The 55,884-nt window shown below is 49.3% G+C and carries 63 protein-coding genes, 8 tRNA genes and 1 other annotated feature (2 of these 72 cut by a window edge); of the genes, 49 read left to right on the plus strand and 22 right to left on the minus strand.

Annotated elements, in window-relative coordinates:
* The 8 genes from UCH007_RS06015 to UCH007_RS06050 all read left to right on the plus strand — a co-directional run.
* A protein-coding gene (locus UCH007_RS06015) for a VTT domain-containing protein (RefSeq protein WP_046961331.1) crosses the window boundary here: on the plus strand, window positions 1–124 show its end. It extends 533 nt beyond the left edge of the window; the window shows 124 of its 657 coding nt (coding positions 534–657); its start codon lies beyond the left edge, outside the window; its stop codon occupies window positions 122–124.
* A gap of 84 nt (window positions 125–208) precedes the next feature.
* Complete coding sequence (gene purF, locus UCH007_RS06020; protein WP_012882452.1) at window positions 209–1,627, plus strand: amidophosphoribosyltransferase; 1,419 nt, start codon at window positions 209–211, stop codon at window positions 1,625–1,627.
* 115 nt (window positions 1,628–1,742) lie between these two features.
* Window positions 1,743–2,765: a phosphoribosylformylglycinamidine cyclo-ligase gene (gene purM / locus UCH007_RS06025; RefSeq protein WP_046961566.1), complete on the plus strand. Its 1,023-nt coding sequence runs from the start codon at window positions 1,743–1,745 to the stop codon at window positions 2,763–2,765.
* The gene (locus tag UCH007_RS06030) at window positions 2,762–3,382 is read left to right on the plus strand and encodes a class I SAM-dependent methyltransferase (RefSeq protein WP_041331329.1); all 621 of its coding nucleotides are present in this window, start codon (window positions 2,762–2,764) and stop codon (window positions 3,380–3,382) included. The genes purM and UCH007_RS06030 overlap by 4 nt, the downstream gene beginning before the upstream one ends.
* Window positions 3,383–3,404: 22 nt before the next feature.
* On the plus strand, window positions 3,405–4,952 hold the full coding sequence (purH, locus tag UCH007_RS06035) for a bifunctional phosphoribosylaminoimidazolecarboxamide formyltransferase/IMP cyclohydrolase (RefSeq protein WP_172644180.1): 1,548 nt from the start codon (window positions 3,405–3,407) through the stop codon (window positions 4,950–4,952).
* A 17-nt stretch (window positions 4,953–4,969) separates the two neighbouring features.
* The gene (locus tag UCH007_RS06040) at window positions 4,970–5,971 is read left to right on the plus strand and encodes a nicotinate phosphoribosyltransferase (protein WP_046961333.1); all 1,002 of its coding nucleotides are present in this window, start codon (window positions 4,970–4,972) and stop codon (window positions 5,969–5,971) included.
* A gap of 118 nt (window positions 5,972–6,089) precedes the next feature.
* The gene (hgcC, locus tag UCH007_RS06045; RefSeq protein ID WP_046961334.1) at window positions 6,090–6,338 is read left to right on the plus strand and encodes an HgcAB-associated protein HgcC; all 249 of its coding nucleotides are present in this window, start codon (window positions 6,090–6,092) and stop codon (window positions 6,336–6,338) included.
* A gap of 3 nt (window positions 6,339–6,341) precedes the next feature.
* Window positions 6,342–7,175 (plus strand): arsenite methyltransferase, encoded by an 834-nt coding sequence (locus UCH007_RS06050; RefSeq protein ID WP_023652723.1) that lies wholly within the window; start codon window positions 6,342–6,344, stop codon window positions 7,173–7,175.
* Here the strand turns inward: UCH007_RS06050 and tilS are convergent.
* The 5 genes from tilS to UCH007_RS06075 are packed head-to-tail and all read right to left on the minus strand — an operon-like array spanning window position 7,172 to window position 12,349.
* Window positions 7,172–8,602, minus strand: coding sequence for a tRNA lysidine(34) synthetase TilS (tilS, locus tag UCH007_RS06055; RefSeq protein WP_046961335.1), 1,431 nt, complete (start codon window positions 8,600–8,602; stop codon window positions 7,172–7,174). The genes UCH007_RS06050 and tilS overlap by 4 nt on opposite strands.
* A 43-nt stretch (window positions 8,603–8,645) precedes the next feature.
* A complete protein-coding gene (locus tag UCH007_RS06060) occupies window positions 8,646–9,269 on the minus strand; it encodes a histidine phosphatase family protein (protein WP_012882460.1) in 624 nt (207 codons plus the stop codon).
* A gap of 2 nt (window positions 9,270–9,271) precedes the next feature.
* Window positions 9,272–10,450, minus strand: coding sequence for a M48 family metallopeptidase (locus UCH007_RS06065; protein ID WP_046961336.1), 1,179 nt, complete (start codon window positions 10,448–10,450; stop codon window positions 9,272–9,274).
* A complete protein-coding gene (locus tag UCH007_RS06070; RefSeq protein ID WP_046961337.1) occupies window positions 10,450–11,094 on the minus strand; it encodes a TIGR03936 family radical SAM-associated protein in 645 nt (214 codons plus the stop codon). The genes UCH007_RS06065 and UCH007_RS06070 overlap by 1 nt, the downstream gene beginning before the upstream one ends.
* The gene (locus UCH007_RS06075; protein WP_012882463.1) at window positions 11,075–12,349 is read right to left on the minus strand and encodes an HlyC/CorC family transporter; all 1,275 of its coding nucleotides are present in this window, start codon (window positions 12,347–12,349) and stop codon (window positions 11,075–11,077) included. The genes UCH007_RS06070 and UCH007_RS06075 overlap by 20 nt, the downstream gene beginning before the upstream one ends.
* A gap of 118 nt (window positions 12,350–12,467) precedes the next feature.
* Here UCH007_RS06075 and tsaD point away from each other — a divergent pair, with 118 nt between their 5' ends.
* From tsaD to groL, 3 genes are all read left to right on the plus strand, one after another.
* Window positions 12,468–13,448: a tRNA (adenosine(37)-N6)-threonylcarbamoyltransferase complex transferase subunit TsaD gene (gene tsaD / locus UCH007_RS06080; RefSeq protein ID WP_046961338.1), complete on the plus strand. Its 981-nt coding sequence runs from the start codon at window positions 12,468–12,470 to the stop codon at window positions 13,446–13,448.
* A 491-nt stretch (window positions 13,449–13,939) separates the two neighbouring features.
* Window positions 13,940–14,236, plus strand: a complete 297-nt coding sequence (locus UCH007_RS06085) for a co-chaperone GroES (protein ID WP_012882465.1) — start codon at window positions 13,940–13,942, stop codon at window positions 14,234–14,236.
* 27 nt (window positions 14,237–14,263) lie between these two features.
* Window positions 14,264–15,877, plus strand: coding sequence for a chaperonin GroEL (gene groL / locus UCH007_RS06090; RefSeq protein ID WP_012882466.1), 1,614 nt, complete (start codon window positions 14,264–14,266; stop codon window positions 15,875–15,877).
* Between the two features lie 86 nt (window positions 15,878–15,963).
* Here the strand turns inward: groL and UCH007_RS06095 are convergent, their stop codons facing one another.
* Entirely contained in the window at window positions 15,964–17,223 is a 1,260-nt protein-coding gene (locus tag UCH007_RS06095) for a M16 family metallopeptidase (protein WP_046961339.1), read from the minus strand.
* A gap of 107 nt (window positions 17,224–17,330) precedes the next feature.
* Here UCH007_RS06095 and hypA point away from each other — a divergent pair, with 107 nt between their 5' ends.
* The 12 genes from hypA to UCH007_RS06155 all read left to right on the plus strand — a co-directional run bounded on the left by hypA (window position 17,331) and on the right by UCH007_RS06155 (window position 24,521).
* Window positions 17,331–17,690 (plus strand): hydrogenase maturation nickel metallochaperone HypA, encoded by a 360-nt coding sequence (gene hypA / locus UCH007_RS06100; RefSeq protein WP_012882468.1) that lies wholly within the window; start codon window positions 17,331–17,333, stop codon window positions 17,688–17,690.
* Window positions 17,671–18,324 (plus strand): hydrogenase nickel incorporation protein HypB, encoded by a 654-nt coding sequence (gene hypB / locus UCH007_RS06105; RefSeq protein WP_046961340.1) that lies wholly within the window; start codon window positions 17,671–17,673, stop codon window positions 18,322–18,324. Before hypA ends, hypB begins: the two co-directional genes overlap by 20 nt.
* The gene (gene hypF / locus UCH007_RS06110) at window positions 18,325–20,616 is read left to right on the plus strand and encodes a carbamoyltransferase HypF (protein ID WP_046961341.1); all 2,292 of its coding nucleotides are present in this window, start codon (window positions 18,325–18,327) and stop codon (window positions 20,614–20,616) included.
* Entirely contained in the window at window positions 20,616–20,831 is a 216-nt protein-coding gene (locus tag UCH007_RS06115) for a HypC/HybG/HupF family hydrogenase formation chaperone (protein WP_046961342.1), read from the plus strand. The genes hypF and UCH007_RS06115 overlap by 1 nt, the downstream gene beginning before the upstream one ends.
* 3 nt (window positions 20,832–20,834) lie before the next feature.
* Window positions 20,835–21,929 (plus strand): hydrogenase formation protein HypD, encoded by a 1,095-nt coding sequence (gene hypD, locus UCH007_RS06120; protein ID WP_046961343.1) that lies wholly within the window; start codon window positions 20,835–20,837, stop codon window positions 21,927–21,929.
* Window positions 21,922–22,929 (plus strand): hydrogenase expression/formation protein HypE, encoded by a 1,008-nt coding sequence (gene hypE, locus UCH007_RS06125; protein ID WP_023652734.1) that lies wholly within the window; start codon window positions 21,922–21,924, stop codon window positions 22,927–22,929. The genes hypD and hypE overlap by 8 nt, the downstream gene beginning before the upstream one ends.
* 164 nt (window positions 22,930–23,093) lie before the next feature.
* On the plus strand, window positions 23,094–23,714 hold the full coding sequence (locus UCH007_RS06130; RefSeq protein ID WP_041331345.1) for a TetR/AcrR family transcriptional regulator: 621 nt from the start codon (window positions 23,094–23,096) through the stop codon (window positions 23,712–23,714).
* A gap of 9 nt (window positions 23,715–23,723) precedes the next feature.
* The gene (locus UCH007_RS06135) at window positions 23,724–24,047 is read left to right on the plus strand and encodes a hypothetical protein (protein WP_012882475.1); all 324 of its coding nucleotides are present in this window, start codon (window positions 23,724–23,726) and stop codon (window positions 24,045–24,047) included.
* Between the two features lie 105 nt (window positions 24,048–24,152).
* Window positions 24,153–24,229 (plus strand) — tRNA-Trp (locus UCH007_RS06140).
* A gap of 5 nt (window positions 24,230–24,234) precedes the next feature.
* Window positions 24,235–24,321: transfer RNA gene (locus UCH007_RS06145), tRNA-Leu, on the plus strand.
* A gap of 13 nt (window positions 24,322–24,334) precedes the next feature.
* Window positions 24,335–24,409: transfer RNA gene (locus UCH007_RS06150), tRNA-Gly, on the plus strand.
* Between the two features lie 37 nt (window positions 24,410–24,446).
* A tRNA-Cys gene (locus tag UCH007_RS06155) sits at window positions 24,447–24,521 on the plus strand.
* Between the two features lie 227 nt (window positions 24,522–24,748).
* Here the strand turns inward: UCH007_RS06155 and UCH007_RS06160 are convergent.
* Window positions 24,749–25,090, minus strand: a complete 342-nt coding sequence (locus UCH007_RS06160; RefSeq protein ID WP_231854754.1) for a hypothetical protein — start codon at window positions 25,088–25,090, stop codon at window positions 24,749–24,751.
* A gap of 155 nt (window positions 25,091–25,245) precedes the next feature.
* Between UCH007_RS06160 and UCH007_RS06165 the strand changes: the two genes are divergently transcribed.
* Window positions 25,246–25,330 (plus strand) — tRNA-Leu (locus UCH007_RS06165).
* A gap of 15 nt (window positions 25,331–25,345) precedes the next feature.
* Window positions 25,346–25,912: a glycerol-3-phosphate acyltransferase gene (locus tag UCH007_RS06170; RefSeq protein ID WP_023652738.1), complete on the plus strand. Its 567-nt coding sequence runs from the start codon at window positions 25,346–25,348 to the stop codon at window positions 25,910–25,912.
* 50 nt (window positions 25,913–25,962) lie between these two features.
* On the opposite strand, the gene UCH007_RS06175 is transcribed toward UCH007_RS06170, so the two are convergent.
* The 3 genes from UCH007_RS06175 to UCH007_RS06180 form a co-directional block, all read right to left on the minus strand.
* Window positions 25,963–26,376 carry a helix-turn-helix domain-containing protein gene (locus UCH007_RS06175; protein ID WP_012882478.1) on the minus strand — a complete coding sequence of 138 codons (414 nt, stop codon included), beginning with the start codon at window positions 26,374–26,376 and terminating at the stop codon, window positions 25,963–25,965.
* 165 nt (window positions 26,377–26,541) lie between these two features.
* The gene (locus UCH007_RS07800) at window positions 26,542–26,682 is read right to left on the minus strand and encodes a DUF5679 domain-containing protein (RefSeq protein WP_010937128.1); all 141 of its coding nucleotides are present in this window, start codon (window positions 26,680–26,682) and stop codon (window positions 26,542–26,544) included.
* A 90-nt stretch (window positions 26,683–26,772) separates the two neighbouring features.
* Window positions 26,773–27,384 (minus strand): MarC family protein, encoded by a 612-nt coding sequence (locus UCH007_RS06180; RefSeq protein ID WP_012882479.1) that lies wholly within the window; start codon window positions 27,382–27,384, stop codon window positions 26,773–26,775.
* A 114-nt stretch (window positions 27,385–27,498) separates the two neighbouring features.
* Here UCH007_RS06180 and UCH007_RS06185 point away from each other — a divergent pair, with 114 nt between their 5' ends.
* Window positions 27,499–27,945, plus strand: a complete 447-nt coding sequence (locus UCH007_RS06185) for an SRPBCC family protein (RefSeq protein ID WP_046961344.1) — start codon at window positions 27,499–27,501, stop codon at window positions 27,943–27,945.
* 5 nt (window positions 27,946–27,950) lie between these two features.
* Here UCH007_RS06185 and UCH007_RS06190 read toward each other — a convergent pair whose 3' ends face one another.
* Window positions 27,951–28,928, minus strand: coding sequence for a hypothetical protein (locus UCH007_RS06190; RefSeq protein ID WP_023652741.1), 978 nt, complete (start codon window positions 28,926–28,928; stop codon window positions 27,951–27,953).
* Between the two features lie 188 nt (window positions 28,929–29,116).
* Between UCH007_RS06190 and UCH007_RS06195 the strand changes: the two genes are divergently transcribed.
* The 8 genes from UCH007_RS06195 to UCH007_RS06230 all read left to right on the plus strand — a co-directional run bounded on the left by UCH007_RS06195 (window position 29,117) and on the right by UCH007_RS06230 (window position 33,991).
* The gene (locus UCH007_RS06195; RefSeq protein ID WP_012882482.1) at window positions 29,117–29,518 is read left to right on the plus strand and encodes a gamma-glutamylcyclotransferase family protein; all 402 of its coding nucleotides are present in this window, start codon (window positions 29,117–29,119) and stop codon (window positions 29,516–29,518) included.
* A gap of 171 nt (window positions 29,519–29,689) precedes the next feature.
* On the plus strand, window positions 29,690–30,346 hold the full coding sequence (locus UCH007_RS06200; protein ID WP_046961345.1) for a 50S ribosomal protein L25/general stress protein Ctc: 657 nt from the start codon (window positions 29,690–29,692) through the stop codon (window positions 30,344–30,346).
* Window positions 30,347–30,359: 13 nt separating this feature from the next.
* A complete protein-coding gene (locus UCH007_RS06205; protein ID WP_046961346.1) occupies window positions 30,360–31,211 on the plus strand; it encodes an amidohydrolase family protein in 852 nt (283 codons plus the stop codon).
* Entirely contained in the window at window positions 31,204–31,785 is a 582-nt protein-coding gene (gene thpR / locus UCH007_RS06210) for an RNA 2',3'-cyclic phosphodiesterase (RefSeq protein ID WP_046961347.1), read from the plus strand. Before UCH007_RS06205 ends, thpR begins: the two co-directional genes overlap by 8 nt.
* A gap of 71 nt (window positions 31,786–31,856) precedes the next feature.
* On the plus strand, window positions 31,857–32,060 hold the full coding sequence (locus UCH007_RS06215; RefSeq protein WP_010937137.1) for a hypothetical protein: 204 nt from the start codon (window positions 31,857–31,859) through the stop codon (window positions 32,058–32,060).
* 40 nt (window positions 32,061–32,100) lie between these two features.
* On the plus strand, window positions 32,101–32,802 hold the full coding sequence (locus UCH007_RS06220; protein WP_046961348.1) for a ComF family protein: 702 nt from the start codon (window positions 32,101–32,103) through the stop codon (window positions 32,800–32,802).
* Between the two features lie 13 nt (window positions 32,803–32,815).
* Complete coding sequence (gene hpf / locus UCH007_RS06225) at window positions 32,816–33,355, plus strand: ribosome hibernation-promoting factor, HPF/YfiA family (RefSeq protein WP_023652747.1); 540 nt, start codon at window positions 32,816–32,818, stop codon at window positions 33,353–33,355.
* A gap of 75 nt (window positions 33,356–33,430) precedes the next feature.
* Window positions 33,431–33,991, plus strand: a complete 561-nt coding sequence (locus UCH007_RS06230) for a methylated-DNA--[protein]-cysteine S-methyltransferase (RefSeq protein WP_046961349.1) — start codon at window positions 33,431–33,433, stop codon at window positions 33,989–33,991.
* Here UCH007_RS06230 and UCH007_RS06235 read toward each other — a convergent pair.
* The 4 genes from UCH007_RS06235 to UCH007_RS06250 are packed head-to-tail and all read right to left on the minus strand — an operon-like array spanning window position 33,972 to window position 38,921.
* A complete protein-coding gene (locus UCH007_RS06235; protein WP_046961350.1) occupies window positions 33,972–34,355 on the minus strand; it encodes a protease inhibitor I42 family protein in 384 nt (127 codons plus the stop codon). The two genes, UCH007_RS06230 and UCH007_RS06235, sit on opposite strands and share 20 nt — an antisense overlap.
* A gap of 22 nt (window positions 34,356–34,377) precedes the next feature.
* Window positions 34,378–35,193: a RadC family protein gene (radC, locus tag UCH007_RS06240; RefSeq protein WP_046961351.1), complete on the minus strand. Its 816-nt coding sequence runs from the start codon at window positions 35,191–35,193 to the stop codon at window positions 34,378–34,380.
* A complete protein-coding gene (locus UCH007_RS06245; RefSeq protein WP_046961352.1) occupies window positions 35,171–35,425 on the minus strand; it encodes a putative signal transducing protein in 255 nt (84 codons plus the stop codon). The genes radC and UCH007_RS06245 overlap by 23 nt, the downstream gene beginning before the upstream one ends.
* A complete protein-coding gene (locus UCH007_RS06250) occupies window positions 35,409–38,921 on the minus strand; it encodes a DNA polymerase III subunit alpha (RefSeq protein WP_046961353.1) in 3,513 nt (1,170 codons plus the stop codon). The genes UCH007_RS06245 and UCH007_RS06250 overlap by 17 nt, the downstream gene beginning before the upstream one ends.
* Window positions 38,922–39,068: 147 nt before the next feature.
* Here UCH007_RS06250 and UCH007_RS06255 point away from each other — a divergent pair, with 147 nt between their 5' ends.
* Entirely contained in the window at window positions 39,069–39,779 is a 711-nt protein-coding gene (locus UCH007_RS06255) for a TIGR01906 family membrane protein (protein WP_041331367.1), read from the plus strand.
* Window positions 39,780–39,837: 58 nt separating this feature from the next.
* On the opposite strand, the gene UCH007_RS06260 is transcribed toward UCH007_RS06255, so the two are convergent.
* Together UCH007_RS06260 and UCH007_RS06265 are read right to left on the minus strand one after the other, a co-directional pair.
* Window positions 39,838–40,254 carry a hypothetical protein gene (locus UCH007_RS06260; protein WP_023652754.1) on the minus strand — a complete coding sequence of 139 codons (417 nt, stop codon included), beginning with the start codon at window positions 40,252–40,254 and terminating at the stop codon, window positions 39,838–39,840.
* A 296-nt stretch (window positions 40,255–40,550) separates the two neighbouring features.
* Complete coding sequence (locus tag UCH007_RS06265; RefSeq protein WP_041331369.1) at window positions 40,551–40,769, minus strand: FmdB family zinc ribbon protein; 219 nt, start codon at window positions 40,767–40,769, stop codon at window positions 40,551–40,553.
* 226 nt (window positions 40,770–40,995) lie between these two features.
* Here UCH007_RS06265 and UCH007_RS06270 point away from each other — a divergent pair.
* From UCH007_RS06270 to trpA, 12 genes are all read left to right on the plus strand, one after another.
* Window positions 40,996–41,082: transfer RNA gene (locus tag UCH007_RS06270), tRNA-Leu, on the plus strand.
* A 5-nt stretch (window positions 41,083–41,087) separates the two neighbouring features.
* Window positions 41,088–41,165: transfer RNA gene (locus tag UCH007_RS06275), tRNA-Arg, on the plus strand.
* A gap of 10 nt (window positions 41,166–41,175) precedes the next feature.
* Window positions 41,176–41,252 (plus strand) — tRNA-Val (locus UCH007_RS06280).
* Between the two features lie 270 nt (window positions 41,253–41,522).
* Complete coding sequence (locus UCH007_RS06285; RefSeq protein ID WP_041331371.1) at window positions 41,523–42,065, plus strand: GNAT family N-acetyltransferase; 543 nt, start codon at window positions 41,523–41,525, stop codon at window positions 42,063–42,065.
* Window positions 42,066–42,244: 179 nt separating this feature from the next.
* Window positions 42,245–42,512: a binding site (T-box leader), on the plus strand.
* A gap of 38 nt (window positions 42,513–42,550) precedes the next feature.
* Entirely contained in the window at window positions 42,551–44,008 is a 1,458-nt protein-coding gene (gene trpE / locus UCH007_RS06290; protein WP_023652757.1) for an anthranilate synthase component I, read from the plus strand.
* Window positions 43,992–44,594 (plus strand): anthranilate synthase component II, encoded by a 603-nt coding sequence (locus tag UCH007_RS06295; protein WP_023652758.1) that lies wholly within the window; start codon window positions 43,992–43,994, stop codon window positions 44,592–44,594. The genes trpE and UCH007_RS06295 overlap by 17 nt, the downstream gene beginning before the upstream one ends.
* Window positions 44,587–45,612 (plus strand): anthranilate phosphoribosyltransferase, encoded by a 1,026-nt coding sequence (gene trpD / locus UCH007_RS06300; RefSeq protein ID WP_046961354.1) that lies wholly within the window; start codon window positions 44,587–44,589, stop codon window positions 45,610–45,612. The genes UCH007_RS06295 and trpD overlap by 8 nt, the downstream gene beginning before the upstream one ends.
* Before the next feature lie 4 nt (window positions 45,613–45,616).
* Entirely contained in the window at window positions 45,617–46,396 is a 780-nt protein-coding gene (trpC, locus tag UCH007_RS06305; RefSeq protein WP_023652760.1) for an indole-3-glycerol phosphate synthase TrpC, read from the plus strand.
* Window positions 46,393–47,052 carry a phosphoribosylanthranilate isomerase gene (locus UCH007_RS06310; RefSeq protein WP_046961355.1) on the plus strand — a complete coding sequence of 220 codons (660 nt, stop codon included), beginning with the start codon at window positions 46,393–46,395 and terminating at the stop codon, window positions 47,050–47,052. Before trpC ends, UCH007_RS06310 begins: the two co-directional genes overlap by 4 nt.
* The gene (aroF, locus tag UCH007_RS06315) at window positions 47,046–48,068 is read left to right on the plus strand and encodes a 3-deoxy-7-phosphoheptulonate synthase (RefSeq protein ID WP_046961356.1); all 1,023 of its coding nucleotides are present in this window, start codon (window positions 47,046–47,048) and stop codon (window positions 48,066–48,068) included. Before UCH007_RS06310 ends, aroF begins: the two co-directional genes overlap by 7 nt.
* Window positions 48,056–49,255 carry a tryptophan synthase subunit beta gene (gene trpB / locus UCH007_RS06320; RefSeq protein ID WP_012882503.1) on the plus strand — a complete coding sequence of 400 codons (1,200 nt, stop codon included), beginning with the start codon at window positions 48,056–48,058 and terminating at the stop codon, window positions 49,253–49,255. Before aroF ends, trpB begins: the two co-directional genes overlap by 13 nt.
* Window positions 49,252–50,019, plus strand: a complete 768-nt coding sequence (gene trpA / locus UCH007_RS06325; protein WP_046961357.1) for a tryptophan synthase subunit alpha — start codon at window positions 49,252–49,254, stop codon at window positions 50,017–50,019. The genes trpB and trpA overlap by 4 nt, the downstream gene beginning before the upstream one ends.
* 75 nt (window positions 50,020–50,094) lie before the next feature.
* Here the strand turns inward: trpA and UCH007_RS06330 are convergent, their stop codons facing one another.
* From UCH007_RS06330 to UCH007_RS06345, 4 genes are all read right to left on the minus strand, one after another.
* The gene (locus tag UCH007_RS06330; RefSeq protein WP_041331592.1) at window positions 50,095–50,364 is read right to left on the minus strand and encodes a hypothetical protein; all 270 of its coding nucleotides are present in this window, start codon (window positions 50,362–50,364) and stop codon (window positions 50,095–50,097) included.
* 27 nt (window positions 50,365–50,391) lie between these two features.
* On the minus strand, window positions 50,392–51,882 hold the full coding sequence (locus UCH007_RS06335) for a reductive dehalogenase (RefSeq protein ID WP_046961568.1): 1,491 nt from the start codon (window positions 51,880–51,882) through the stop codon (window positions 50,392–50,394).
* A gap of 360 nt (window positions 51,883–52,242) precedes the next feature.
* Window positions 52,243–52,515: a hypothetical protein gene (locus UCH007_RS06340; protein WP_023652766.1), complete on the minus strand. Its 273-nt coding sequence runs from the start codon at window positions 52,513–52,515 to the stop codon at window positions 52,243–52,245.
* Between the two features lie 29 nt (window positions 52,516–52,544).
* Entirely contained in the window at window positions 52,545–54,038 is a 1,494-nt protein-coding gene (locus UCH007_RS06345) for a reductive dehalogenase (protein ID WP_046961358.1), read from the minus strand.
* Between the two features lie 283 nt (window positions 54,039–54,321).
* Between UCH007_RS06345 and UCH007_RS06350 the strand changes: the two genes are divergently transcribed.
* Both UCH007_RS06350 and thyX read left to right on the plus strand, forming a co-directional pair.
* Window positions 54,322–54,834: a MarR family winged helix-turn-helix transcriptional regulator gene (locus UCH007_RS06350; RefSeq protein WP_023652768.1), complete on the plus strand. Its 513-nt coding sequence runs from the start codon at window positions 54,322–54,324 to the stop codon at window positions 54,832–54,834.
* A 138-nt stretch (window positions 54,835–54,972) separates the two neighbouring features.
* Complete coding sequence (gene thyX, locus UCH007_RS06355) at window positions 54,973–55,560, plus strand: FAD-dependent thymidylate synthase (protein ID WP_046961359.1); 588 nt, start codon at window positions 54,973–54,975, stop codon at window positions 55,558–55,560.
* A gap of 32 nt (window positions 55,561–55,592) precedes the next feature.
* Here thyX and UCH007_RS06360 read toward each other — a convergent pair whose 3' ends face one another.
* Window positions 55,593–55,884, minus strand: partial view of an ABC transporter ATP-binding protein gene (locus UCH007_RS06360; protein WP_046961360.1) — the end only. Its footprint extends 644 nt past the window's final position; 292 of the gene's 936 nt are visible here — the last part of the coding sequence; its start codon lies off the right edge, out of view — the gene reads right to left on this strand; the stop codon is at window positions 55,593–55,595.

Here is a 55,884-nt window from a genome sequence, read left to right on the forward strand (position 1 = left end):
CGGAGCAGTAAATTTCGGCATCCGCAAATTTATGCTGATTTCACTGGCAGGCAAGTTTATCAAATGCACCGCCATCTGCTATGCCGGATATTTCGGTCTGACCCGCCTGTTTGGTTTTGAATAAGCTTGCTCACGGCTTAAATTGACCCGTTCCAAAGCTTAGCGTATAATAAAAAATCGTCATTCAGATATAAAGAGGCTGTCTACTTTGCATGAATCTTGCGGCGTTTTCGGTGTATTTGCCCCCGGTCAGGATGTAGCTCGGCTCACATTTTTCGCTCTGTTTGCCCTGCAGCACAGAGGTCAGGAAAGTTCAGGAATATCTACATCTGACGGACAGGCACTTAAGCTTTATTCACAGATGGGGTTGGTTTCCCATATATTTACCGAAGATATACTCAAGAAACTGGACGGCCATATTGCCGTAGGCCACAATCGCTATTCCACCACCGGCTCAAGTCTGCAAATCAACGCCCAGCCCTTTGTAATGGGTCAGGGTGACAATATTATGGCCATAGCCCACAACGGCAACATTGTAAATTCCGAGGCTTTGAATACAGAGCTGACTTCTCAAGGCTATATCTTTAAAACCTCCACTGATACTGAAATAATCGGCCAGCTTATCCTTTCCTCAGTTGAAACTGACTGGGTCAAACGGATACGCTATGCTATGAACCGCCTTAAAGGGGCATTTTCCTGCACCATTATGACCAAAGACACCCTCTATGCCATGCGTGACCCACTGGGTGTCCGCCCGTTATGTCTGGGTAAAATGCAGGGGGGCTACGTAGTTGCTTCCGAAAGCTGTGCCCTTGACCATATCGGGGCTGATTTCATACGCGAAATAGAACCGGGTGAGATTTTGGCCATAAATCAAACCGGCGTAACCAGTTTCAAACAGCAAAGCTCCCGACGGGCTTTGTGCATATTTGAGTTTATCTATTTTGCCCGTCCCGACAGTCAGATAAACGGGCGTCTTTTATATTCCGCCCGGCAAGCCATGGGGGCGGAACTGGCCAAGGAATACCCGGTAGATGCAGACTTGGTGATAGGTGTACCTGACTCCGCCACGGCTGCCGGCATAGGCTATGCCGTAAGTTCAGGCATCCCTCCGGCCGAAGGCCTTATCAAAAACCGTTATATGGGCAGAACTTTTATCCAACCGGACCAGCGGTTGCGTGATTTGGGTGTGAAGCTGAAGTTCAATCCCCTGAGGAGTGTTTTGGAAGGTAAGCGGGTGGTACTGGTAGATGACAGTATAGTCCGCGGAACTACTACTCCCCAGGTTATACGCCTGCTTCGTAAAGCCGGTGCCAAAGAAGTACACATGCGGGTATGCGCCCCCCCTATAACCAACCCCTGTTTCTTCGGTGTAGATATGGCCACCCGTTCGGAACTTATTGCCGCCAAAATGAGCGTGCCGGAGATACAAAAATACATAGGCGCGGATTCTCTCGGTTACCTCAGCCTGCCCGGTCTGATAAAGGCGGTTGGACTGCCCAAAGAAAACTTCTGCCTGGCCTGTTTTACCGGCGAATATGCTCTGCCTGTTCAGCTGGAGATGGATAAATTTGCACTCGGCAATCAGCGGAATAACTGCTGCCAAATGCCATCACCCGAAAGCTGATCTCCCTCCCCGGACAAACTGTTACCAAGATTTACACCTCCTGAAGTTTAATACCTTGGGCGGTGTTTTTTCTTTGCAGTTGATAGCTATTTCTGATAATCTTAGTTACCACGATTTGAGAGGTGGCCACATCAAAGACACATATGCCGGGGCAGGAGTAGATATAAACTCCGCCTCAAAATCAAAAGAACTCATCAAACAATACGCTAAAGCCACCCTTGGGCCTCAGGTGCTGGCAGGTCCTGGTTTTTTCGGCGGAATGTACGAATTCAAAGGTTACAAAAACCCGGTTCTGGTTTCCAGCTGTGACGGCGTAGGCACCAAGCTGAAAATTGCAGGCGTGCTGAATAAACACGATACCATAGGCATTGACATTGTCAATCACTCTATCAATGATATATTAACCTCCGGGGCTGAACCAATATTTTTCCTTGATTATATCGCCATGGGAAAGCTTTACCCCGAGAAGATAGCCGACATTGTCAAGGGACTGTCTACCGCCTGTCTAGAGGCGGGTTGCGCCCTTATCGGCGGGGAAACTGCCGAAATGCCCGGTCTTTACCACGGGGAAGATTACGATTTGGCCGGCTTTATTGTCGGGGTAGTTGAAAAAGAAAATATGCTTATCAACCGGGGTATCAAACCGGGAGATATGATTCTGGGGCTGTCTTCAAGCGGACTTCACACAAACGGCTATTCACTGGCACGCAAAGTTTTGGGTGAAAGCCGCGAAGCGCTGGACAAATACTATCCTGAATTGGGGCAAACAGCAGGTGAAGCCCTGCTCATACCCCACCGCAGCTATCTGAAAGAAATAAAACCCAACCTTCATCTCATAAAGGGGTTGGCCCACATAACCGGCGGCGGCCTGACAGACAATGTTCCCCGGACACTGCCCGAAGATGTGTCCGCCTGTTTTGAAACCAAAAACTGGGAAATACCGCCCCTGTTCCAGCTTATCCAGAATATTGGCGGAATAGACCGTGACGAGATGTTCCATGTGTTTAATATGGGTATAGGCATGGTTATTATAGCCGGCAGCGAAGAATCCTCTCGTATAATGGAAAACCTGCCGGAAGCAAAAGTTATCGGGGAGATTGTTGCCCGCCAGAGCGGAGTACAAGTGATAATTGAATGAGCAGCCGGGATTACTTCAATCAGGTAGCAGACAACTGGGACGAAATGCGTCAGGGCTTTTTCTCAGACCGCATACGCGAAGCTGCCATTGAAGCCGCAGGCGTAAAACCAGAAAGCATAGCCGCCGATATAGGCGCAGGCACGGGATACATGACCGCAGAACTGCTGCGGAAAAACTGCAGGGTTGTTGCCATTGACCAATCCTCCGCCATGCTTGCAAAGATTAAATCCAAATTCGGGGCATACGGTGTATCCTGTTTGCAGGCAGACGGAAACACACTCCCTTTAAAAGACCAAAGCATAGACTACAGTTTTGCTAACATGTTTCTCCATCATGTCGAGGACCCTGCAGGGGCAATAAAAGAAATGAGCAGGATACTGCTGCCGGGCGGGCGTCTGGTAATAACAGATCTCTGCCTCCATACGCATGCGGACATGCAGAAAGAACATCATGACCATTGGCCTGGATTTGAATTAAAAGCTGTCAAGGGCTGGTTTGAACAGGCCGGACTGAAAAATATTAGGGTTGAAACCTTGAACCAGAAATGTACCGCACCAGGCTGTACCTGCAAGGAACAGATTGCCATAGATATTTTTCTGGCCTCGGGTGAGAAATAAAATTTATTTAACATAAGGAGGGATTGTCATGAGGGCTATCCTGAGCGTCTCAGATAAAACCGGTCTTATCGAATTCGCCAAGGGCTTGTCAGAACTGGGTTTTGATATATACAGCACCGGCGGAACCAAGAAATCACTCCAGCAGGCAAATGTAACCGTTCACGGCATTTCAGATATGACCGGTTCACCTGAAATACTGGACGGCAGAGTTAAAACCCTGCACCCCAAGGTACACGGCGGCATACTTGCCCGGCGTGACTTGCCCGAACATATGGCCGAACTGGAAGAACACAATATCCAACCCATTGACATGGTGGTAGTCAATCTCTATCCATTTGTCAAGACTGTTTCACGGCCGGATGTAAGCCTGACCGATGCACTGGAAAACATCGATATCGGCGGCCCCACCATGATAAGGGCTTCCGCCAAGAACTTCCCAAGTGTGATTGTAGTGGTAGACCCACAGGATTACCCCCGTGTGCTCGAACACCTTAAAACAGGCACTTTGAGCCTTGATGAACGCAAAAAGCTAGCCCAAAAGGCTTTTCAGCATGTAGCTATGTACGACACTGCTATCTCCCAGTATCTCTGGCAAGGAGAAGAGGGCTTCCCCGAAAATATGACCATAGCCCTTTCCAAACGCTATGACCTGCGTTACGGTGAAAACCCCCACCAACCGGCAGTATTTTACGCTGAAAACAGGGTTGGACAAGGACAGGACACCGGTATTACCTGGGCGCAGCAGGTCTGGGGCAAACAGCTTTCCTTTAACAATATCTTAGATGCAGACGCCGCCTGGGGTGCCGCCACCGATTTCTCGGCCGCAACAGTAGCCATAGTCAAACATACCAATACCTGCGGCCTGTGCAGCCGCGAAGATGTAGCCGAAGCCTACAAGAAGGCCTTTTCGGGTGACCCCGTTTCGGCTTATGGCGGTATAGTAGCCTCCAACCGCAAAGTGACACTGGCCATGGCCGAAGCCATGAAGGGTGTCTTTTATGAAATCATCATTGCCCCCGAATATGCCCCGGAGGCACTGGAATTCCTTAAAACCCGTAAGGATTTGCGTATACTTATAGCCGACCTTCCCAAACATAATGATACCGCAACCTTTTCACTGGATTACCGCCGGGTAAAGGGAGGGTTGCTGGTTCAGGCTGCTGACGAACTGGCGGAAGATGCCCTTCAAACCAAAGTGGCAACCAAACGCGCACCCACTGCGGAGGAAATGGCGGATTTGAAATTTGCCTGGCGGGCAGTCAAGCATATCAAATCAAACGCTATTGTTCTGTCCAAAAATAAAGTACTGCTGGGCATGGGCGCAGGGCAACCGAACAGGGTAGTCAGCGTAGACATTGCCAAGAGCAAGGCCGGTGAGGCATCAAAGGGCAGTGTCATGGCCTCTGATGCCATGTTCCCTTTCCCTGACAGTGTTGAACAGGCGGCAGCGGCCGGAGTGACCGCCATTATCCAGCCGGGTGGTTCTATCCGCGACCAAGAATCTATTGACGCTGCCAACAAATATAATATCGCCATGGTCTTTACCGGAACGCGTCACTTCCGCCATTAGAAATAACCGGAGGGGTTATGAGTATTAAACCAAAGTTTAATATACCCGGAAACCTGCTCTCAGGGGATACCACTGATATTTATTTTGCCCGTACAGTGGAAATACTGACCAAGGAAAACCAGAATCCTTTAGCAGTGATGGAAGTATTTGCCACCCGGCCGGGTATTCTGTGCGGCCTGAGCGAGGCTGTAGAGCTTCTGCAGGCGGTATTACCGGCGGGCGAGGGCGAAATATGGGCTTTGGAAGATGGCGACCAGATTTCCGCTAAGGAAGTTGTCATGCGCATCAAAGCTCCTTATCTGAGCTTCGGTCTTTATGAGACTGTTTATTTAGGCATGCTGGCTTCAGGTACAGGCTGGGCAACCGCCGCCAGTGAATGTGTTGAAGCAGCAGGGGATATACCAGTTACCAGCTTTGGTGCACGCCATATCCACCCGCTGGTTGCCGGACGCATGGATTATGCTGCTATAGTGGGCGGGTGCAAAGGCTGTTCATCTATTGAAGGTGCACGGTTATCAGGAATCAACCCTTCGGGCACCATTCCCCATGCCCTGATACTGGTCATGGGTGATACTTTAAAAGCCACCCTGGCCTTTGACAAACACATGCCGCCCCAAGTACCCAGAATAGCTCTGGTGGACACCTTTAAAGACGAAGTGGAAGAAAGCTTGCGGGTAGCCGTTGCCATGGGACAAAGGCTGGACAGTGTCAGGCTGGACACCCCCCTTGAGAGAGGCAGAGTCACAGCCGATTTGGTTAAAGAAGTACGGGCCAATCTGGATATGGACGGACACAAACACGTTAAGATATTTGTCTCAGGTGGCCTTACCCCGGAACGTATCCGCTACTTTGCGGAGAATAACGCCCCGGTAGACGGCTACGGCACAGGCAGTTATATAAGCGGTGCCCGCCCTATTGATTTCACCGCAGATTTGCACGAAATTGATGGCAAACCGATAGCCAAGCGGGGGCGGATACCCGGTCTTGCCCAAAACCCCCGCCTCAAAAAAGTACGCTAGCTATCCCCATACTAAAGTTTAAAGCGGCTCTGACCAGCCGCTTTTTTTATTTGACAGAAATAGCTAACTGAAGTATTATTCAGTATATTCTGATTTTTCTGATTTTTGTGAGGCCAATATGGAAGAAAAATGTTGCTGCGGCATAGATGCCATTGTAAGCGTGGATGCCCGCGGCCAGCTGGTACTGCCAAAGGAAATCCGCACTAAGCTGGATATTCAGCCGGGAGACAAGCTGGCAGCCATTACCCGGCATTCAAACGGGAAACCCTGCTGTCTGCTGCTTATCAAAGCAGACGAGTTTTCGGAATTGGTCAATGAAATAGTCAGCCCCATTTTAAAAAACATGACAATTGCAGGAGGAGATTAACCTATGGCAGACATCAAGAAACTGGTTCGGGAAGAATATGGCCAGATAGCCGAAAATGCGGCTTCGCCAGCCAGCGGCTGCAGTTGCTGCAGCTGCAGCTCAGACATGGCAGCCGAATCCAGCCTTCAGGCAGGCTATACCGAAGAGGAAATAAACTCCGTTCCCGAAGGGGCGAACCTGGGACTGGGGTGCGGCAACCCTCTGGCACTGGCTGAAATAAAGGCAGGGGAAACCGTACTGGATTTGGGGTCGGGCGGCGGCTTTGACTGCTTTTTGGCAAGCCCGCGGGTAGGTGCAAAAGGTAAAGTAATAGGTGTTGACATGACACCCCAAATGCTGTCTATAGCCAAACGCAACGCTTTTCAGGGCGGCTATACCAATGTGGAGTTTATCCAGGGGGAGATTGAAAACCTGCCGCTGGAGTCAGACAGCATAGACCTTATCATCTCCAACTGCGTAATAAATCTGTCACCGGATAAGCCCGCTGTTTTCAAAGAAGCCTTGCGGGTGCTCAAGCCGGGCGGACGGATAGTTATATCCGACATTGTACTTGAAGGGGAACTGCCGGAAGAAGTCCGCAAATCTGCCGCCGCATATGTAAGCTGTATTGCCGGTGCGGAACAATTCTATGATTATTTGGATATAATCCACGACGCCGGTTTTATTGACATAACATTACTATCCAAAGAAACCTACGGCTCAGGCAGCTGCTGTGATGACCAAGGTTGCGGCTGCGGCTGTTCAGACGAATCCTGTCACAGCCATGAAGATGCTGAAACCAATGAGCTGGATGGTTTAATAAGCAGTCTAAGGCTCAAAGCTTATAAACCGCTTTAGCCCAACAGATTGAATTCCACCCGAAGCACCCGGCGGGTCTTTTCGTCTATCTTGGCGGACTGGCCGATACGATAACCCACCAACCAGAGTATCTTTTTGCCGGAAATAAGCAATGGTACTCTGGCCCGCCAGCTTCGGGGGATTTTATTATCTATCATAAATTCCTTCAGGCTTTTGGCTTCTTCCATACCCAGCGGCTGAAACTGATCACCCTCGGTGCGGGTGCGGACTGCCAGGTCACTCCCGGCTTTGTCCATATCCAGATAAGCCACCAGAGTACTTTCACTTAAATCCAGCCCCACTGGAGAAGGCAATATTTCAGTTTTTACCACCCAGCCGTCAATGACAGTTTCCTTGCCAATTGTCAGCGAATACTCACCCTCACAAGGCGGATACGGACAGAGAGCGTCAATGCCCCAGCCCAGCAGGTAATGCTCATAGTCTACCTGAAAAACCAGTTTATAAGGTAAATCTATCCGCCGTCCGGCAGGCCTGTCCAACGTCTGGACAATGCTCTCTATATGACGGGCTTCAATGTCTTTTAATCCGCCCAGCAATTCTTCCATCATCTGACGCAAAAGGTTTCTTTTAAGTGCAGGATGAAGCCGCTGCATCTCTATTTTTTCAATCATAAGCACATTATCCTGACGGATTACCAGTTCAGCCTTCATTTGGGAGGTAACTTCATCCAGCAGAGCCATTTCTTCTCCCGCAATAAAAGCGGTGCGGAGTATGGTTTCCTCAAACGCAGGGTTAATTGCCCGAAGCATGGGCAATACCTCCAGCCTTATCCTGTTCCGCAGGGGTTCGGTGCTTTGATTAGTTGCGTCCTGTACGGGTGAAAGTCCGGCTTCGCGGCAATAACTTTGAGTTTCCGCCCGGCTGAGACTGAGCAAAGGGCGGATAACCCTTAGACAGCCCGCACCGGCTATGTCACGGCTTATAACAGGTCTAAGCCCTTGAAGACCTCGGGTTCCGCTGCCGCGTACCAGATGGAGCATAACGGTTTCAATATTGTCATCTATAGTATGTCCCACCGCTACTGCCGCCGCACCGTGTTCCGCCGCAGTCCGGCAGAGAAAAGCATAACGCATTTCACGGGCGGCTTCTTCAGTTGACAGGTGGTGTTCATCCTGATAGGCCTTGACACTGATTTTCTGCTGGCAAAGGGGCAAGCCTAAATTATCGGCCAGTTCAGCCACATAGGCGGCATCCCGCTCAGACTCTTCACCCCGCAATCCATGATTCAAGTGTGCCAGCCGTAAACTGAACCCCATTTCACTACTCAGTTTATGCATTATGTAAAGCATGCAAACAGAGTCAGGTCCGCCGGAAACAGCCAGCAGTATTTCATTTCCGGTTGAAACCAGCCCCTGCTTTTTTATATATTTTCTTACCCGTTCTGTTAAAATATCGGTATTGTCCAAGGGTATATTCCCGCCTTTTAAAATTTAATGAATAAGTATATTTTCAAATGCAACGGCTGTCATGGTGAAAGCCATTTTCGTTAAAAAGTGCCAGATAGGCCTGACTGCCCTTAAACTCTATCAGACTCAGGCTGCCGATGTGAAGCCTGAAATTACCCATTTTTTCCAGGGGCAAATCAAGCACCTTGCAGATAATAGCCAGTATCACAAAATAATGGCAGACCACCGCCACATTCCGGTCAGGGTGCTTGGCAGCTATATCAGTGATAACCCGCCAGGCACGGGTCTGGACATCAGTGAGGGATTCGCCGCCGGGAATACGGGGTAAACCGCCCTCAGGATGGGGTTCGGTAAAAAGTTCGGTAACCTTCATATTGGTACTGCCCATGTCAATACCTTCAAAATCACCTGCCTCTATCTCCCGAAGGTCAGGTGCGGTATTAATGGCAAGCCCATGCTCAAGTGCAATAACCTCGGCGGTCACTTTTGCCCGGCTGAGAGGACTGGTATATATGGCAGACAGTTTTTCCTCTTTTAGCCGCAGTGCCAGACTGCGGGTCTGGTGTAGCCCGTTTTCATTCAAGGGGGTATCACTTAACCCTCCCTGCAGCCGCCTTTTATTATTCCAGTCTGTTTCCCCGTGGCGTATCAAATATATTCTGGTCATGTCTAGCCTCTGTCTAGGCTGTGGCGTTTTTCAAATTCGTCCGCCAAGCGGATTCTCTGCATATAGCTGGGATGATCTTGAGTGAGCCGTTCAAGCCAGTTTGAGGGTTCGGCTTCAGACAAATTCTGGTTGGTCAGACGAGTCATAGCTGTCCGAAAAGCCGCAGGGTTATTACTGATATTCAGAGCAAATTCATCTGCCTGTTTTTCAATTTTGCGGGTAAAGAGACTGATCACAGGTGAAATAAGCAAAAGCAGTACCAAAAGTATACCCCCAAGCAAGGGCAGCCCGGCAGGGTCTGCCAGTCCTTGGTATCCCACAGCATCACTCAGATAACTGAAAATAACCCCGCCCGCTGCCAGCACCCCGAACAAGATTGCTGCCTGAAGGGAAAAAAGACGAAGCATATCATTATGCTGCTGGTGAGCAATCTCATGGGACATGATAACCTCTATTTCAGGTATAGAGTAACGGTCTATCATATTGTCACTTAAAACTATCCGTCTTGTACGTCCCAGACCCATAAGGGCAGCATTGGCAGCAGTTCCGCGGGCACTCAACTCTATAACATATATACCGCGAACATACACGCCTATACGGCGGCATAGCTCTAAAAGGCTATCTCTCAGTTTACCTTCTGCCATGGGTTTCATGGAGTAGAAAAGTGGTATAAGCCAGACCGGAGCAATAAAAGTCATACCCATGCTGACAGCCAGAAACCCCAGCCAAACCAGCAGCCACCAGATATCCGGCCAAGTATCCATAACGGCATAAACCGCAGCTACCAGAAGCCCACCCAGCACCAGAGTGATTAAAAAAGATTTGGCGGCATCCGTGAAAAATGCCTGACGTGTCTGGCTTAGTACACCATAGCGTTTGCCCAATACATATCCGGTGTAATAACCAAACGGCAGGCTGAATATTTCGTAAACCAGCGCAATAAGGCCAAAATAGACAACGGCTGACCAAACAAGCGGCAATCCCAAATGGCCGGTAAAAGAGGCAGATAATCCGCCAAAGATCAGACCCAATGCCGCTAAGGCAATAATAATCGTCTGAATATAAGCGAACCGGCGTTGAAGCCGGCTGTATTCTCCGGCTTTTTGCTGGCGTTCGGTATCCAGCCTAAGGGGAGAGTTTAAACTATTTTCAGGTGGAAGAGCCAGTTCATCTTCAGGCATCAGGCCTCCAAAACAAGCCGTCTACGCTCCATTGACAGGGGAAATTCGGTAATACCCAGTGCCTTGGTCAATTGTTCAGGGCGGCCTGCCCCTTTACTATCGCACTGAAGGAGCATCCGTAGACGCAGTACACCCTCTGCCAGAGAAACCACTTCCAGTTCAGCTACCTGAGCGCGCAAATCATATTCTTTCACCTTGTCCTGACGCTGCAATTGCCAGACAAGAATGTCTTTAGCCAAAAATTCATCCACCGCCTGCCGGCACTCCGCAAGGGACATGCAAGTACGCACATCTACCAGATACTCCGCCTGCCGCACCAGTGCCTGCAGCGAATCCTGTTCAAGTGGCACAACACAGCTTTGGAGTATCTTGACACCCTCCGGCAGCTGGCGATTTATTAAATCTTCAAAATAATGGGGACTGAGAGCGACGGAAGTATACAAATCCATAAATTCCGCCCGGCTGGTATATCCAACCGGCAAGGGTGATGCCAAAGCCATGCGCGGGTGCGGGTTAAACCCCTCCGAATAAGCAGGTTCTACTCCTGCCCGGTAAAAAGCTCTCTGCCACAGACGTATTATGTCAAGGTGAGAAACAAATTTCAGGTTTTCTCCCCTTTGATATTTAACTCTTAGACGCTGCACGTTTTTCCTTTGTTATCAGGACTTCGTCAATCTTCATACCCTTCATACGGGTAATGACCACCTTGAGGTTCTGGAATTTAATCTGCTGACCTTGCTTGGGTATGTATCCCAAACGGTCAAGTATCAATCCGGCAATAGTTTCATAATCACCTTCAGGCAAGTCCAATTCCATTTCAACATTAGCTTCTTCTATGCGCATGCTGCCGTCTACCTGGAAGGTATACTCGTTAATAGACTCATAATCTTTTTCAGCTTCAGCCAGTTCATCACCCACCGGCCCTACAATCTCTTCCATCAGGCGTGACAAACTCACAATACCGGCAGTGCCGCCGTATTCGTCTATAACCACGCACATACGAAAATTCTTTTCCCGCATTTCATTGAAAAGCTTGCCGATAGGCTTGGTTTCAGGAGCAAAGTAAGCCGGACGCATAAGGTCGTCCACCAAATCCTGCGGAGTATGAGTACCTTTAGCAAGTGCCATCAGCACATCTTTAATGGATAAAATACCCAGCACATTATCCATGTTTTCTTCGTACACAGGGAAACGTGACATAGGAGACTCGGAATACAAGTCCATAAAGTTTTTCAGGGTTGAGCCCTTTTCCACGCTCTCCACTTCCGGCCTGGGCACTATTACTTCACGCACCGGCCGGTCGGAAAACTCAAACACCTTATGCAAAAGCTCAGCTTTGTCTTCTTCTACCGTACCTTCTTTATGGCCTACGGTTATCATGGCACGGATATCATCTTCGGCAACCAGCGAACTCTTAAGCGAAGGCCCGCCGAAGAGTTTGGTGAAACCGGAGGATATCCAGCCAAGCAAAGCCACTACGGGTGCAAATACTTTTGAAATTATTTCTACAATAGGAGCTACCGAAAGGGCTATCTTTTCAGAATGCTGGGTGGCCAGAGTTTTGGGAGTGGTTTCGCCAAAAACCAGCAGTACAATAGTAACACCCGCAGTGGCAATAAGCACACCGGTTTCATTGCCCCAGACTGACACCGCCAGAACGGTACCCAAGGCGGAAGCAGCCGTATTTACGAAGTTGTTTCCCAGAAGCACCGTTGAAAGGAATTTTTCCGGCCTTTCCATCAGTTTGGAGACCTTGTCTGCTCCCTTTACTTTGCTTTGTACCAGATTTTGCAGACGGAAACGCTGTAGCGAAATAAAGGCAGTTTCAGAGCTGGCAAAGAAAGCTGAAAAGACAACACACAGAAAGAAGAGTATAAGGTACCAAGTATCGGTACTCATTTTGAAGAAAACCTCACTAACCTAGGCAACAGAGCCTGGATATTTATAATAACATTGACCTATATGGGTGTCAAAGGGTTTAGCCCCTTGACATTGTCTATGCTATAATCCTGAATATATGAAAATACTTGGTATAGAAAGCTCCTGTGATGAAACCGCGGCTTCGGTAGTAGAAGACGGCGTAAATATTTTATCAAACCGCATATCCTCACAGATAGATATCCACTCCCGTTACGGCGGGGTAGTTCCCGAAGTAGCTTCCCGCCAGCACCTGCTTTCCATATTACCGGTAATAAATGACGCACTTAAGGAAGCCGGTATCGGCTTTGATGAAATTTCGGCTATAGCCGTAACCAACGGGCCGGGGCTGGCAGGCTCTTTGATTGTGGGGGTAAATGCCGCCAAATCTATAGCCGCCGCCCGCCGCATACCTCTGATTGCGGTAAACCACCTGCACGGCCATATTTACGCAAACTGGCTTTCTGGTAAAGTGCCGGAATTCCCCTGCCTGTGCCTGACTGTATCAGGCGGGCATACTGATTTGGTGCTGATGAGAGGACATGGTCAGTACGAACTGCTGGGACACACCCGTGATGATGCCGCAGGCGAAGCCTTTGACAAAGCCGCCAGAATACTGGGGCTAAGCTATCCGGGCGGGCCTGCCATAGACAGAGCTTCGCAGGATGGTCAGGCAGTACTGGATTTGCCCCGTTCGTGGATACCCGGCAGTCATGACTTCAGCTTCAGCGGACTAAAAACTGCCCTGCTCAGGCTGGTGGAAAGCGGCGAAGTCTGTTCGGTAAATGATGCCGCCGCCAGTTTTCAAAAAGCAGTGGTAGATGTACTGGTAACCAAAACCATAAACTGCGCCCGAGAGTACAACGTAAAACAGATACTGCTGGCAGGCGGAGTGGCCGCCAACAACCTGCTGCGTAAACAGCTAAGCGAACAATCCCCTCTGATGGTTTCCATACCGCCGATAGGTTTATGTACCGATAATGCTGCCGTAATAGCCTCCTGCGGCTATTTCCGCTTTATATCCGGCAGCCAAGACGGACTGGATATGGATGTTCTGCCTGCACTGTCTGTTACTTCCTGAGTCAACCGGCTGCGAATGTCTGAAAATAAAAAAGGAACCCGTTTCCGAGCTCCCTTTTACAACTTGTACAGTATTTGAGGCGGCCTGTACAGTTTTAAAAGACCATCCAGATCTTTTAGAACTGTAATCAGTATAAATCAGAACCAAAGGTCTTACTATCGTACTTATTACGTAAATTATCTGCGCATTTATGCGTAGTACTATAATATACTTTTGTATATTTTTGAGTAATTACACGTCTAAGCAACTCTGCTAAACCCTGTTACTGACACGCTAACAGTCATTATAGAGAGTTTACAATATTGGATAAGATAGCTTTTTTAGTTTTTAGACGTATATTCCAGTTTATTTAACCCTAAATAACCATAACTTCCCCTGTATACAGTTGCAGGTGACCTCTCAGTACTGTATTATATGCCTGTTAGCAGTCTCGTACTGAGACTGCTAAAAAATTGCCGCAATAAATTTAGTCAAACTTAGAAGGAGGAATAATGGCAATTAGATTCGAACCCCTGCACAACATGGTACTCATCCAACCCCAGGAAAAACAGGATATGAGCAAAGGCGGCATCATCATCCCCGACGCCGCTCAGGAAAAATCCCAGGAAGGCTTGATAGTAGCCGTGGGTCCCGGCCGTCTGGATAAAGATGGCAAACGCGAAGTTATGAGCATTAAAGTCGGCGACAAGGTTCTTTTCCCCAAATTCGGCGGTGTTGAACTTAAATCTGGCGGCATTGAGTATATCATCATGCCCGAAAGCCAGATTATGGCTAAAATCGTAGGCTAAATTTTTTAACGAATATTAGGAGGTATAATGGCTAAGCAGATTATATTTGGCGAAAAAGTCAGGGTCTCCCTCAAAAAGGGTGTTGATACTCTGGCCAACACAGTAAGAGTAACCCTTGGTCCCAAAGGTCATCCCGTTGCCCTGGAGCGGAAATGGGGCGCACCCACTGTTATAGATGACGGTGTAACCATTGCCCGTGATATTGAACTGCCCGATGCTTTCGAGAATATGGGCGCCCAGCTGGTCAAAGAGGCCGCTACCCGCACCAGCGATGCCGCCGGTGACGGTACCACCACCTCTATCGTACTGGCTCAGGCCCTTATCAACGAAGCCTTCAAAAATATTGCCGCCGGTGCCGAACCTATCAATCTGAAACGCGGTATCGAAAAGGCTGTTGCTGCCTTGAAGGCCCAGCTCCGCAAGAATTCCACCCCCGTCAAGGGCAAACAGCAGATTGTTCAGGTCGCTACCATCACCGGTAAAGACCCTGAAATCGGCAACCTGATTGCTGACGTTATGGACAAAGTCGGCAAAGACGGCGTTATCACTATTGAAGAATCCCGTGGTCTGCGCTATGAAACCAGCTACGTAGAAGGTATGCAGTTTGACCGCGGTTATATCAGCGCCTACTTCGTAACTGACCCCGGCCGGATGGAATCTATCATGGAAGACGCCACCATTCTTATGACTGACCGCAAGATTGAAACCGTTGCCGAGCTTCTGCCCGCTCTGGAAAAAATCCTGCAGATTTCAAAGAATCTGGTCATTGTAGCTGAAAATGTTGAAGCCGAAGCTCTGGCTACCCTGGTAGTCAACAAGCTGCGCGGCAATCTGAATATCCTGGCTGTCAAAGCCCCCGGATATGGTGACCGCCAGAAAGCCATGCTGGAAGATATGGCCATCCTGACCGGCGGCCATGTAATCAGCAAGGAAGCCGGCCGCAAGCTGGATTCCGTAACCGAAGCTGACCTTGGTCATGCCCGCAGAGTTGTCTCCAATAAAGACAAGACCACCATCATTGACGGCGAAGGTTCTGCCGAAGCTATCAAGGACCGCATCAAGCAGATTAAAGCCCAGATTGAAGAAACTGAATCTGCCTTTGACCGCGAAAAACTGCAGGAACGCCAGGCTGCTCTGGTCGGCGGCGTAGCTGTTATCGCCGTAGGCGCTGCTACCGAAACCGAAATGAAAGAGCGCAAAGCCCGCGTTGAAGATGCTCTGGCTGCCACCCGTGCCGCCATTGAAGAAGGCATCCTGCCCGGCGGCGGCACCGGTCTCCTGAACGCCCTGCCCTGTCTTGATGCCCTTAAACTGGAAGGCGATGAAGCCACCGGTGTCAATATCGTCCGCAAGGCTCTTATTGAGCCTGTCCGCTGGATTGCCACCAACGCCGGCAAAGACGGCAACGTAATCGTTGACAAGGTCAAGAACTCACCCGTAGGCCATGGCTACAACGCTGAGAAAGATGTCTTCGGCGATATGGCTGAAATGGGTATCATTGACCCCACCATGGTTGTCCGCTCCGCCCTTGAGAACGCCGCTTCTATTGCCAACATGGTTCTTATAACCGACTCACTGGTAGCCGACATTCAGGATAAAAACCCCGCTCCCCCCATGCCTGAAGCCCCCGGAATGTACTAAGACCCGTACGGGTTAAATAGAAAAGGGCGGGACTTCGATCCCGCCCTTTTCTTTATCATGAATAATCTAAACGGCAGACCGGTTGTCTAGCCTTTCAGTAAACCCTCCACTGCTTCTTTGTCTACCGGCCCTACCAGAGCCAGCCGCATTTCAGGTTTCCTAAAATACTCACCCGCTAGTTCCATTACAGCTTTCAGACTTACCCCGTCTATCAGACGAATAACGTCTTCATGGGTATTCACCCTTCGGCACAGCAGTTCCTGAGAGCCTATCCATTTAGCCATATAACGGCTGTCTTCCATAGCCAGATGTATCCGTCCCTTAGACATTTCCTTGGCTTTTGTCAACTCCTCAGCCGTTATGGTTGTTTTTGCGCTTTCCAGTTCCGTAAGTATAGCCTCGACACAGGCCGTCAGATTGGCAGGATCTACTGCGGCATATATGGAAAAAGCCCCTGTATCATGCAAAAACTCCGTACCGGACTGGACAGAATAGGCTAATCCCAAATTATCCCTGACATGGGCAAAAAGGCGGCTGCTCATACCATCACCCAATATGGTGTTTAATATGCTGAAAGCATAACGGCGGTCATCCAGACGGTTCATGCCCGGCATGGCCAGCATCAGGTTAATCTGCTCCGCATCTCGCTTGTCCACCCCTATCTGGCAAGGATTGCCATAATGATATGGGGCAAAAGACTGTATTTCATTCTTCCCGCCCAAACCACTGAAGGCCTGGGAAATAGCCGCCACGGCACTCTTGCGCTTTATATCTCCGGCTACTGCCACCACTATATTGGCAGGGGTGTAATGGCTGTGCATGAAAGCCTGCAGTTTTTGCTTGTCCAGCCCTGCCACGCTCTGTCGAGTACCGGCAATATCCCGCCCCAGCGGGTGATTTGGCCAGAGTATTTCATCAAGCAGCAGCCCCACCCGGTGGGAAGGATTGTCCAGGCTCATGCTTATTTCTTCGTAGATTACCTTGCGTTCCTTTTCAAGGTCTTCGGGGTTAAACAGGGGGGTTACCAGCATATCCGAAAGCACATCCAGGGCCAGAGCAAACTTGTCACTGCCCACTTTGGCATAGTAAAGGGTAGACTCACGGTCAGTAGCCGCATTTAAAATACCCCCCACCCCCTCTATGGCGCTGGAAATAAGCTGGGAATCAGGATATTTTTTACTTCCCCTAAACACCATGTGTTCTATAAAGTGGCTGGCACCGGCCTCGCAGTCTGTTTCATACCGCGAACCCACCCCGATATATACGCAAATGGTAACCGAACGGCTGGCAGGCATATGGTGGCTTATTACCCGCAAACCACTTGGCAAAATACTTAATTCATACAAATAAACACCTCGCTTCTTTTTGAATAATAAACATGGTCTTAAGAGGTGTCAAATAAACCCTTAAATTAGACACCTAAGTGAGTCTGCCTTATAATTAAATAAGAATTATGCACGAACTATCCATAACCGAAGAACTGCTAAAAACAATTGTAGCCAAGGCCGAAGAAGCCAAAGCCCGTAAAATCAGCCGGATAAATCTGGTTATAGGCGAATATGCGGGCGTGGTGGAAGACAGCGTAAAAATGTGTTTTGATATACTCAGCCAGGATACTATGGCCAAGGGGGCGCTTTTAGAATTTAAGCGCATACCCGCTGAGTTCCGCTGCCGTTTGTGCGGCCATACATTCCCTTCAGGGCAGCATTCACTGGTCTGCCCCAAATGTCAGGGCTGGAATGCCGAAGTAATAGCCGGCAACGAATTTTTTATTGAAAGCATTGAGGTAGATGATGAAAGTCAAAGTTCTTAAAAATATCACCGATATGAATGACCAGCTGGCTGCCAGAAACAAGGATATGTTTATCGGAAAAGGCATACTGGTGATAAATGTCATGTCTTCACCCGGCGCCGGTAAAACCAGCTTGCTTCTGAAGACTATTGAGCTGCTGGGAGATTATACCCGGGTGGGTGTGATAGAGGGTGATATAGCCTCAAGCGTAGATGCCGAAAAAATAGCCTCCACCGGTTCGCAGGCTATCCAGATAAATACAGATGGGGGTTGCCATCTGGATGCCAATATGGTAGCCTCAGCCGCAGACGGGCTGGAACTGGACAAGCTGGATATTATTTTTATTGAAAACGTGGGCAATCTGGTCTGCCCGGCCGGTTTCCAGCTGGGTGAGGCCAAAAGGGTGGTGCTAGCATCCGTGCCGGAGGGTGATGACAAACCCACTAAATACCCTTTTATGTTTAGGGATACAGACGTAATAGTCATAACCAAAATGGATTACCTGCCGCTTAGTGACTTTAATATGGAATCTTTCCGTAAAACAGTGCTGGGTCTAAACCCGGACGTAAAAATAATTGAGCTTTCAGTAAGGAATGGCCAGGGGCTGGACGAATGGATAGCCTGGCTGAAAAGCAACCTCCTCAAGGGGAAATAGATGCCCGCACCTAAGCAAACCAAGCGGTTTGCCTTTGCCATCAGCGGGATTGTCCAGGGGGTGGGCTTCCGCCCCTTTGTTTACCAGCTGGCCGCTAAACACGGCTTAAACGGCTGGGTCAGGAATACTTCTGCCGGAGTGGAGATAGAGGCGGAAGGAATTGAACAAGCACTGGACAGCTTTTCAGATGAGCTAATTAGACTCAGCCCGCCCCAATCAGTCATTAAGACATTTAAACAGACTGAAATACCCTTAACAGGTGAAGAAGGTTTTAATATCAAGCCCAGCCAGAGCCTTTCCAGGCGTTTTCAGCTGGTATCACCGGATATAGCCACCTGCACCCAGTGCCAAAATGATATATCTGACCCCCGAAACCGCCGCTACCGTTATCCCTTTACCAACTGCACCAACTGCGGCCCCCGTTTTACCATCATTGAGGACATACCCTATGACAGACCCCTGACCACCATGAAAGACTTTGAAATGTGCCCGGCCTGCCAGGCCGAATATGACAACCCTTTAGACCGCCGTTTCCATGCCCAGCCCAATGCCTGCCCGGTGTGCGGCCCCCGCCTCTGGCTGGCTGATAAAACCGGAAAAGAGCTTGAAAGTGCCGATGCCATAGCAGAAGCCGCAAAACTACTGAAAGACGGCCGGATTTTAGCCATACGGGGTCTGGGGGGCTTTCTGCTGGCCGCTGACGCCACTAATCCGCTGGCGGTTAATACCCTCCGACGCCGTAAACACCGCCCTTCCAAACCCTTTGCGGTTATGCTTCCTGATATAGCCGAAGCCCGCAAACACTGTTTTATATCCGCCGAAGAGGAAAAGCTGCTGATTTCACCCGCCGCACCCATAGTCCTATGCAAATGGAACAGGGAAAGCCCCGTATGCCCCGAAACCGCCCCCAAACAAAATTATCTGGGCATAATGCTGGCGTACACACCTATCCACCACCTGCTTCTAAAGGAAACAGGTAAACCCCTTATCATGACCAGCGGCAACCTGAGCGAAGAGCCCATTGCCAAAGACAATGACGAAGCCCTGAAACGGCTGGGCAATATAGCGGATTATTTTCTGCTTCACAACCGCCCCATTTACTCCCGTTATGATGACAGCGTGGTCATGTATGAGGCCGGTGCAAAAAGGGTAATCAGGCGGGGCAGGGGTTATGCCCCCTACCCTGTCCAGACCTCTTTTACGGATAAAGAAGTACTAGTGCTTGGTCCGCAGGAAAAAAACACCTTCTGCCTGCTTAAAGACGGTTATGCCTTTGTCAGCCAGCATATAGGGGATATGCAAAACCCCGAAACGCTGGACAGCTTTGAAGAAACCCTGGCGGTTTACCTGAAACTATTCCGCTTAAACCCCCAAATAATAGCTTCAGACCTGCACCCCGGCTATATTACCACCGATTTGGCTGAGGCAAGGGCAGACAGCCTTGACATACCTCTGGTCAAAGTCCAGCACCACCATGCCCATATTGCCTCCTGTCTGGCGGAAAACAACTGTGACGAAGAGGTTATCGGGGTAGCTCTGGACGGCACCGGCTACGGGCTGGACGGGCATATCTGGGGCGGGGAATTTTTCTGCGGGGGCATAAAACAGGGTTTTAGCCGCCAAGCCCATCTGGAATACCTGCCTCTACCCGGAGGCGAAGCCGCCATTAAAAAACCCTACCGCTCAGCCGTGTCATATGTCTACACCCTGCTGGGAGAAGAGGGCCTGAACTTTTTTAAGGATATAGAACCGGAAGAACTGGATATCATAAAAACCCAGCTTGAGCGGAAACTGAACTCCCCCCTTACTTCCAGTGCGGGCAGGCTGTTTGATGCGGTTGCCGCCCTGTGCGGAATCTGCCAAGTGGCAAACTATGACTCCCAGCCGGCCATAGAGCTGGAAACCGAAGCCGGGGATACCGAATTTGCCCAGTTCTACCCCTTTGAGTTAGACTTAGATAAGGGCATTTACCTGATACGGCTGAAGGGCATAATCCAAGGCGTCCTTTCAGACCTTTCATCAGGCAAAACAGCCGCTTATATATCGGTAAAATTTCACAACACAGTCAGCCAGATAGTTCTGGACACCTGCCTAAGGCTTTCAGCCCAAAGCGGTCTTACCAAAGTAGCCCTTTCAGGTGGAGTTTTCCAGAACAGGCGGCTTTTCCGCCAGGTGATAAAAAAGCTGGAAGCAGAGGGATTTGAAGTGATTACCCATAAAGAAATCCCCTCTAATGACGGCTGCATATCACTGGGTCAGGCGGTAATAGCCGCCAGCCAAGGAGGAATATAATGTGCCTTGCAGTACCTGCCAAAATAATATCAGTTGAAGACGGGGTTGCGGAGGTAGACCTGAACGGGACTACCTATAAAGCCAGCCTGATGCTTACCCCCGAAGCCAAAACGGGTGATTACGTACTGCTTCACACCGGCTATGCCATACAGGTAATAGACGAAAAAGACGCTTTGGAAACTTTGGAAATATTCAAGCAGATGGAGATGCTTTAAAGAGTGAATTTCATAGAGGAATTCCGCAGCAGCCAGTCAGGGCGTGCCCTGCTGGAATATATAAACAAACGTTCCACCAAGCCTGCCCGCTTTATGGAGTTTTGCGGCGGGCATACCGTAGCCATTTTCCGTTACGGCATACGCCAGCTGCTGCCGACCCATATTGAAATGCTGTCAGGGCCGGGCTGCCCTGTTTGTGTAACCTCTACCGCTGACCTGGACAAAGTCATAGCCCTGTCCAGGCGGCCAGGGGTTATAATCTGCTCATTCGGTGACCTGCTAAGGGTTCCCTCCAGCCGCCAAAGCCTGCTGGAAGTGCGGGCGGAAGGGGCAGACGTACGTATTGTCTACTCTACCATGGACGCACTGGAGATAGCCCGCCAGAATCCCTTGAAAAAAATTATCTTTGTGGGTATAGGTTTTGAAACCACCGCCCCCACCATTGCCGCTTCGGTAATACAGGCGCGTAATCAGGGGCTTGCTAATTATTATGTAATATCACTCCACAAAATAACTCCGCCCGTCATGCGGGCGATACTGGATGCGGGCGAAACCCGCCTTTCAGGTATAATCTGCCCCGGCCATGTTTCTTCTATTACCGGCAGTAATGCCTGGGAGTTTATCCCCAGGGAATACCGGCTGGCCTGTGCCGTGTCCGGCTTTGAAAGCCTGGACATACTCTACTGTGTCAAGTCTCTGGTAGACCAGGTGGAAGACGCGACTCCCCGTCTGGACGTCAGCTATTCACGGGCAGTCAAACCTGAAGGCAATACTGCCGCCCTTAAGATTATGGATGAAGTATTTGATATCTGCCCGGCAAACTGGCGGGGGATAGGTATTTTACCCCAAAGCGGCCTCTGCCTGCGGCCTGAATTTGCCGCTTTTGATGCTGAAAAAAACTTTGAAATAAAACTTTCCGAGCCCAGCCGCGAAACACCCGGCTGTCTGTGCGGTGAAATCATCAAAGGCACCCGAACACCTCTGGAATGCAAGCTTTTTTCAAAGGTCTGCACCCCGGAAAACCCGGTCGGGCCGTGCATGGTCTCCTCCGAGGGCACCTGCGCCGCCTATTACCACTACGGAGGCAAACTTGGATAAAACCAAAATCCTGCTGGCCCACGGTTCGGGCGGGCGCTTAACCCATGACCTTATCTCCAAGCACCTTGTCCAGTCTCTGTCCAACCCGCTTTTAAACAAGCTGGATGATGCGGCTGTTTTTGAATCCAAAGGGAAAACGGCTTTTACTACCGACAGTTACGTGGTAAACCCCATTTTTTTCCCCGGCGGCAATATAGGCAAGCTGGCAGTCTGCGGCACAGTCAATGACCTGTCTGTCATGGGGGCTGTCCCCAAATACCTCAGCCTGGCTTTTATCATTGAAGAAGGTCTGGACATATCCGCTCTGGAAGAGATAATAAAGTCTATTGCCGCTGCCGCTAAAGAAGCCGGGGTGGAAATAGTCACCGGAGACACCAAAGTGGTCAATACCGGCAAAGCCGATAAGATATTTATAAATACCGCCGGGGTAGGCTTCATACCCGAAGGGCTGGACATATCCGGTGCGAACGCACGCCCGGGTGATGCGGTAATTGTATCCGGCACTATGGGTGACCACGGCATAGCCATTATGGCCCAGCGGGAAGGGCTGAACTTTAAAACAGCCGTTGAAAGTGACTGCGCCCCCTTAAACGGGCTTATCACTGATATGCTCAAAGTCTGCCCCCGGATACACGTCATGCGTGACCCCACCAGAGGCGGACTGGCAACCACCCTTAATGAGATAGCCGGGCAGTCACAGGTGGGAATAGAACTGAACGAGGAATCTATACCCGTCAAGCCGGCAGTGGGCGGTGCCTGTGAGGCACTCGGCCTTGACCCCTTGTATGTAGCCAACGAGGGGAAAATTATAGCTATAATGCCGGAAAAAGATGCCCCGGCTGTACTCTCTGCCATGAAAGCTCACCCTTACGGGAAAGACAGCGCCATTATCGGGCGGGTAATCTCCCCAAACCCCGGGCGGGTAAGCATACGCACCCCGCTGGGGGCGCTCCGCATACTGGATATGCAAAGCGGAGAGCTGCTGCCGCGCATCTGCTAGCACAACCATAAGCATCAAAACAGGCTGGACAGTTATTCTGCCCGGCCTGTTTTATTTTTAAAATCTCCCCGAAATATCTTTCAGGCTGTATTGACAATGCCCGCTTTTAAACTATAATTAGTATATATTGAATGAATATTCAATGAACTTTAAAGGAAACGCCTATGCCCAAAGCAGTCAAAGCGGAAACCCGCAAAATACAGGCTGAAAAACGCCGCCAGGAAATACTGGACGCTGCCCTTAGAATATTTGCCGAACAAGGCTACCAGGGGGCAACTATCAGCCAGATATCCGAAGCAGCTGGAACATCTCTGGGACTGCTTTACCATTATTTTCCCAATAAAAAGGCCCTGATGGAGTCGGTAATAGCCGAAAATAGTTTCCTGCCCCTGTTAAAAAGAATACTCGGAAAGCCCGGCGACCAGAATATACAGACTGTCCTGACAGAATTATGCACAGGGTTTTACCGCCTGTTGGAAGAAAAAAAGGAACTGGTGGTTGTTTTTCTACGGGAAGGAACCAGCAATCAAACTGTCCGCCAAGTATGGTTCGGTATGCTTGCCCAAGGGGCTCTCTCCATTAAAAAATTCCTTGACCAATATGTGGAACGGGGAGTGCTGAAAACTCACGCTACCGACGTTTCCGCCCGCAGCCTCATGTCAGCAATAGTAATGCTCTACCTGACTAACGAAGCTTTCGGTGACGGATTTGCCAAGCCTGCTGAATTCATAACCCAGATGGTAGCTAACCAGCTTAATGGTATAGAAGCCCGCCAAAAAGAATAGGAGGATGTAATGAAACTGGAACGCAAACACGGCATCGCAATTATGACCCTTGGCTGTCTTATCCTTACGGGAGCGGTACTGGTATTCATATCCGTACCGGATTGGGGTAATTTTATCGGCTCGTACTTTCAGGGAGTAAACCCCGATGAATATTCTCCGCAGGTTGCACCTTTGCTTACCACATGGAAAAGCCTGTTCAGCCCGCTGCTTGCCCAGGTGGGCGGTTATATGAAAGCAGCCGGTATATTCGGTGGTTGTGCCCTGAGTGTTATGGGTCTGATTGCCCTGTTTGCCGGTGCCAACGTCATCCGCCAGAGTGCAAAATCCGCCTGAAAACTCTTTGAAAAATGGTGCCAAATGAAAGCTAAACTGCCTCCGGGCGGAGTTGACTTCGGGGGCAGTTTAGTAGTAAGATACTTTTCTAGATTTTTACAATTTAGGAGTGTAGCTCAGTCCGGTAGAGCAGCGGTCTCCAAAACCGCCGGTCGAGGGTTCGAATCCTTCCACTCCTGCCATACTGGCCGAGATGGTGGAATGGCAGACACGCTAGCTTGAGGGGCTAGTGAGTGATGAGCTCGTGGGAGTTCAAATCTCCCTCTCGGCACCAATAAGTTATAGGGGCGGAAGTAGTTCAGCGGTAGAATGCCTCCTTGCCAAGGAGGAGGTCGCGAGTTCGAATCTCGTCTTCCGCTCCAAAATCACTTACCTGGTGTAAAATCTAGTCTTTGGCTGGGCGACGTAGCCAAGTGGCAAGGCAGGGGTCTGCAAAACCCCTATTCAGCGGTTCGAATCCGCTCGTCGCCTCCAATATCCTTCTGTATCCATCAGTTCAATTCATGTTCTGTTTTTTCTTTCCAGACTTTTAAACGTCATCGTAATTGTCTATGTATATTTTGTCTTTTGCTTTCCCGGATTATTATCAAAAGTACGTGTCATTTAATCTGCATCACAGGATAAACTAAACCCGTGTCGTCAGGATATAATCCACAGCAAACACGGGCATAAATTTTGTAAAACCGACAAAATGCAGTAATTTAAATGTTTTTATTGCTGACAACCCTCCAGATTAACTTTAAGCGATAACCCAGAAGAGCAAGCAAAGGCACCGATATAAAAAATGACATAAACAGCCAGTCAGAGTTTTGATTGAGGTGGGTAACTTCTGCCAACCCTATAGTAAGCACGCCGCCCAGAACAGCCCCCAGCACCCCCAATCCCAAAGAGCCTGCATAGAGCGTACGGTAACCCAGCCAGATCATGGCCATACAAAGTCCCAGCGGATAACCGAACACTATTCCCAAAATAGCCCCGCTTAAAGCTGCAAAACCGGCCGAATCAGAACCTATGACAAATACCGCCAGCCTGCTCAATATCATCGCACCCACAATCCCCCCTCCACATAAAATAGCCAATGCCAATACATGTTTCAAAAAACCCGGCCCAGCAAATATATTTTTTATTTTCATTATTCCAGTATAGCTTTTTTCCTTGAAAGAAGCACCGCAAGACGCTAAAATGGCGTTACTAATTAGCCGGGGTGGCGGAATCGGCAGACGCAGCGGACTTAAAATCCGCCGGAGTAATCCTTGTGGGTTCGACCCCCACCCCCGGCACCACTTTGAGGCTGTAACATGCCTTTACTATTTGTCCTGCTAAGTTATCTGCTAGGAACTTTTCCGTCCGCCTACCTGGCCGGATACCTGAGTCAAGCCGGGGATATCCGCCTGATAGGTGACCGGAACATGGGCGCCCAGAATGCCTATCGCTGCCTTGGACGAGGCTGGGGTATAACAGTCTTCATTTTTGACCTTACCAAGGGTGCTTTAGCCATTATGCTGGCTCTGACGGCTGGTCTAAGCCCCGGCTGGGTTATGGCGTGCGGCTTGGCCACTGTTCTGGGGCATAACTGGCCTGTCTGGCTGGGATTCAGGGGAGGGCGGGGTGAGGCAACGGCCATAGGGGTAATGCTGGTAATCGCCACCCAGCCGATGCTGCTTATGGGGGGGTTGGGTTTACTGGTACTAGTAATTACCTCAAGCGTTATTACCGCCTCGGCAGTTATGTTCGGGCTTCTATGGCTGGCAGTTATTGTTTACGGCCTGCCCGGCGAAGTGGTAGCTTACAGCATCGGACTGCCGGTAGTGGTAGGACTGACCCACTACATACGCAGCCGCCAGACCCGTTTTCAAACCAAATAAAAATCCGGGAATCAATCCCGGATAATATACTTACTGCCACCCCTGGAAACTCAGGCCTTTTCTGTCCAGCCCAGTTTCTTCCAGAGCCGTTCAAACCAGCCTTGTTTGGGTGTATTATCGGGCGTATTTTCACCCGGTGCATTAAGCAGTTTAAGCTGACTCTCCATCTGTTTAATTTTTTCAGTAGCCGCCCCGAGCTGAGCTGCCAAAGCCAGATTCTTTTCATGAAGTTCACGGACAACATCCATAAACTGGATAGGGGTTTGGATAGTCTGCAGGGAAAGGTCTTCCTCATCTTCTTTCTTCAGGTCAGACGGGATTTCATAAATACGGTACTCCTCACCGAAAGAGCCGGGAACCAGTTCCGCCTGTATCTTGCCGGATTTGATATAACGCCGGATGGTACGGGTAGAAACACCCAGTAAATCTGCGGCTTGGGCAATAGTCATACCTTCTTTAGTCATGGCTTGACAAGTTTAGGTAAAGACACAGATTTTGTCAAGGGGTCAGCCAGATTTATTCCGAAGCTGTCTGGCAGGTGATTTGAAATAACTGCAGGCTATGCCCGCAAATGGAAAAGCCGGGGTATGGATAATATCCCCGGCTATTTCAACAAACAGATAAAAAACTTATGCTTTGCCGATTTTGAACATTTTGGTGCCGCAATCGGGGCAAACACCCTGAGTGGCAGGACGGCCGTTCTTCATGGTGATCTGCTTGGTATTTTTCATTTCCTTCTTTGCGCGGCATTTCATACAATAACCCTGCATAGCTTACCTCCTATTAGATTTGTATAAACGATAAAACACTCTGAACGCAATGTCAAGCCTTTAGCAAACATTTTTTAGCTATATTTTAGTTTAACCTCCTCCGCTGACCGCTCCAAGTATCTCCTCAAGGCGTAAACCTTTGATAATCATGCTGATAGCAATAGCCGCCAGAAACAGGCTGAAAATACGTGACATAGCTTTAAGACCGCCTCTGCCCAGGTATTGAATAAACCATTCATTAGACTTAAAAATAAGCCAGGTTGCCAGCATATTCAGGGCAAAGGAAATTAGTACTATGTACAGGGGAAATTGGTTTACCAGTAAAATCAGGGTAGTGATAGTGGCCGGCCCCATGGTAAGGGGAGTACCGATGGGTACAACCGCCACCATCTCCTCTTTGATAACTTCTACCATGTGCCCGCTGGTCATATAGCGTATGGCAAAAAGAAGCAGAATAAGACCGCCGGCAATTGCAAATGCCCCAACGGATATCCCCATCAAGTCCAGTACCAGCTTCCCCATGAAAAGAAACAGCAGCCCCAGCAGCGAGGCGGTGATAACAGCAAGGTTTACTACCTTTTTGCGTTCTTCGGCGGTGGATTGGTCGGTAATGGATATTACAAACGGCAGATTACCCACTGCATCCACTACTATAAACAGCGGCACAAAGGTCAGCAGAATATCATTCCAGAACTCACTCATGCATTTATTACACTCCTACCCCAGAATGCTATGTCCTCAAGGTATATTCTGTCAACACCTGTTGCCACCGTTGCCGTCAGGTTTATAATAATTTATCACAGGCAAGGATTTATTTTGATAAAATATCTGTTTAAAACTGTCTGGCACTTTGATGCCCCGCCTGAAAAGGTCTGGGAACTGATTAAAGATGCCCGCAGCATGCCCGAATGGTGGCCGGGAGTAAAACGTTTTGAAATACTATCTGCAGAGCAGGAAATGTTGCCGGGCTGCCGCATACAGGCATCTGTAAAGGGTCTGACCGGAGATCTGAACTTCGAACTGGAAATAAACAAGACAGTACCCTGCCGTGAAATCGTTATGCAAAGCCGCGGGGACTTGGCAGGACAGGGGGTCTGGACACTCACCCCTGACAATGGCAATACTATCAGTACTTATATCTGGGAAGTGGCCACCACCGGAAGATTGATGAATGCTATAGGTTTTTTCTGCAAGCCTATATTCATCTGGAATCACAACCGGGTAATGAACGCCGGATTTAAAGCCCTAAAAAAACGCCTCTGAGAAGGCTACTTGGAGCTTAAAGACAAAGGCAGCAGATAGGTTTGACCGGGTTTACGGTTAAGATACGACTTGGTATATTCCTGCGGGAACGAATAGACAATTTGAACCTTGGGGTGTTCCAGCCAGAACAGGAAAACACCCACCACCTGGGGTTTAGTGCCGAACGGACCTATCACCATGTTATAGGTAGTTTTCACTTCATCATAAATAGACTCAAGTATATTACGGACTGCCCACGGATTGTCTGCCGGAGCCTGCCGCACTTCTACCGAGGGCTGGGAAAGCAAATATTCGTTGTTTTTCTCGGCATATTTCAGATATTCAAGGTTGCTGTCACGGGGGGCGGTTATCAGGGCAATAGTACGGGTAGGATTAAACTGCTTCCAGACCGAAAGAGCCCGTTCAGGTTCAAAACCCAGGAAAAGCACCAGAACATTGTCTTTTTCCAGAGATATATTCCCGAAGTAATTGGTAACCGTACTTATCTGCTGAACACCCTGGGTCAAACGGGTGGGGGAGTACGACTGGGTGGTATGAATCATACGGGGTAACCCCAGATTAGCTTCAGCTACCAGATAATGCATCAGCCCCAGCAGGTAGACCTTGGTAAAGCCGGAAATATCTACAGTTATAAAAGGCTCTTCAGAATCTTTGGGTTTACACCTGTGCCAGATACTCTTTAACTGACCAATACCGTCAACCGGGTCTTCGCGCTGACAGCGGATAACAAACAAACCCTCAGCCGTTTTGCGGGAAAGAATAGCCTGGATCTTGGCCAAATTTACTTCCACCAGTTCCTCATGGCGGGGTTCTTCAATCACAAAGATAATGGAATACCGGGCCCGGAAATTCGGGCTCATGCGCTGGATAGAGGTGACACACCGTTCCTCAAAACTGGCACAACAGATAAAAAGGTCATCAGGCCCGTATTCGTTAAGACGAGTCAGCACCTCTATCAAGATTGGTTCTTCAGTAGCCTTCATGGCGTCTCCAGACAAACCCGCATTTTGCCCAAATATAAACGGAATCAGTCAATAAGTCAAATTGACGCAAAGCAGGACAGGGACACTAACGGCCAAATATCCCCCGCTATATCATCCACAACACCCATTTAAAGCCCTTTACCAAACAGCTATAATGATATAATCTAAATAACAAACAGGAGAGTGACATGCTGTATTTTGCATACGGACAGACCCTCAGCCGCAAACAAATGAAGGAAATCTGCCCGGACGCTGCCCCAAAACAGAGTGCCGCTCTGGCTAATTACAAGCTAGTTTTTCTGGGATATTCACGCAAATGGCACGGAGCACTGGCCAGCATCAAACCTTCCCGCGGTGACAGAGCCAAAGGCGGGCTTTACGAAATCAGCGAATCAGGATTGCGAAAACTGGACGCACACGAAGAGTTTCCTGCCAACAGTGAACGGATAAAAGTAAATGTCCATGACGATGACGGAAATATGCTGGAAGCCTTTACCCATACTCGCCGCCGCTCTGACGACGAAGGGAAACCTTCCGCCGAATATTTGGCTGTAATCCAGCAAGCCTATCATGAATGGGGTCTTATTTGACCCTTAGACAGCACTTGACAGTTTAAAAACACTGTCAAGGGAGACCGAATAATCAGCTTGGCAGTTACCCTGTAAACTATCCATCAGCCGTTGACAAAGGAGTAATCAAAGCGATACCCGGATTTTCTCATGCAACAGGTAAAAACTTATCTGATTTGAAGGAGGCACAAAATGACCGGTATCAGCCTGGCACTTAATTCACGGCAGATCTTTGGCAATAAAAACAAACTCCTTAGGGCTCAGGGACTGACCCCTGTCCACATCTTTGGTCACGGGCTGCCGTCACTGGCACTTCAGGCAAACACTCTGGAACTGGAATCCACAATCAATAGGGCAGGCAGTTCCCATCTGGTAAATATCAAACTGGATACAGACAAGAAAACCCGCAAAGCCTTTATCCGTGAAATCCAGCGCCACCCGATAAAAGGCTACCTTCAGCATGTAGATTTTTACCAGATAAACCTAAAAGAGAAAGTAACTGCAGAAATCCCCATCCATTTCAGCGGAGAATCACTCTTGCTCAAAGAAAAAGGCCACAAACTGACCGCCCCCTTTACACACCTTACAGTTGAAGCCCTGCCGGATGACCTGCCGCCTGAAATACATATTGACCTCTCACAGTTTGATACTCTGGAGAAAGACCTTTACATAAAAGATATCATCCTGCCAGGCAAAGCTAGAATCCTAAACGAGCCTGACCTCCTGGTTGCCAAAGTAAGCGAAATCCACCTGAAGGTTGAAACGCCGGTAGCAGCCAGCCTGCCTGAAGCACCGGAAGTAAAGCCTGTAGCCCATACTGAAGAAAAAGAAACCACTGAAAAGGAATAAATATTCAGCATTTATGGTAATAGATTTTCATACCCATATTTTTCCGCCCAAAATCATTGCAGCCCGGCAGGACTACGCCTGCCGTGATAGCTGTCTGGGAATGCTGTATTCAAATCCCAAAGCCAAAATGATTACCGCAGAGGAACTGTTAACGGCAATGGACGAAGCCGGTATAGACAGGGCAGTGGCGCTGAATATCGGCTGGGAATCAGCCGAACTATGCACGCTTACCAATAACTACCTGCTGGAATCAGCCCGCCGCTACCCCGGAAGGATTATTCCGTTTTGCACTTTGCCCATTTCAGACCCGTCTGCCAGTCTCACAGAGCTAGAACGCTGCCGCAGTCTGGGGGCAAAGGGTATAGGCGAACTCCGCACTGAACATCCGAAAGAACTGGCACGCCCGCCCTATCAACCTTTGTTTGATAGGATAGACCAGAGCGGCCTAATTTGTTTGTTTCACGCTTCAGAACCGCTGGGACATACCTACCCAGGCAAGGGGCTTGCCACCCCGGAAAAGTTTTACCCTTTTATTTCCCACTACCCCAAACTGAAAATCATACTTGCCCATTTAGGCGGGGGCATGCCCTTTTACTATCTTATGCCCGAAGCCGAAAAAGTGCTGGCAAACACTGCCTATGACACAGCCGCCGCCCCTTTCCTGTACAAACCGGAGATTTACCGGCAGGTAATAAAACTGGCGGGGGAATCCAGAGTCCTTTTCGGCAGTGATTACCCGCTGATGCCTTATACCCGCGCCCTTAAACACCTGTCAGACGGAAAGCTTGAGCCGGATATACTGGCAAAGGTTATGCAGCAAAACGCCCTGAACTGGCTGGGTGAAGGTCAAAACGGCATTGGCTGAAGAACTTGTCCGCACGTTTATTGCCGTAGAACTGCCGCCTGAGCTTAAAACCGCACTCGGCAGTTTCCAAAATTCCCTTTCCATACCCGCACAAGCTGTCAAATGGGTAAACCCCGAATCAATGCATCTAACCATCAAATTTTTGGGGGATACCCCGTTAAGCCAAATATCAAATATCATAAAAGGGCTGGAGAAAGCCGCACAGGTCTGCCACGCCTTTACCCTATGCACCAACCATATAGGGGCTTTCCCCTCACTTTCAAACCCGAAGGTAATCTGGCTGGGGCTGGAGGGGGAAACCGGTAAACTTAATGCCCTCTTTGCAGAGGTTGAAAAAAATATTGCAGGGCCGGGATTTCCGGCAGAACAAAGAGAATTCGCCCCCCACCTGACCTTAGGACGTCTTAGGGAAAGTGCTTCCAAAATTGACCTGCAAACCACTGCCGAAATCCTTAAAACCACACCCCCTGTTCCTAAAACCAGTTTCAAAGCCTCGCATATCTGCCTCTTTAAAAGCCAGCTTTTACCCGCAGGGCCAATATACACCAGACTGGCTCAAATCAGCCTCGCCTAGTCTTGTCAGGATAAGCCTCTTGGAGTATACTCAATCAACTTAAAACAAGGTCTCAGCCGGGAGGTAGCTTCGTGGAGAATACAGGTTTTCCGAAATGTTTAAAATGCAATCAGGGTGATTTGCTACCCCTGTCAGACTTTGGCAGCCAGGGTGCTTCTATCCATTACAAAGCCTGGGTCTGTTCCAACCCCAACTGCGGCTTCAACCTTAAAATCCGCAACGGGGATATATATATAAACGAGCCCATCATAAACGGCAACAACCGCCAGCACTAGGCCGGGAAACGCCAGCTCAATCTGCCGGGGGGGCAAACAGATGAAACTTTTACATCAATCCCTCAAGGATACCCTTCTTGACTTAGTCTTTCCCCAGCAGTGTCTGGTCTGCAGCAAAGAAGGCAAGCTGTTCTGTGCCCAATGCAGTGACAGCCTGAGTTATATCACTCCACCTGTCTGCACACTCTGTGGCCATCATACCGGAGATGACGGGGTTTGCCCTCAATGCATGTCAGGTAAAATTCATCTGGACGGATTGCGTTCGGTTTTCAACTTTGAAGGCGGCATTGCCCAAGCCATATATGCCCTGAAATATCACAATCTGCGTTCTGTTGCCCCTCTACTAGGCACTTTTCTGGCAGACTACCTGAAACAAAACCCCATTCCGGCTGATATTGTTGTGCCTGTACCCATCCACCACAGCCGCTTGAAATACCGCGGCTACAACCAGTCCCTGCTGCTGGCAAGAGAACTCTGCCTACACACAGGTTTGAAACTAGATGAACATTGGCTTGAACGTTCACTGTCATCTGCCCCGCAGGCACGTGCCAAAAGCCGCACTGAGCGTCTGGAAAATGTAAAAAATGCATTTATTTTCAAATACCCCACGACAACCACCCCCAGGGTGATTATAATAGATGATGTAGCAACCACAGGCGCTACCCTGAATGCCTGCGCCGCCACTCTTAAAGAGGCTGGTGCCCTCAGCGTATGGGGGCTGACCATAGCCAGAGAAAGATAGAGGAGTGTAGAGTATGGAGATTCAGATTACCACCAAGAATTGCCGCCTGGACAACCGCACCCGCAGTTATATCCAACGCAAAATGGGGCGAATAACCCGGATACTGCCCCAGATTTCCGAATTCAGGATAGAGCTTGACGAGGAACAAACCCGCTCACAGGCAGACCATTTTATCCTTAAAGCCACGCTCAATACGGGTACAGATGTACTTTATGCTGAAGAACGGGCAGAAAACCTGCTGACGGCCGCCGACCGGGCGGTAGAAGTGCTTAACCAGCAGATTGACCATGCCAAAGGCAAGATGGAAGTAAAAGCACGCAATCGTGAAAGTATACGCCTCAGTCAGCCGGATACATTTTTATCTCCCAAAGAGCCGCTTATCCGAAGACGCAAACAAGAGGCTAAACCCATGACCGTAGAAGAAGCGGTAAACCAGCTGAATTTATCAGGAGAAGAATATCTGCTCTTTTTAGGCCCGGATACCAAACGGGTAAATCTGCTCCGCCGCTTTGCTGACGGCAAGTTTGAGCTGGTTGAGCCGGTACCCGAATAGTTTTTGATACCCGGTCTCTGTTGCCGATACACCCAGGAGACCGCAGGGTCAAAAATAAGAGGTGGTTAACTATTTTTGAGTAGAGTTGCACTAAAGAGCCATGACACAGCCGTCAAAAAGGCGGGGGCTGGTTCCAATATCCGCTGGGATATTTTTAAAATCCAACCGGGTTGGGTTGGGGTAATGGTATCTTCAGAAGGAATCTGCCGCCTTACCCTGCCCCAGCCCGGTCAAACCGAAGCACTGATAGAGCTTAATCCGCCTGCAGTGTCTATCCGTACGGACAATCTTTTCAATTCTCTGGCAACGAAACTTGAAAGCTATTTCAAGGGAAACAGCACGGATTTCCAGTTCAGCCTTGACCTTAGCGGGTACACCCCGTTTGAATCATTGGTGTATAAGGCCTGTGTTCGGATACCATACGGGCAAACCGCCAGTTACGGCCAGATTGCCCGCCTGATAGGTTATCCCAAGGCTGCCAGAGCAGTAGGGCAGGCACTCTATAAAAACCCCGTTCCCCTCATAATACCTTGCCACCGGGTAATTGCCGCAAACGGCAAGACAGGCGGTTTTAACGGCGGGATAAATATAAAATGCTGGCTGCTTACCCTGGAGGCTAGGAAACCTTCAGGTTAATAACCAGTGTTTCCAGAGGTACAGAATCCCACGGACGGGAATAGTAAAACCAAAGCTCAGTTTCATCTATATCCAAAGCCTTCAGACGGAAATATTCAGTTCCGCCGCCGCCAACCAAAGTATTGTCAGCATTATCAGGCGTATAGGTTTTTTCAACCAGATATACTTTGGAACTGGCAGACTGAAATTCCCAGCTATAACCGGTGCTTGGATTAGCCGGCAAAGCCACTATAAACTCATCTCCAGCCCGGCATTCAATCAAAGTATCCGCATCTGTATAAGATTTAACCTCCGGACTGCAGCCGGGAAAAACCAGACTGAAAGTGCAGACCAAACTAAGCATAAAAACAGCAGGTTTTTTCATTTTCCACCCCTTAAGTCTGGGTTTACTCCGGGTTTCCCCCGAACAGTTCTGCCCGGTATATATGGCGTCTGGCTTCGGAAACATGTTTCAGTTTCAAATTCAGAAAACCTGTTTCGTACTCAATCATTATACCGGCAGCCGCAAAACTGAAATAGCAGTTATCCCCGATAATTATGTGGTCTAAAGCCCGTATCTTCATCACCATAGCGGCATATACCAGCTCACGGGTTACGTCTTTATCCGCCTGTGAAGGTTCGATCTTGCCCGAAGGGTGATTATGGACAAAAATAAGGGCAGAGGCATTTTGGGAAATAGCCGCCGCAATAACCTCACGGGGGACTATGCTGCCGCTGGCCACTGTTCCGGTAAAAAGGTCTGCCACCTCCAGCACCCGGTGCTGGCTGTCCAGATATATTACCTTGAAAACCTCTTTTTTCAGACCCCGCATGGCGCAATACAGGTAATCAAACACCTGCTGGGCGGTATTGCAGACCGGTTTTTCCATAATCCCGTCCTTAAGATAACGCCGGGATACTTCCCTGATAAGGGTAAGGGCTATGGAGTTAACCTCGCCTATTCCCTTTATGCTTAAGAGTTCGGCAGGGGAGGCTTCCAGCACCGCCCGAAGGCTGCCGAAGTGTTTTATAGCCTCTTTGGCCGCTTGCTTGCAGTCACGGCGGGGAGTACCCAGAGTAAGCAGCAGCTCCACCACTTCATAATCATTCAGCCCGTCCAGACCGGCCTTAAGGAAACGCTCACGCAGACGATGGCGATGCCCGGCGTTTGGGTTAGCCGGTGAAACAGAGGGGATATCTTCAGTCTTCTTGGGCGGGTTCATCCGTCTCTTCATTCTGCACTTGCAAATCCGCCAATATTTCTTTGGCCTGAGTAAGGTGCTCTTTCAAAACATACAAACTGACCGGCAGCAAAGTTATACCCAGATACGGAAACACCTGCTTCGCTCCCAGAGTGGAGGGAATACCCTCCCCCTCCAGAAAACCCTGCCACATTTCCGCTACTATCTGGTTCGGGGCTATCCCCGCCAGTTCCAGTTTATCCGCTTGGGGCATTATTCTCCAGCCTCACATTGGCACTGCCCACCAGGGCCGCAAGCTTGCTTTTAAGCTCCGGACAATAGTATACCCAGATATCCGGCATTTTCAATATGAAAACCCGTTCGTGGTTTACCACACACAACCGCACTTCGGTTTCACCCGTGTACTGACGCAGAGTGTCCACCACCTCATTCAAGCAGTCAATATCCCGTCCCTCGTTGTCTGTCTGCTGAATACATACTACCAGCCGCTGCAGCTGGGGGGCAGGAGACTCTTTGTCTTCCGCCTTCGGCTGGGGGGCGTTTATAAATACCGGGGCCGCTTTTTTATCTGTTTCCGGCTGATACCGGCTTACTTTTTCCGCATGAATTGATACCCTGTCTCCACGAACCACAGCTTTACCTTCCACTAATAGAATATTTCCCTCCTCCCAGAGGGCTTTAGTTGCTGCATATACTTTAGGCCAGGCGGCTACTTCCACCCGCCCCACCAAATCTTCTATTTCCGCCATAACAAACGGCTTGCCTTCACGGGTGGCTGAAACCCGTACGGAAGCCACCATTCCCGCCACCGTTACCGGCTGGTTGTGGAGTTCCTCATCTATCTGGCCGCACAGGGCGGTAGTTACCTCCTGAGCCGCACTGGCATACGGGGTAAAAGGGTGTTCAGATATAAATATACCTACCAGTTCTTTTTCCCACTGGAGCTTTTCACGGGTAGTCACCGGTGATTCCGCCATTTCCAGACTGGGCATGGGCATGGGTGATTGCTGACCGAAAAGGTCAAACATGGTAGTCTGGTTTGAATCTTTCAGCTTCTGTTCCCGCTGAGCCAGGGAAAGTATATTCGGCAGATTGAAAAGGAGAGTCCCCCGGTCACCCAGGCTGTCCAGTGCCCCGGCTTTGACCAGGCTTTCCATTACCCGTTTGTTAAGTGATGACCCTTCCGCCCGGCGGCATAAATCCTCAACAGACAGATAGTCCCCGTTGGCTTTGCGTTCAGCCACGATCGGTTCCACCGCCGCCACCCCAACATTCTTGACCGCCGCCAGCCCAAAGCGGATTTTCTTAACCCCGTCTTCGTTTTGCTCTATTTCAAAATTAACCCCGCTGCGGTTGATATCCGGCGGCAGCACCTCTATCCCCATATGGCGGGCTTCGGTAACGGCGGTTACCACTTTTTCAGTCACATCGCAAAATGCCTGGAGATAGGCGGTTATATACTCAACCGGATAGTTGGCTTTTAAGTAAGCTGTCTGGTAGGCAATAAGGGCATAGCTGGTGGCATGAGCCTTGTTAAAGGCATAACCGGCAAAGGGCTCAACCAGGGCAAACACCTCTTCGGCTATTTCAGGGGTATAGCCGTTTTTCAAAGCCCCGTCAATAAAATTGGCTTTCTGTTTCTGCATAACGGCCGCAATCTTCTTGCCCATGGCCTTGCGGAGTATATCCGCCTGTCCCAGGGTATAGCCGGAGAAGGTCTGAGCTATAAACAGCACCTGCTCCTGGTAAACAATAACACCGTAAGTTTCTTCCAGTATGGGTGCAAGGGCGGGGTGGGGGTAGGTGATGGGCTCAAGCCCGTGTTTTGATTTGATAAAACGGGGTATCTGTTCCATAGGGCCGGGACGGTATAAAGCCACCATAGCACCTATATCTGAAAATACAGTCGGTTTCAGCTCTTTAATATAGCGGCGCATACCCGTGCCTTCCAGCTGGAAAACACCCACCGTTTCGCCGGCCGCCAGCAGCTCAAAGGTTTTTACATCGTCAAGGGGTATGGCCAGGGGGTCAATATTCTGCCCGGTGTATTCTTTGATAACCGCACAGGCCTTGCCAAGTATATTCAGGTTGACCAGCCCCAGAAAATCCATTTTGAGCAAGCCAATCTTGGCAATATCTTCCATGGTGTACTGGGTCATGACCAGACCCAGATTATTCTCTTTGCTCAGGCGCTGCAGGGGGACATGGTCTGTCAGCGGGTCTTTGGAAATAACCACCCCGGCAGCATGGGTGGAAGCATGGCGGGAAAGCCCCTCTATCTTTCGGGCGGCATCCACCAGATTACGGACAACCGAATCCTGATTGTACATATCTTTCAGTTCGGCGCTTTCTTCCATAGCCTTGTCCAGGGTCATGTGAAGGGAGAAGGGTATGACCTTGGCTACCCTGTCCACATCAGCATAGGCCATGCCAAGCGCCCGCCCCGCATCCCGCACCGCCGCTTTCGCCCCCAGCGTACCAAAAGTAATAATCTGGGAAACATGGTCACGCCCGTACTTGCCCACCACATATTCAATGACCTCTTCACGGCGGTCATCCTGAAAGTCCATGTCTATATCAGGCATTTCCTTGCGTTCAATATTCAGAAAACGCTCAAAAACCAGCTTGTATTTAATAGGATCAAGGGCGGTAATACCCAGACAGTACAGCACTATAGACGAAGCGGCACTGCCGCGGACGCCGTAATACAAACCCTTTTCTTTTACAAAACGGATAATATCCCAGGTAACCAGAAAGTAATTGGCAAACTCGGTGGTTTTAATAACATCCAGCTCATATTTCAGGCGGTCAAGTATTTCCTGACTGGCATCAGGATAAAACTTGGGCAGCCCCTCATAACACAGGTCTGCCAGATACTCATCCGGAGTTTTACCGGCAGGTATATCTATCTCCGGCAGGTGCAAACGCCCGAAATCCAGGCTTACGTTGCACATTTCGGCTATTTTGGCGGTGTTTTCAATGGCATCCGGTATATCCTGATAGGCTTTCGCCATTTCTTCAGGTGATTTCAGGTAAAAATAATCACCATCCATCTTCATCCGTTTTTCGTCACTGACCAGCGCATTTGTGCCTATACAGAGCAGCAGGTCATGATAAGGGGCATCTTCTTTATCCAGATAATGGGTATCATTGGTAGCCACCAAAGGTATATCCAGCTCCCGTGCCATGGGTATAAGAACGCTGTTTATCTTTTCCAAATCCGGCATGGGGTGGCGCTGGATTTCTATATAGTAGTTTTCAAAAGTTTTCTTGTACCACAGGGCGGCCTCTCTGGCTTCGTCAAAGCGGTTTTCCAGTATCAGGCGGGGTACTTCCCCCGAAGGACAGGCCGAAAGGCAGACCAGCCCTTCCGAATATTTTTCAAGCAGCTCTTTATCTATGCGGGGTTTATAGTAAAAACCCTCTATGTGTGAACGCGAACTTAACTGGATAAGGTTGTGATAGCCTTTATTATTCTTAGCCAGCAGCACCAGATGGTAATAGTTTTTATCTGCCGCTGTTTTGGCGGTACGGTCACCATATGCCAGATAGAATTCACTGCCCAGTACCGGTTTTATACCTGCTTCTTTGGCCTCTTTGTAAAAACGGGGAATACCGTGCATAGTACCATGGTCGGTAATAGCAAGCGCCTCCATGCCAAGTTCTTTGGCACGGGCTACCAGCTGGGAGATACGGCACATACCGTCCAGCAGGCTGAATTCGGTGTGGACATGCAGATGACAAAACATAGACTTTCCTAAGGGCAGATTATAACACAGCCCCGCCCAATTGAGGTATGCGGGTAAGCAAGCATTTCAAGGCATAAAACAGCTCCAAACAGACCGTCTCAAGGTTTAGAGATACTTTTTTCGTAGATAAGAGTGTAAAATACAGCCATGAAGCCGGATTTAAAAAGATTTTTATTTAACACATGGAAAACCTTAGCTGTAATCATTGTCCCGCTGCTGATACTCAGCTTGACCCTGAGTGTTCTTATAAACTGCCGCTGGCTGTATGAACAGGGTTTTGAAAAATATGAGGTAAGCCAGCAAACCGGCTTCACCCCAGCCCAGCTTAAAACAGCCGCATCCGCCCTTATCGGTTACTTTAATAGCGGCGAAGAATACATAAACCTGCATCTGGAAAAAGACGGAGCAGACGTACAGGTATTTAACGAACGGGAAATGCTCCACTTGAAAGACGTTAAGGGGCTTATCCGCCTGAATTATTTAATACTTGGAATCTGTCTGGTACTAGGCGGCGGTTTTTTCCTGTATCTCTACTTTAAAAGACAGCCCGAATTCAAAAAAGAAGGCGGCATGGTACTGCTTCAGGGGGGAATATTCAGCCTCATGCTGCTGGGGGGTATCGGGCTTATAGCCTTGCTGGATTTCCAGAGCTTTTTCACCCGGCTGCATCTGCTTGGTTTCAGCAATGATTTCTGGCTGCTGGACCCTACTAAAGACTATCTGATAATGTTTTTCCCCAAAGGATTCTGGGCAGACAGCGCTGTTATGCTGGGTATTTCAATCGGGGTACTGGCATCCGGTACTACTATCTGCGGCCGGCTCCTGGGAAAATCATCCCCAAGTAACCAGCCTGTTTAACAACCTCAAGGTGAAAGTTTTTGCCCAAAAAACCTTTTGGCATCTTAATTCAAATATTTCAGGTCTTGCTCACAGTCAGCAACAGGCGGTATTGGTCTTTGGTAATTTCAGTACCGGCTATGGGGTAGGGAGTAACATTAAAGCTGAGTGTATAAATACCGAAATTGGCTACTGCATCTCCTCCGGCACCTCTTTTAACCATATAAAACTTAGTCTTTGCACCGCCGTATTTAATTTCCATCTGGACTGTCACTTCCCCTTCCCAGACACACTGGACACCCTCGGGGCAACGACTGTCGGATACTACCCCCACAAATTTGATAATCAGGTCTTCTCCGGCTATAGAGCAACTCTGACCCGGGGGAAAAGAGATAGATTGATCAAGCCCCGCCACAGGAATGGCAGCAGAACAAGCTGAAAGAGGTAACGCCAATATTACCAAACCAGCAAATAAGGCTAAAACTCTCTTGCGCATATTTTATCCTCTACCTTTCAGGGAAGTACATTTGCCCCTATAAAAACTTAAGTTCGTAAGTGACAACGACAGGAAAACAGTACCGAATCTCTATATTCCCATCTCATCCTATAACGATAAACAGAACCGGCAGATAGCTGCTTCTAAAAAATACCTACCGATACAAGCTAAACCGCCGTTTCAAACAGTTGCTAAAAACAAAAACCGACACAATACATTACTGACTGGGATAGACAGATGCATTATGCCGGCATTTGCCGGTCAACTACTATGAAAAGCAGTTCAATTAACCTGATTTAGTGGCAACCGGAACAGCTGGAACAAGAACCGCTGGAACAAGAACCACCACCGCCGCCACCACAGGAATCTATACCGCGGCAGGCAAAACCTGAAACGCCTCTGGCAGAGGGAGTTTTGCATTCAGGACAAAGAGCCTCATCATCAGCCTTGCTGGTAGAGCGAATGTCTTCAAATCTGGTGTTGCATTTTGGGCATACATATTCATAAATCGGCATTTTTATCTCCTCTAAAAATTGTATCGTCAAAAAGATTTAAAGTCAACGGCTAGATGACATAACTACATAATTCCAATCTGGATTCCTGAAGAGGCAAACCGGCAAAATAAATCCTGATGCCGAAGGCCAGTATTCCTGAAGCTGGATTGACACTAGTCTATCCTAATAAGTATAATCTAGCGGTTCAAGTTGTCCGGATTGCCCTGACCAACTGATGACTTGACAGGCCGAAGTGGCGGAACGGCAGACGCGCTACGTTCAGGGCGTAGTACCTGTAATGGGTGTGAGAGTTCAAATCTCTCCTTCGGCACCATACCGGCGCTTGTAGCTCAGTTGGATTAGAGCGCAGCCCTGCGAAGGCTGAGGTCGTGGGTTCGAGTCCCACCAAGCGCGCCATATCTCTTCCGGGCGGTTAGCTCAGCTGGTTAGAGCACCTGCTTTACACGCAGGGGGTCATAGGTTCGAATCCTATACCGCCCACCATTTTTTAAACGTAAAACAGCCCCCATGATGTAAGTTTCATGTGGGCTGTTTTTATTGGTGGCACTAATTTGGCACTAAACTTTCTTGAAAAGATCTTCAAACCGAAACCTGCAGAGTTGAGCCATATATACCCTTCGGTGCATATCAGCTAATGCCCCCAGATTTACTTTTGATAGAATACGACTTACATTCCGCAGATTATCATTTTGGATTATAATTATCAGGTAACCGGAAACGGATAATAAAATTAGAGGCAGAAAATAAAAGCAAATGTTTCTCTCAGGCAACCAAATCTATATCCGCTTTTTAAAAGATACAGATGCCGAGTCTCTCCTCGATTTGCATTTAGCCAACAAAGAATTCTTCCAGCGGTACTCGCCGGTTTTTAAAGATGATTATTACACGCTTGATTCAAAGCGTAAATACATCAGCGATTCTTTTGTAAAAAGGGAAAATGACCAGCTCTATTCTTTTGGCATATTTTTAAAAAACAGCGATAAATTGATTGGAGATGTCTCACTGTTCCATATCTGCCGGGGAGCTCTCCAAAAATGTTTGATCGGATACACTCTGGATAAACTACACAACGGTAAAGGTTATGCTACAGAGGCAGTTGTTCTGGCGGTAGATTTTGCGTTTGATGGACTGAAACTGCACCGTGTTGAGGCTGGTGTGATGCCGGAAAACAAAGGGTCAATGCGGGTACTGGAAAAAGCAGGTTTCCATGAAGAAGGGCTGGAACAGAAAGGCATAAGGATAAATGGCCAATGGGAAGACCACCAAATATTTGCGGTAATATCAGCTATAAATTAAGCTTTCATCTTTTGTCCCGCAGATAAAATAAAATCTGTTTTCAAATGCGGCTGAATATCAACAGAAAAATTCTGCTTTCTCTTTTAACATATTTTGGCCAATTAACCTTCATACAAGCCACCTCTGATACCTGAATAAGGTAAAATTGACAAAGACTTTTTTCATATTGTAATATTGTTTTACAGACTGGGAATGAGATTAGTAGGTCTTCAGCGAAGCTCAGAGAGCCGGGCAAGGTGTGAGCCGGTGCTAGCGCAAAGAACTGAATGGACTCAGGAGTCGCAGGCCGAAAAAGGAAACTTGAGTAGGTTTTGACGGAAGGGCACCGTTATCAAAGCCTAGGGTATCGCCCGGAGAAATCAGGGCCGCACCCGAAAAAAGATGTTTCTGCATTTTTTGCAGGGATAATTAGGGTGGCACCGCGAAGGTTAATCCCTCGCCCCTAAAAAGGACGAGGGATTTATTTTTTTGCGAGGTACCCTAAAATGTATTATCCATCCTTAGCCGAAGTAAAAAAACTGGCTTCACAGGGTAACCTGATACCCATCTCCCGTGAGATTGTGGCCGACCTTGAAACCCCGGTTTCCGCCTTTCTGAAAATCAAGACCAGCCAAAATGCCTTTCTGCTGGAAAGCGTGGAAGGAGGCGAAAGGGTAGCCCGGTACAGTTTCATCGGCGCTAACCCTTACAAAGTAATCACCTCCTATCAGACAGATACCGTTCCCCCTCTAAAGCAGGTTGAAAACGAACTGAGTAAATACCGCTTGGTACAGGTGGGTGAGCTGCCGCGTTTTTGCGGCGGGGCAGTGGGTTTTCTGGGCTACGAGGCAGTCACCCGCTTTGAAGAGCTGCCCTCTCCCGCATCAGACCCGTTAAACCTTCCTGAAGCGGTCTTCATGCTGGTAGATACCATGCTGGTTTTTGACCATATCAGCCACTCTATCAAGGTACTCAGCTATGTCCATACAGAAGAGGATATTGAAGTCTCTTATAACAAAGCTATCCAAAATATAGAAAAGCTGATTAGCCAGCTCAGGCAGCCGCTTGCCAAAACAGAGTTAAAACCCGCTCCCGCCGGTGTTCCTGAAACAAAGTCCAATTTCAAACAAACGGATTTTGAGAGCCGGGTATCCAAAATAAGAGATTACCTTAACTCCGGCGAAGCCATTCAGGTAGTTTTGTCACAGCGTCTGTCCAGACCCACCTTGGCCCACCCCTTTGACATTTACCGCGCCCTGCGTTCAGTAAACCCTTCCCCGTACATGTATTACCTTGATTTCGGTGATTTCCAGATAGTAGGGGCATCACCTGAGGTGCTGGTGCGGGTGGAAGACGGCGAGGTTATGACCCGCCCGCTGGCCGGCACCAGAAAACGGGGCAAAACCCAGGCAGAAGATATCCGTCTTGAACAGGAGCTCCGCCAGGACGAAAAAGAGTGCGCCGAACATATCATGCTGGTAGATTTGGGCAGAAACGATATCGGCCGCATAAGCAGGCCCGGCACAGTCCGCATAACAGACGTAATGGATGTGGAACGCTATTCCCACGTAATGCATCTGGTTTCCCATGTGCAGGGCAAACTGAAAACGGATATCACCCCGTTTGAGGCATTGGAGTCCTGCTTCCCGGCAGGCACAGTCTCCGGCGCACCTAAGATAAGGGCGATGGAGATAATTGCCGAAATGGAAACCGAAAAACGGGGCATCTATGCAGGGGCTGTGGGTTACTTTTCCTATTCGGGCAATATGGACATGGCTATAGCCATACGCACCATGGTTGTCAAAGACGGCGTTGCCCACTTGCAGGCAGGCTGCGGAATTGTAAGTGACAGCGTACCCGAATCTGAATATCAGGAAACACTGAACAAGGCTCAGGCTCTGCTGAAAGCCCTGGACAGGGCAGAAAATATGGCAACGGAGAAACCGCATGTTGTTACTAATTGATAACTACGACAGCTTTACCTACAACCTTTTCCAGTATTTTTCCGAACTGGGACAGGAAGTAAAGGTAGTCCGCAATGACAAGATTACCCTTGATGATATAGACGCCCTGCGTCCCGAATACATCGTGATTTCACCCGGGCCGTCTTCACCCCTTCAGGCAGGCGTGTCTAACGAGGTTATCCGCCGTTTCGGCCCCGAACTGCCTATCCTGGGTATCTGTCTGGGGCACCAGTGCATCGGGCATACATACGGGGGGATTGTCAGGCAGGCAGACAAAATAATGCACGGCAAACAGTCACTCATACAGCATGATAACCGGGGTATTTTCAAAGGTCTGCCCAAGGGGTTTCCCGCCATACGTTACCACTCCCTAATAGTAGACAAGCCAACTCTGCCGGATTGTCTGGAGGTAACCGCCTGGACAGATGACGGCACTATTATGGGGCTTAAGCACAAGGAATACCCCGTTGAAGGTATCCAGTTTCATCCCGAATCATTTAAAACCGAGTGCGGCAAGGAGATTCTGGCTAATTTTCTAAAATACTATGCACCTTTATCAGCAAAAAAGGAGCGGAAAAATGATTAAAGAAGCAATCGGGTCTTTAGTTCTGGGCAAATCTCTGACTATTGAACAATCTGCCTCCGTAATGGACGAAATAATGGAGGGCAAAACCACCCCTGCCCAGATAGGGGCATTTCTGACAGCCCTTCGGGTCAAGGGGGAAACTGCCGAAGAAATAGCCGGACTGGCCAGTGTCATGCGGGCCAAGTCTACCCGGATAATCACCGACACCCCGGTGCTGGACATAGTGGGTATCGGCGGTGACGGGATAAACACGTTCAATATATCTACCGCCGCCGCCTTTGTTATATCCGGTGCAGGGGTAAAAGTGGCCAAGCACGGCAACCGGGCGGCCAGCAGCATGTGCGGCAGCGCTGACGTACTTGAAGCTCTGGGCATAAAAATAGACCTGCCAGCCGAACAGGTAAAAACCTGTATAGAGCAGGCGGGTATAGGCTTTATGTTTGCACCTGTGTTCCATCCGGCCATGAAATATGTAGCCCCCTCCCGGCGTGAAATAGGCATCCGCACCGTGTTCAATATCTTAGGCCCGCTAACCAACCCGGCCTGCGCCCAGTACCAGCTTATCGGCGTGCCTGAAATATCTCTGGGTGACAAGATTATTTCAGCCCTGTCCCATATGGATATCAAGCATGCCCTGGTGGTACACGGCTTAGACGGCATGGACGAAATGTCCATCAGCGGGGATTCAGTCATCTGGGAGCTGAAAAATAACGAAATAATCAAATTCCGCCATGCACTTTCACCGGAGGAAATGGGCTTGAAAGCATCTCCCCTTGAGTCTGTCAAAGGCGGCTCAGCCCAGGAAAACGCACTTACCCTGCGTGCGGTGCTTTCCGGCGAAAAAGGGCCTAAGAGAGATGTAGTCCTGCTGAATGCGGCCGCCGCCCTGATGGTGGCAGACAGGGTTAAAACCATTAACGAAGGTATCAGCCTGGCGGCTAAAACGATTGACAGCGGGCTGGCACTGGCCAAACTAGAATCTTTAATTAAACTCAGCCAGTCTCAGGCAGGCGGGTAAAACAGTGATATTGGAACGTATAGTATCCGACAACCTGCCTGATTTGAAGCGGCGGAAAGAGGAGCTGCCGCTTTTGAAACTGCAGGCATTGGTAGCGGACATGCCCTGTCCACCCCTTGACATGGCGGCAAGCCTGAAAGGCAACGGCATTAAGCTTATTGCCGAGGTTAAAAAGGCCTCACCCTCAAAAGGGATAATCCGGCCTGACTTTGACCCGGTGGATATTGCCCGCATATACGCCCGAAACGGGGCGGCCGCCATTTCGGTACTGACCGAAGAACACCATTTTCAGGGCAGCCTTCAAAATCTTAAGCGAATACGTGAATCCGGGGCGGCATTAAATCTGCCTTTGCTGCGGAAAGATTTTATCCATGACCCCTATCAGGTATATGAAGCCCGCCTGTACGGGGCAGACGCTATTTTGCTGATAGTGGCCATGCTTACACCCCAGAAACTGGAGGAGCTGCTTTCACTCAGCCACACACTGGGTATGAAATGCCTGGTAGAGGTGCATACCCGGCCTGAACTGGACATAGCCCTCAAGAGCAATGCCCGGATTATCGGCCTGAATAACCGTGATTTGCATACATTTAAAGTGGACTTAAGCGGAACCGAAACCCTCCGCCCCCTGATACCGCCTGAGCGTATAGTTGTCAGCGAAAGCGGCATCCAAACCAGAGCGGACATATCCCGTCTGGCAGAGCTGGGGGTAGATGCGGTGCTTATAGGAGAAGCCCTGACGGCCTCGGCTGATATCGCCGCCAAAATGAGGGGACTGCTGTGATAAAGACCAAGATTTGCGGTTTGACAGAGGTTGGACAAGCCTTGGCCACAGCCCGGACAGGGGCTGATTTTGCCGGAGTGGTATTTGCCCAAAGCAAACGGCGTATCACCCCTGACAAAGCCTTGCAGATAGCTGAAGCTCTAAAACCGCTTAACCCCAGACCTCTGCTGGTAGGTATCTTTGCCAACCAGCCGCTGGAGGAGGTAAATGAAATTGCCGCCACCTGCCACCTGGATATGGTACAGCTTAGCGGGGATGAAAGCTGGGAATACTGCAACCGGGTAAAACTGCCGCTTATCAAAGCAATCCATATTGCCGAAGGCATTACCGCCGAAATGGTCATGCAGAAAATAGAGGACGGGCTAAAATCCCTGAATAAACCGCCCGTATTCTTGTTGGATAAACGCACCCAAACATTGCTTGGAGGCAGCGGCCAGAGTTTTGACTGGCAGATTGTAAAGCAGATTTCACAGAAATACCCTGTGATAGTGGCCGGGGGGCTTAATCCCGAAAACATACAGGAGCTTCTGGAAACAGCCACCCCCTGGGGAGTAGACGTAGCCAGCGGGGTGGAAACAAACGGGACAAAAGATACAGCTAAAATAAACCTTTTTATCAAACGGGTGAAGGATGCGGATGGTAAGCGGATATGTTAGTAATAATGAAAAATGACGCCACAGAGGCACAGATAGCTAATGTTATGAAGGAGATTACCAATGCAGGCTACCGGGGTATACCCATACCGGGTGACCACCGCACCGCCGTCTGCATAGTAGGCAACCAGGGCATGGTAGAGGAAAACCCCTTTCTGGCACTGGAAGGGGTCAAGGAAGTGCTCAGGGTAACCAAGCCCTATAAACTGGTCAGCCGGGAAACCTGCCCCGAACCTACCGTTATCCGTCTGGGAGATGTGGAAATAGGAAACGGGTGCAAACCGGTTATCATAGCCGGGCCTTGCTCGGTGGAAGGCGAAGAACAAACCCTCTGCATAGCCCGTCAGGTAAAAGAGGGAGGTGCCAAGCTCTTCAGAGGGGGGGCATTCAAGCCCCGCACTTCACCCTACAGCTTTCAGGGTTTGGGTAAAGCCGGCCTCAAGATACTGGAAAAAGTACGCTCTGAAACCGGCCTCTTTATTGTCACCGAGGCAACCGATTCTGAAAATCTGAAGCTGGTTGAAGCCAGCACTGACATTATCCAGATAGGTGCCCGCAATATGCAGAATTATTCGCTGCTGCGGCGGGCAGGCCAGACAAAAAAACCGGTTATCTTAAAGCGGGGACTGTCAGCTACCATTGAAGAACTGCTGATGGCCGCCGAATACATTATGGCCGAAGGCAACACCCAGGTAATCCTGTGCGAACGGGGTATCCGCACCTTTTCAGACAACACCCGCTTTACACTGGACCTGAGTGCCATTCTGTCCGTCAAAGCTGTAAGCCATCTGCCTATCATAGTAGACCCCAGCCATGCGGCCGGACGCCGTGATTATGTTATCCCCCTGTCCAGAGCCGCCATTGCGGCCGGGGCAGACGGGCTGATAGTGGAAGTCCATTCAGACCCCGCCGCCGCTCTGTCAGACGGGGCGCAGTCTTTATATCCGGAACAGTTCAGCCGGCTGGCAAAAGAAGTGGAATATTTAAATATGCTGGGAGTAGAAAAATGCCTGAAGTAAACAGCAACTGCAAACCGGGGTATTTCGGCAAGTATGGCGGCCAGTTCGTGCCTGAAATACTGGTACCCGTCCTGAACGAACTGGAACAGGCTTACGAAAAAGCCAAAACAGATGAGGCCTTTCAGTCACGCCTGAAATACCTTTCAAACACCTTTTCGGGGCGTCCCACTCCGCTGTATGCGGCCGAAAGGCTGACCGAATATCTGGGAGGTGCCCGTATCTATCTCAAACGGGAAGACCTGGCCCATACCGGCGCCCACAAAATCAATAATGCCCTGGGGCAGGGTCTGCTGGCACAGCACATGGGCAAAAAAAGGGTGATTGCCGAAACCGGGGCGGGGCAGCACGGGGTAGCCACTGCGGCTGTCTGCGCCATGCTGGGGCTGGAATGTATTGTCTACATGGGCGAAGATGATATCAAACGCCAGGCCTTAAATGTGTTTCGCATGAAGCTGATGGGAACGGAAGTCAGGAGCGTTTCTTCGGGCAGCCGCACCCTGAAAGACGCCATCAACGAAGCCATGCGTGACTGGGTAAGCAACCCGGAAACCACTTATTACATAATCGGCTCGGTAGTCGGCCCGCGCCCTTACCCGGCCATGGTACGGGATTTTCAGGCCGTTATCGGGCAGGAAACCAAAGACCAGTCACTAAAACAGCTGGGGGGGCTGCCGGACTGTATAGTGGCCTGCGTAGGCGGCGGCAGCAATGCCATGGGCATTTTTTATGATTTCATACCTGACCAAAGCGTACGCCTTATCGGGGTGGAAGCCGCCGGCAGCGGCATAAGCACCGGCAAACATTCGGCTACCCTGAGTGCCGGCAAAGTGGGAATACTTCACGGAGCCATGTCTTACCTGCTGCAGGATGAGCATGGGCAGGTGATTGAAACCCACAGCATTTCGGCAGGACTGGATTACCCCGGCGTAGGCCCGGAGCACAGCCATCTGAAAGACAGCAAACGGGTGGAATACGTTTCGGTAACAGATGACGAAGCCCTGAATGGCTTTAAACTCCTTTGTTCACTGGAAGGGATTGTACCCGCTCTGGAATCATCCCACGCCATTGCTCACGCCCTGAAAATAGCGGGTAATATGCCCAAAGATAAAAATATAGTCATAAACCTGTCCGGCAGGGGAGATAAAGATATGGATATTGTCCAGAAAGCAATGGGGGTGAACCTATGAGCCGCATCAGTGACGCATTTTGCAAACGCAAACCCCTTATAGCTTACATAACAGTCGGCTATCCGGATATTGAAACCACCTTGAAACTGGTGCCTATGCTGGAAGCAAACGGGGTGGATATTATAGAGCTGGGTATTCCCTTTTCAGACCCCTTGGCAGACGGAGTCACTATTCAAAACGCCAGCTACCAGGCACTTCAGAACGGGGTAACCCCTGAAGTCTGTTTGTCAGTTGCCGCCCGTCTAAAAGAAAAAACCTCTATACCCATGGTATTTATGGGGTATTACAACCCCGTTTACAATTACGGCCTGAGCGAATTCTGCAATAAGGCGGCCGCCGCCGGTATAAGCGGGCTTATTATTCCTGACCTGCCGCCGGGTGAGGCCGAAGATATGGAAGCAGCCGCCAAAGAAGCCGGGCTGGATATAATCTTCCTGTTAGCCCCCACCAGCACAGACGAACGGATTAAACTGGTAGCCGCCAAATCAGGGGGGTTTATCTACCTTGTTTCCCACTCAGGCGTTACCGGGGCAACTGCCAACCTTCCGGCTGACCTCGGCAGTTTTGTAAGCAGGGTAAGAAAGGCCGCCCGCCAGCCTCTGGCAGTTGGTTTCGGCATTTCCACCCCCGAACAGGCCGCCGATATCTCAAAATATGCTGATGGGATAATAGTAGGCAGCCGCATTATCCAGCTGGTACAGGCAGACCCTTCACTTGAAAAGGTAAGCGGCTTTGTCAGGCAGCTAAGAAAGGCACTTGGCTAGTTCGTAAAACCTTTAAAATACGTAATAAAGGGGGAGGTTAAACCTCCCCCTTTTAAGCTGATAAACTAAGCTTTACTAGGCTGTCTTTTTGTGGCGGATAATAAGCTGCCAGTCCAGTGCGGCCAGTATAAGAAAGATAATACCGAATATCAACGCACCCATCCAGGCTGAAGTCGGTTCGTTCTCTTCAAGCGAACTGAAATAATGCTGGACGGTGGCAAACAAGGATGAGACCGCCAAAAGACCGATAACCCATTCGTACCACTTTATACCAAGCTGCCGGCGCACAAGCCAGACAACAAACAGGGTCAAAGCGACTGCTACTGCCAGTCCTACGAAAAACATATTTCCTACCTCCAATTCCTTAAGCTTTTAGTAACTGGTGTCAATACCGTAGGTAAAGTCATTGTCCAAATCCCAGAATTCTTCAGGATCTTTCCGCCCGTAATCCATAGCTTTTTCCATATTGGTAAAAAAGCTATTAAGCAGAGGAGTATTGGCAACTGTTCCCTTAACCACAGCATGGATAAATGAATCCGGTTTGCTGTTAAAGGGGCAGGTGCCCTGACAGGTGGGGCAGTGAGGACAATCTGCGGTATTGGTTCGCCAGCCCTCAAATGTTCCCTGCTGGATGCCGGACTTGGCTGAGGCAGGGTTTTCCCAGGTGGGGTCACCCTGCTGAATAAGCCCAAAGGGACAAGCATCCGCACAAATACCGCAGGTCTTGCAGAATTTGTAAGCACCAAAGTCTATGGGCGGAGTAGGCAGCAAGGGCAGGTCTGTAATAAGCGCCCACATGGCCCGGTTAGTTACCCCGTACTTGGGAGTGATGGTAGGTGAAGACATACGCCCGTGTTCGCCCATACCGGAAAAGACTGCCAGAGGAGTAGTCAGATAACCTTTCATACCCGGATTCAAGGCCTGATAACCCAAACCGCGGATAAACTCCTGGAACTGAGCACCGACCTTGGGGAAACGGGAATATGAATACCAGACAGAGAAGTTTTCGGTGATGCCGGCCTGACGGCGGGTGCCTTCCAATGACTGCCTGGCACTCCACATCAGTACCCATTTGCACTTGCGGGGGATAACCATCTTGGTTGCGGTTTCATAGGCTTCGTCTACATCTTCAACGACTACATCTTTGCCGCCGATTTGAGAGTGAATAAATTTCAAAATATCATCATCAAGTTCAAGTGCGGCCACATCCGAGCCTCCAAAAAACCTGATAGCGGTACGGCAGGTTTTCAGGTTTTCTTCAGGTGTACCCTGCCAGACGGGAGCGCCAAAATCCTGGGGGCGGGTAGTGGTGTCCAACTGAGGCCCCAACCACGGAGTAAAGGTGGGACTGCCGCCGGCCGCCATAATAGCACCGATGACATTAACTCTTTTGCCGCCCATTTCCATATTGCCGGGCCACACGCCCATCATCATAAATTTTGAAGCGTTGCAGAGTGAAGTGGTCCTGACATCACCCATACCTGCATAACCGGGAGTCCATCCCGGAAATTCCTTGGCCATGGCATCGTAAAGAGTAAGTGCCATTTCGGGGGTTTCAAGGTCTGTAGAAGTACCGCCGATAACCCCGGCCTTTTCAAAATCAGCTACCGTGGGTCTGGGCAGAGTTTTGAAGGTTCCGATATTGCGGGTGATTTTAGGCCAATCCATTGGCACTGTAGGATTTTTGAAATCCCTTTCCTTCACCCACCAGGGATTTTTGTTAATACCGATTGCCGAAGACGTAACCTCATCCAAATCATGGAAAACAGGGGCAGCAGCGCTCATAGTCCCTAAACCTGCTCCGACTACCCCGAGGCTTTTCATAAAATCACGTCGCGAGAGTGTGGAATGAAAACTAGTCATTTCGCTATTTTCCTTTTTACCTATATTTAGTCTTTCCCATTGCCACCCGGTCTTTCCCGGCAGCCAAGTCACATACCTGCCTCCTGATGTTGCCTGATACGATACTAGTATACGATATTAGTATACGATTATATTTAGCAACACCATAAAGAGTCAATGGTCCCAAAGACTTAATTCCGCTAAGCATTTAGTATATTTTTACTCCAAAAGCAACCTAATATCTGCTTCGGGGAAATACTTGCCACCAGGCCTAAGCAAATACCAACAAAACCTGCCGTCACTATAAAGATGCAAGGTAAATAAATCAAAAGGGGGAAGACTTAAGTCTTCCCCCTTTTATTAGATATTCCAGAGATAAAATTAGGCTTTCTTTACACGCCTCGCAGCCAGCTGCCATGAGATTGCCAGCAGTACAAGCCCCGGTAACCCTACAACCAACAGGAACATAGATGCCGCCTTACTCTCAAGTTCGTCCAGACTGCCAAAAAAGTTCTGGATAGTAAAGATAACCAAAGCCAAACCGATAATGCCAAGCAGCCATTCATACCAGGTAAGGCTGAAGTTATCTCTCTTCATCAGCCAGACAAGGCCCGACAGCAAAGCACCGGTAATGAGACCAATAATAAACCACATATTTTTACTCTCCTCTATTGCGTTAGGATTTATTTATCATATCCGCCGTGACTTGATGTAGCAGCACTGTCAAACCCGTAAACCGGCAGAGACAGATCCCACCACTCTTCCTTGTCCTCGTTCAAACCGTAGCCAAAGAATTTATCCGCCTGCCACAGGAATGTATTCAGGGTGGGAGTAGTAGCCAGAGTAGCCCGGACAAGTTCATGGATAGGAGCAGTATTTGTATTGAAAGTGCAGGTAGCCATACAAGCACCGCAGCCATTGTACTCTGTCAGGAACAGCCAGCAATCAACAGCATTCGTCCAATACTGCTTGCGGCCGGGGGAATGGACAATGTCCGCCTTGCCATAAATATTTGGCAAATCCCAGGTGGGTTCATGATCTTTGGGTATGGCGTTTACCGGACAGGCATCAGCACACTTGGTACAGGTCTGACAGAACCTCCAGATACCGGCATCTATAGGATTGGTAGGCTCAAGAGGCATATCGGTCACCAAACTGAACACCCCAAGTACAGGTCCGTATTCAGGGCTGGTGCAAAAACCGTTGTTGCGGTTTCCTTCGGTAATACCGGTCAGCTGGGCGCTGGCAATAGCAGGCATAATACCCGAAAAGGGTGAGGCATAACCGTAACAGGTATAGCCAAGTGAACGGATAAATTCCTGAATAGAATTCTGGATATTACCGAAGAGCCGATAACGCGACAGATTGGCAGCATACATTATCTGGGATTCATTTGCTGTCCTGAACATGTCTTTGGACATAGGCACGGTGAAGCAAAATTCATAAAGCTGTTTATTGGCCGGCAGAACAAAAGTAGTCGCCCCTTCGTAACCTACATCCACATCTTCAAATACATATGCTTTGCCCAGCGCCGGAGGCGGTGGGAAATTTTCCACGAAACCTATAGAGTTCGCAGCCCCTTTATGGTTGGTGAACACCAGTTTATCCTTGATTTTCTGGTCTATAACACCAAAACCGACCTGCCCGCCGCCGTAAAAGATTACCGCTGAACGCAGCATACGGCTGTTTTCCTCAGGAGTACCCTGCCAGACAGGTACATTCATACTTTGGGGAGTAGCCACCTTCTGGGGACCCATAAAAGTGGTCACATAAGGCAAATTCATAAAAAAGCCTGCGCCGGATGAAAGGGCATAATCCTTCAGTGTCTGACCAGGAGTTTCACTGGTAATAGCATTTACTTTATTGGTCAGGACATTGGCATATCGTTTCTTTATTTCGTCCACACCCAAATACTTAGCCTGGATACCGGGTGCCTGCCCTGTCTGGCGTCCATCCCATCTATTCATCAATGACCAGTCAATTTCAGTAGTGGGATTATCCAACTCACGGTATTTCACCCACCAAGGGCGTTTCCATTCAGCATTAGGCGAAGATATCACATCATCCAGATCACGAAAAGCCGGAGCGGCGGCCGCTGCAGTTCCAAGACCGGCACCGACTACCCCAAGCCCTTTCATAAAGTCACGTCGTGACAGCGCGGAATGAAAATTAGGCACTTTTCTATTTCCTTTTTAATAATATTTAGTCTTTCCTATAGTCACCCGGTCTTCCCCGGGAGCCAATTTACATCTTCACCTCCGAATATTAACTGGTACTTTGATAATATACGATACTAGTATACGATTATAGTTTTCGATATTTCAGAGGTCAATAAGCTTTATGGCTTAGAAGCCTAGGCATTTAGTATATTTTCAACATATATTTGTATTTATCCTCCGAATTATTGTTTAATAAACACATACAGGTAGTAGGCAAATCTGCTTAATACAAGAAGGTTATATGACTCACAGACTAAGAAAAGACGGCTACAAAATATGGTCAATTCTTATGCAGGCCAGAACGGCAGCCTACCACGTACGCAGAAAAGACCTGATGGAGTATGGAGTTTCACCGGAACAGGCAGGCATACTGGAACGGCTTTACCACACTAAAGACAAAACTATGACACCCACCCGCATAGCCGAGATTTTTTTACGTCAGCCCAACACTATTACCGCCATTTTGAGGGGCATGGAGAGAAAAGGGCTGGTTGAACTAAGCAAAGACCTGGAAAGAAAAAACATGATTCGGGTCACCATTACCGAAAAGGGCACTCAGCTAAGAGAGATTATAAACACTAATCTTGCTGAAACACGCAAAATATTTGATGTCCTGTCTGACGAGGAGTTGGAACTGCTGGAAAATATGCTCTTAAGAATAAGAGATAAATCCATAACCCAAACTTCATCCTCCAAGTACAATGCAAAACGCAAACTTGAGCAGATTCACGAATCTGACAGCCAGATACTCTGACGGTATTCTCTCCGATACCCCGTTTGCCCGCTCCGGAAATACCTGCCACCTATATTTTTATCAGACCTCATTTATGCTTTTTCCGCTTGTGAAAATACTCCCGAATTGGTATCCTTTCGGCATAAGGAGACACCTCTTATGGAATATAATGTAGAAGTAAAACTGCTGGCTATGACCCCTGATGCCGAAAATCTGGCCGAACAGGCCGGGCGGCTGTGTTACGCCAGCGGCAGTAAACAGGGCAGCAGCCAGGACTGGCTTCAAACCCGTATCAAACAGGGGCATGAAAGTCTGCTTGAACATGTGTCTGCCACTTTTTATATAAAGGCATCACGGGTGGTTACCCACGAACTAGTCAGACACCGCATTGGCAGTTACTCCCAGCGGAGCCAGCGTTACGTGAAGGAAAATCAGGCCGAGTTTATCACCCCGCCTGAAATAGCCGAAGGAAACGACGCCAAACTGGATTTATTTAAAGAGGCCATGGAAAGTGCCTGGGATTCATACCGCAAACTGCTTGAGGTAGGTATAAAAGCAGAAATTGCCCGTTACGTACTGCCTAATGCCTGCGCCACTGAGATTATCTGCACCTGGAATTTCCGCGAACTGCGGCATATCTTGAAACTGCGTACCGCCCCATCCGCCCAGCCGGAAATGCGGGCCGTAGCCGGCCGTATAAAAGAGATACTACAAAAAGAAGCCCCCAAAATATTCGGAGACCTCTAAACAGCGCTTAATAATATTTTACCCTGCCTGTATCAGATTAAATGGCAGGCACAGAGGTGATTTTCGGAAACCATCTTCAAAGGCGGCGCTTCCTGATGGCAAACCGGCAGATGCAACGGGCAGCGCCCAGCAAAACCGCAGCCGCATCCGTCTTCGTCATGGTGATGCAGGTCGTGCCCATCTTCAAGCTCCAGTGCCAGCCCTGCCATAAGCATTTTGGTATAAGGGTGAACAGCCTGGGATATATTTTCTTTCCCCATCACTTCAACCAGCTTGCCTCGGTACATAACCGCCAAACGGCTGCAAACCGAACTAACCATTTGC

The sequence above is a fragment of the Dehalococcoides sp. UCH007 genome (assembly GCF_001010485.1).
GTDB lineage: Bacteria > Chloroflexota > Dehalococcoidia > Dehalococcoidales > Dehalococcoidaceae > Dehalococcoides > Dehalococcoides mccartyi_A.

Bases quoted from the DNA above. Each gene is read 5' to 3' on its own strand.
- UCH007_RS06285 (WP_041331371.1), top strand. From the start codon at position 41,523: ATGTTTCTCTCAGGCAACCAAATCTATATCCGCTTTTTAAAAGATACA.
- UCH007_RS06160 (WP_231854754.1), bottom strand. From the start codon at position 25,090: ATGATATTGAGCAGGCTGGCGGTATTTGTCATAGGTTCTGATTCGGCC.
- radC (WP_046961351.1), bottom strand. From the start codon at position 35,193: ATGAACCCGCCCAAGAAGACTGAAGATATCCCCTCTGTTTCACCGGCT.
- aroF (WP_046961356.1), top strand. From the start codon at position 47,046: ATGTTAGTAATAATGAAAAATGACGCCACAGAGGCACAGATAGCTAAT.
- UCH007_RS06350 (WP_023652768.1), top strand. From the start codon at position 54,322: ATGACTCACAGACTAAGAAAAGACGGCTACAAAATATGGTCAATTCTT.
- UCH007_RS06245 (WP_046961352.1), bottom strand. From the start codon at position 35,425: ATGCCCCAAGCGGATAAACTGGAACTGGCGGGGATAGCCCCGAACCAG.
- hpf (WP_023652747.1), top strand. From the start codon at position 32,816: ATGGAGATTCAGATTACCACCAAGAATTGCCGCCTGGACAACCGCACC.
- UCH007_RS06295 (WP_023652758.1), top strand. From the start codon at position 43,992: ATGTTGTTACTAATTGATAACTACGACAGCTTTACCTACAACCTTTTC.
- UCH007_RS06175 (WP_012882478.1), bottom strand. From the start codon at position 26,376: ATGACTAAAGAAGGTATGACTATTGCCCAAGCCGCAGATTTACTGGGT.
- UCH007_RS06040 (WP_046961333.1), top strand. From the start codon at position 4,970: ATGAGTATTAAACCAAAGTTTAATATACCCGGAAACCTGCTCTCAGGG.
- UCH007_RS06115 (WP_046961342.1), top strand. From the start codon at position 20,616: ATGTGCCTTGCAGTACCTGCCAAAATAATATCAGTTGAAGACGGGGTT.
- UCH007_RS06250 (WP_046961353.1), bottom strand. From the start codon at position 38,921: ATGTTTTGTCATCTGCATGTCCACACCGAATTCAGCCTGCTGGACGGT.
- hgcC (WP_046961334.1), top strand. From the start codon at position 6,090: ATGGAAGAAAAATGTTGCTGCGGCATAGATGCCATTGTAAGCGTGGAT.
- hypB (WP_046961340.1), top strand. From the start codon at position 17,671: ATGAAAGTCAAAGTTCTTAAAAATATCACCGATATGAATGACCAGCTG.
- UCH007_RS06075 (WP_012882463.1), bottom strand. From the start codon at position 12,349: ATGAGTACCGATACTTGGTACCTTATACTCTTCTTTCTGTGTGTTGTC.
- UCH007_RS06180 (WP_012882479.1), bottom strand. From the start codon at position 27,384: ATGAGTGAGTTCTGGAATGATATTCTGCTGACCTTTGTGCCGCTGTTT.
- UCH007_RS06030 (WP_041331329.1), top strand. From the start codon at position 2,762: ATGAGCAGCCGGGATTACTTCAATCAGGTAGCAGACAACTGGGACGAA.
- UCH007_RS06190 (WP_023652741.1), bottom strand. From the start codon at position 28,928: ATGAAGGCTACTGAAGAACCAATCTTGATAGAGGTGCTGACTCGTCTT.
- groL (WP_012882466.1), top strand. From the start codon at position 14,264: ATGGCTAAGCAGATTATATTTGGCGAAAAAGTCAGGGTCTCCCTCAAA.
- UCH007_RS06235 (WP_046961350.1), bottom strand. From the start codon at position 34,355: ATGAAAAAACCTGCTGTTTTTATGCTTAGTTTGGTCTGCACTTTCAGT.
- UCH007_RS06265 (WP_041331369.1), bottom strand. From the start codon at position 40,769: ATGCCGATTTATGAATATGTATGCCCAAAATGCAACACCAGATTTGAA.
- trpB (WP_012882503.1), top strand. From the start codon at position 48,056: ATGCCTGAAGTAAACAGCAACTGCAAACCGGGGTATTTCGGCAAGTAT.
- UCH007_RS06060 (WP_012882460.1), bottom strand. From the start codon at position 9,269: ATGACCAGAATATATTTGATACGCCACGGGGAAACAGACTGGAATAAT.
- UCH007_RS06330 (WP_041331592.1), bottom strand. From the start codon at position 50,364: ATGTTTTTCGTAGGACTGGCAGTAGCAGTCGCTTTGACCCTGTTTGTT.
- tsaD (WP_046961338.1), top strand. From the start codon at position 12,468: ATGAAAATACTTGGTATAGAAAGCTCCTGTGATGAAACCGCGGCTTCG.
- thyX (WP_046961359.1), top strand. From the start codon at position 54,973: ATGGAATATAATGTAGAAGTAAAACTGCTGGCTATGACCCCTGATGCC.
- UCH007_RS06195 (WP_012882482.1), top strand. From the start codon at position 29,117: ATGCTGTATTTTGCATACGGACAGACCCTCAGCCGCAAACAAATGAAG.
- UCH007_RS06220 (WP_046961348.1), top strand. From the start codon at position 32,101: ATGAAACTTTTACATCAATCCCTCAAGGATACCCTTCTTGACTTAGTC.
- UCH007_RS06205 (WP_046961346.1), top strand. From the start codon at position 30,360: ATGGTAATAGATTTTCATACCCATATTTTTCCGCCCAAAATCATTGCA.
- UCH007_RS06340 (WP_023652766.1), bottom strand. From the start codon at position 52,515: ATGTGGTTTATTATTGGTCTCATTACCGGTGCTTTGCTGTCGGGCCTT.
- trpE (WP_023652757.1), top strand. From the start codon at position 42,551: ATGTATTATCCATCCTTAGCCGAAGTAAAAAAACTGGCTTCACAGGGT.
- trpA (WP_046961357.1), top strand. From the start codon at position 49,252: ATGAGCCGCATCAGTGACGCATTTTGCAAACGCAAACCCCTTATAGCT.
- UCH007_RS07800 (WP_010937128.1), bottom strand. From the start codon at position 26,682: ATGCAGGGTTATTGTATGAAATGCCGCGCAAAGAAGGAAATGAAAAAT.
- UCH007_RS06065 (WP_046961336.1), bottom strand. From the start codon at position 10,450: ATGCCTGAAGATGAACTGGCTCTTCCACCTGAAAATAGTTTAAACTCT.
- trpD (WP_046961354.1), top strand. From the start codon at position 44,587: ATGATTAAAGAAGCAATCGGGTCTTTAGTTCTGGGCAAATCTCTGACT.
- UCH007_RS06335 (WP_046961568.1), bottom strand. From the start codon at position 51,882: ATGACTAGTTTTCATTCCACACTCTCGCGACGTGATTTTATGAAAAGC.
- hypF (WP_046961341.1), top strand. From the start codon at position 18,325: ATGCCCGCACCTAAGCAAACCAAGCGGTTTGCCTTTGCCATCAGCGGG.
- UCH007_RS06200 (WP_046961345.1), top strand. From the start codon at position 29,690: ATGACCGGTATCAGCCTGGCACTTAATTCACGGCAGATCTTTGGCAAT.
- UCH007_RS06170 (WP_023652738.1), top strand. From the start codon at position 25,346: ATGCCTTTACTATTTGTCCTGCTAAGTTATCTGCTAGGAACTTTTCCG.
- UCH007_RS06050 (WP_023652723.1), top strand. From the start codon at position 6,342: ATGGCAGACATCAAGAAACTGGTTCGGGAAGAATATGGCCAGATAGCC.
- hypA (WP_012882468.1), top strand. From the start codon at position 17,331: ATGCACGAACTATCCATAACCGAAGAACTGCTAAAAACAATTGTAGCC.
- UCH007_RS06130 (WP_041331345.1), top strand. From the start codon at position 23,094: ATGCCCAAAGCAGTCAAAGCGGAAACCCGCAAAATACAGGCTGAAAAA.
- UCH007_RS06135 (WP_012882475.1), top strand. From the start codon at position 23,724: ATGAAACTGGAACGCAAACACGGCATCGCAATTATGACCCTTGGCTGT.
- UCH007_RS06260 (WP_023652754.1), bottom strand. From the start codon at position 40,254: ATGCGCAAGAGAGTTTTAGCCTTATTTGCTGGTTTGGTAATATTGGCG.
- UCH007_RS06255 (WP_041331367.1), top strand. From the start codon at position 39,069: ATGAAGCCGGATTTAAAAAGATTTTTATTTAACACATGGAAAACCTTA.
- UCH007_RS06085 (WP_012882465.1), top strand. From the start codon at position 13,940: ATGGCAATTAGATTCGAACCCCTGCACAACATGGTACTCATCCAACCC.